Raw genomic sequence first — 57,225 nt, 5'->3', positions numbered from 1 at the left:
TTCCGGGAATTGAAAAACCATACCCACATGCTTTTTCACCTGGTGGATGACTTTCTGTTTAGTCTTTTTTCTGAGCATCAGGTCTCCGACCCGGACATCGCCCTTTGTCGGCAGAATCAGTCCGTTCAGATGCTGGATCAAAGTCGACTTTCCGCTGCCTGTCCGTCCAATCACGGCATAATACTTGCCCTGTTCGAAAGTCGTTGTCAGTTCATCCAAAGCGACGTGTTCAAAAGGGGTCCTGTGATGATAAATACTGGTCAGTGCATTCACTTCGATATTCATAGTTCATCCACCAACTCATCATGTGTAACATACTCACCCTTTAGAAGTGCCCGGGAAACCTGCATCTGATAAGGGAGTACCAGCCTGCTTTCAATCAACGTGTCGGTATCACTGAAAATATGTTCAATCGACCCTTGATTCAGCACTTTTCCGTCTTTCATGATGACAGCATAATCACTTTTTTCAATCTCACTCAAATCGTGTGTGATATAGATTAATGTCGTTTTTCTTAAGCCGTGTATATCATCCAGAATATTTAAAATGTCCTTGCGCCCTTCCGGATCAAGCATCGAGGTCGCTTCATCCAGAATGAGCACGTCAGGTTCCATCGCAAGTGCGCCTGCGATTGCCACACGCTGCTTCTGGCCGCCAGACAGCCTCGCCGGTGCATGTTTCCTATAGGACAGCATATTGACAGCATTCAGCGCAGCCTGGGTCTTTTCAATCATCTCTGAGCGCGGCAGTCCCTGATTTTCAAGGCCGAAAGCGACATCATCTTCAACCGTCGCACCGACAAACTGGTTGTCGGGATTTTGGAATACTATGGCAAATTTTTCACGGTATTCGGCAATATTATGTTTAGTCAGTTTATTGCCCCGTATGAGTATCTCTCCGTCATATTCTTCCAGGATGCCCATCATTATTTTGACGAGGGTGCTTTTTCCTGAACCGTTATGTCCGATGATTGAGACCCAGTCCCCTGATTTAAATGATAGAGAAACATTATCAAGCACTTTAGGGGAGGCTGCCTGATACTGATAAGTTAAATTGTTAATTTCTATCATTTTCTCCACCACCATTTTTATGTAAAAAAAGCGCGTACCCTGCATAAGAGCCGCGCGTTTATTCAATATAGCCTGCAGGATACGTAGAGCTAAACAAAAAGAATCATGTTCTTTTTATTTTAACACTCACTCTGCTTTTAATTATTCAGCTTCTTCTGAAGTTGCAACTGCACCTTCAACAAACTCAATAATAACAAGTTCAGCACCGTCACCACGACGTTCGCCTAATTTTTTAATGCTTGTATATCCACCTTGACGATCTTCGAAACGTGGAGCAATATCATTAAATAATTTTTGAAGTGCATCTTGAGTTGTTCCATCTTCATTAAGAATTTCAACGTTACGCACTGTTTGACCTGCACGTCTTCTCGCAGCGATGTCACCACGTTTACCAAGAGTTACAAGTTTATCAGCGATACTGCGCAGTTCTTTTGCACGCTGCTCAGTTGTAGTGATGCGTTCACTTACAATCAATGAAGTTGCAAGGTCACGTAACATTGCTTTTCTCTGGCTTGAAGTACGGCCTAATTTTCTGTAGCCCATGTGAAATAACCTCCTTTATCAGTCTTCTTTGCGGAGTCCGAGTCCAAGGTCTTCTAATTTGAATTTAACCTCTTCCAAAGACTTGCGTCCTAAGTTTCTGACTTTCATCATGTCTGCTTCTGATTTATCAGTAAGCTCTTGAACCGAATTGATTCCCGCACGCTTTAAGCAGTTATAAGAACGTACAGACAAATCTAATTCTTCAATAGACATTTCAAGTACTTTTTCTTTTTGATTTTCTTCTTTTTCAATCATGATTTCAACATTTTGAGCTTCGTCAGTCAAACCGACAAAAATATTCAAATGCTCAGTCATAATTTTAGCGGATAGTGAAACTCCTTCTTGAGGTGTAATCGAACCGTCTGTCCAAACATCCAATGTCAACTTATCAAAGTTTGTCATCTGTCCAACACGAGTGTTCTCTACTGTGTAGTTAACTCTCTCAATTGGTGTGTAGATGGAATCCACTGGAATAACACCGATGGATAGTTCACTCTTATTGTCATCAGACAATGTATATCCACGACCACGATTTGCGATCATTCTCATCCTGAACACACCGCCGCTGCTGACAGTTGCGATTTTAAGATCAGGGTTCAAAATTTCAACATCACTATCATGCGTGATATCTGAAGCTTTCACTTCACCTTCACCAGAAACATCGATTTCCAAAGTTTTTTCTTCTTCAGAGTAAATTTTAAGTGCAAGGTGTTTAATGTTGGTAATAATTGTAGTTACATCTTCAACTACATTATCAACGGTTGAGAATTCATGAAGTACATTTTCTATTTCTATCGTTTTTACAGCCGCACCTGGTAAAGATGACAATAGTATGCGACGTAAGGAGTTCCCAAGAGTTGTTCCATAGCCTCTTTCCAAAGGTTCAACAACAAACTTACCAAACTTAGAATCTTCCGATATTTCCACTGTTTCAATTCTAGGTTTTTCGATTTCTATCATTAGTTACTTTTCCTCCCTTTAAACGCCGAAAATATTATGCAACCATGTGTTCTATTATATATGATTTGATGTCACAAATTAAGCCTTACACACGGCGACGTTTAGGTGGACGGCAACCATTGTGAGGTACAGGCGTAACATCTTTAATTGCAGTGATTTCCAACCCTGCTGACTGTAATGCACGAATAGCTGCTTCACGACCAGCGCCAGGACCTTTAACTGTAACTTCTACTGTTTTAAGGCCATGCTCCATTGCTGCTTTAGAAGCTGTTTCTGAAGCCATCTGAGCTGCGAACGGTGTTGATTTCTTAGAACCTTTAAATCCTAGAGCACCTGCTGATGACCATGATAAAGCATTACCAAATTCATCAGTGATTGTAACAATCGTGTTATTGAATGTTGAACGGATGTGTGCGACTCCCGCCTCTATATGCTTTTTCACCTTACGCTTACGACTTTGTTGTCTACGAGCCATCATTACTCCTCCTTTACTTTAAATTATTTTCTCTTGTTTGCTACTGTTTTAACTGGACCTTTACGAGTACGGGCATTATTTTTTGTCTTCTGTCCGCGTACTGGTAGGCTGCGACGGTGACGAATACCTCTGTATGAAGCAATTTCCATTAAACGTTTAACGTCCAGGTTTTGCTCACGACGAAGGTCACCTTCTACTTTATAACTGTCGATAACTTCACGAATTTTGTTCAGTTCTTCTTCAGTCAGGTCTTTAACACGTGTTTGATCAGAAACGCCAGCTTTAGCTACGATTTCTTCTGCTCTAGTGTTACCAATTCCGTAAATATAAGTTAAAGAAATAACGACACGTTTATCACGTGGTACGTCAACTCCTGCTATACGAGCCATAGTTTTACACCTCCGTTTATTTTATCCTTGCTTCTGTTTATGCTTAGGGTTTTCACAGATTACCATAACTTTACCTTTTCTGCGAATAACTTTACACTTCTCACAGATTGGTTTAACTGATGGTCTTACTTTCACGAGTATTACCTCCTTAAAATGTGGAGTCCATTATTTGAAACGATAAGTGATTCTGCCACGCGTTAAATCATATGGTGACATTTCAATTGTAACTTTATCGCCAGGAAGAATACGTATATAGTTCATACGGATTTTACCTGAGACATGTGCTAAAATCTCATGTCCATTCTCTAGTTCAACTTTAAACATTGCATTCGGTAAAGTATCAAGTACTGTACCTTCAAGTTCAATTACATCCTGTTTACTCACTTCAATTCCCCCTTTACAGTTTCATATTTCTGTCGAAATATACTTCAGGTGAAGATCGCATTCACTTAACGTCAAATAAATATTGAACTCATATATTTTTATAATAAGTTACGTAATATTCACCTTAAAGTACTGTTTAGAGGTGAACATTTATAAGTTTTGTAAAATGTCATCAATCTCAACAAATACATCATCGATGTCTTTAGAGCCATCCACATTGACAAGAACATTCTGTTCTTTGTAAAAATCAAGCAGTGGCTGCGTTTGTTTTAAATTTACTTCAAGACGATTTGCAACTGTTTCCGGATTATCGTCTTCACGCTGATACAGCTTGCCGCCATCGAGGTCACAAATGCCCTCTTGTTTTGGTGGGTTGAAGACTAGATGGTATGCAGTTCCACAGACTTCACAAATGCGTCTGCCTGTCAGACGATTCATAAGTTCCTCTTCATCCACGTCAACATTGATTGTACGGTCGATTTGAGTCCCCAACTCGTCCATTATATCATTTAAGGCTTCAGCCTGCTCAACAGTACGAGGAAATCCATCCAATAAAAAGCCTTCTTTAGCATCACTCTGTGACAAGCGCTCTTTAACGATTCCTACAGTGACTGAATCAGGTACAAGTTCACCTTTATCCATATATGACTTAGCTTCTTGTCCAAGCTCTGTTTCGTTTTTAATAGCCAGTCGGAACATATCACCAGTAGAAATGTGAGGGATCGGGTATTTCTTGATAATCTTCGAGGCCTGTGTTCCTTTACCTGCACCAGGCAAGCCCATCAATATAATATTCATCCAATAATCCTCCTACCTGCGCTTTCTAAAGCCGCGGTATTCTCTTTGGTTTGCTTGTGCTTCTAATTGTTTCATTGTTTCTAATGCTACACCGATAACGATTAGTAAACTTGTACCTCCGACTTGAATAGCAGGTGGCAAGTTTAAAACATTAGTCACTATTAAAGGTATGATTGCAATTACTGCCAGGAATAATGAACCAACAAAAACAAGTCTGTATAAAACACTTGTTATATAGTTCTCTGTTGTCTTACCAGGTCTGATACCCGGTACATAGCTTCCCTGTTTCTTCAGATTCTCAGCCACCTTTTCAGGATTGACCTGTACGAATGAATAGAAATAGGTGAAACCAATGATAATCAACATATAGAATATCATGCCCACATAGTTTGTCGGATCAGAAAATCGTGCAATCGTCTGTGCCCAGTTTGCGTCTGGAAAGAACAATGTAAACGTCTGAGGCATCATGAAAAATGCCATAGCAAAGATGACTGGAATAACACCTGCAGGGTTAACTTTTAATGGTAAGAAAGTTGACTGCGGTGCAAGTTGTGATGTCGTCCTTTGACGTTTTGCATACTGGATAGGGATTTTACGAACGGCCTGGAGTACGAATACTGCAAACGCAGTTAGTAATAATAAGAATATTATTAAACCGACTAATTCCAAGATTGCCAATGTAGTGTCTTGTGAACCAGTAAATCTCTGTTGATATAACTGGATTAAAGCACTTGGTAACACAGAAAGAATCCCTGCAAAGATAATGATTGAAATACCATTACCTACACCATGTTCAGTAATTTGTTCACCGAGCCACATCAGGAATGCAGTCCCTGTAGTCAAAACAATCGCAATCAATAAATATGAACCAATATTATTGTCGTTAATCAGCATGCCATTAAACATCTGATTGAATGCATAACTCATTCCAATAGACTGGATAAATGCCAGTACAATTGTGAAATAACGAGTAAATTGAGCAAGTTTGCGTCTTCCGACTTCACCTTGTCTCGCCCACTCTGAAAACTTTGGAACAACATCCATTTGTAATAACTGAACAACAATTGATGCAGTAATGTAAGGCATTATTCCCATCGCCAGGATAGAGAAGTTCATCAATGCCCCACCACCGAAAGTATTCATAAGATCAAGTACGCCTTGCTGGCCCTGATTCATATCGAATACACCTGGATCAACTCCAGGTACAGGAATGTAGGTCCCTATTTTAAAAATGACTAACATTATCAGGGTAAAGAAAATCTTGTTACGTATTTCCTTTATCCTAAAAAAATTGGTGAGTGTCCCAATCATTAGATCACCTCATAATTTCCGCCCTGTTCCTCAATTGCTTTAGCAGCTGAACCAGAAAACTTATGAGCTTTAATTGTTAATTTCTTTTCTAGCGTACCATTTCCTAGCACTTTAATACCAGACTTTTCAGACTTAACAATACCATTTTCCAATAACAGCTCTGGAGTGACTTCTGTTCCATCTTCAAAACGGTTTAAATCACTTAAGTTAACAATCGCAAAGTCTTTACGGTTAACATTTGTGAAACCGCGTTTTGGAATACGACGGAATAATGGAAGTTGTCCACCTTCGAACGTTAAACCTACGCCGCCGCCTGAACGGGAGTTTTGTCCATCATGTCCGCGTCCAGCTGTTTTACCTCTGCCTGAGGACATACCTCTACCAACACGGTGGCGTTTATTACGCGCGCCTTCTACAGGTTTTAATTCGTGTAATTTCATCTTCGCACCTCCTATTTCATATTATCATTATTTTTCGTCTACTGTAACTAGGTGACTGACTTTTTCAACCTGACCTCTGATTTGAGGAGTATCCTCATGCTCTACTGTTTGGTTGATTTTCTTTAAACCTAGAGAAGCTACAGTTTTCTTCTGAGTTTCCGGTTTCCCAATAACACTTTTTTTGAGGGTAATTGTAATCTTTGCCATTTATATTGTCCCTCCTTAATTTATAATCTCTTCTACTGTTTTACCACGAAGTCTGGCAACTTCTTCTGCACTCTTAAGTTCAGAAATACCTGTTAATGTTGCACGCACCACGTTGATAGGTGTGTTTGCACCAAGTGATTTGCTCAGGATATCTGTTATACCTGCGAGTTCTAATACCGCACGAACCGGTCCACCTGCGATAACACCGGTACCTGGAGCAGCTGGTTTCATGAACACTTGACCTGAACTGAATCTGCCGATTATTTCATGTGGAATAGTACCGTCAACCATTGGTACTTCGATTAAATCTTTCTTAGCAGCTTCTACTGCTTTTTTAATAGCTTCCGGAACTTCTTGTGCTTTACCGGTACCGAAGCCGACACGTCCTTTTCTGTCCCCAACAATAACCAGTGCTGAGAAACGGAAACGACGTCCACCTTTTACTACTTTAGCAATACGGTTTATAGTAACCACTCGTTCTTCGAATTCTTTTACTTTATCATCTCTACGAGCCATTTATGCTTTCCCTCCTTTGATTAGAATTGTAGGCCATTTTCACGTGCCGCATCAGCAAGCGCCTTAACGCGTCCGTGATATAAATAACCGCCACGATCAAATATTACATTTTCAATGCCTTTATCTACTGCACGTTTTGCAACTAATGCACCGACTTCTGCTGCAGCATCTTTGTTTGAACCACTGTCTAATTTAAAGTCAGGGTCTTGAGATGATGCACTAGCTAAAGTCGTTTGACTATTATCATCAATAACTTGTGCGTAAATGTGTTTGTTTGAGCGGAATACGTTCAAACGTGGTTTTTCAGCAGTACCGCTTAATATGTTACGTATACGCTGATGTCTCTTTAGACGCACTTTGTTTTTATCTACTTTAGAGATCATTGATGTTCACTCCTCACTTGTTTAATTATTTACCAGTTTTACCTTCTTTTTGACGAACTTTTTCGTCTTTATAGCGAATACCTTTACCTTTGTACGGTTCCGGCGGTCTTACAGCACGGATTTTTGAAGCCAATGCTCCAACGTATTCTTTGTTGATACCTTCTATTTTGACTTTAGTGTTGCCATCAACTGAAATAGCTAATTCGTCAGAAGGTTCAAATTCAACCGGGTGAGAAAGTCCAACGCTCAATACTAATTTTTTACCTTGCATTTGAGCACGGTAACCAACACCCACAAGCTCTAAGTCTTTACTGAAACCGTCAGAAACACCCACAACCATGTTATTGATTAAAGAACGAGTTGTTCCGTGTACTGTGCGGTGCTCTTTAGAATCACTTGGACGTACAACTTCAAGTGTATTTTCTTCTTGTTTAAATGTCATTTCTTCATTAAAAGTGTTTACTAGTTCACCTTTAGGTCCTTTAACAGTAATTGTTGAACCGTCAATATCAACTGTTACTCCACTTGGAATATCAATGACGCGTTTACCAACACGACTCATATCGATTACACCTCCTAAAATATATTACCAAACGTATGCGAGTACTTCCCCGCCAATGTTTCTTTTACGTGCTTCTTTATCTGTAAGTACACCTTCTGATGTTGAAATCAATGCAACACCCAAGCCGTTCAGAACTTTTGGAAGCTCTTCTCTTTGAGCATATACTCTAAGTCCTGGTTTTGAAATACGCTTTAAACCGGTAATAACTCTTTCGTTGTTACCTCCGTATTTCATGAACATGCGAATGACACCTTGTTTATCATCTTCGATGTATTCAACATTTTTAACGAATCCTTCTAATTTAAGGATATCGGCAATTTCTTTTTTAATATTTGATGCAGGGATTTCTAATGATTCATGTCTGACGATGTTCGCATTTCTGATGCGTGTGAGCATATCTGCAATTGGATCTGAAACTGTCATTTAAATTTGCCTCCTTTCAATTTATGGCGATTACCAGCTTGCTTTTTTAACACCAGGAATCTGGCCTTTGTAAGCAAGTTCACGGAAACATATACGGCATAGTCTGAATTGACGAATTACTGAATGTGGGCGTCCACATCTTTCACAACGAGTATATTCTCTTACTTTAAACTTTTGTTTCTTTTGCTGTTTAGCAATCATTGATTTTTTAGCCACATTTTCGCCTCCTTAATAGCTTACTTTTGGAATGGCATACCGAACTGAGTTAATAGTTCTTTTGCCTCTTCATCTGTGTTTGCTGTTGTAACGATCACAATGTCCATACCTCTTACTTTTGAAACTTTATCGTAGTCAATTTCAGGGAAGATCAATTGTTCTTTAACACCAAGTGTGTAGTTACCGCGACCATCGAATGCTTTTTTAGAAACCCCTCTGAAGTCTCTTACGCGTGGTAATGAAACTGAGATGAGTTTGTCTAAAAATTCATACATTCTTTCACCGCGCAGTGTTACTTTTGCACCGATAGGCATACCTTCACGAAGTCTGAATGTAGCGATTGATTTTTTAGCTTTTGTAATCAATGGTTTCTGACCTGTAATTGCCTGCAGTTCTTCAACCGCTGTATCTAGTACTTTAGCATTTTGTACTGCATCGCCAACACCCATGTTAACAATGATCTTTTCTATTTTAGGTACTTCCATTACAGAAGAATAATTAAATTTATTTACAAGTTCTGTTTTGATTGATTCATTGAATCTTTCTTTTAAACGAGCCACTTAAAGTCCTCCTTTCACTTATACTGATTAATTGTTTTCAACTACTGGAATCTCTTTTCCAGATTTAGCAGCAACTCGGACTTTCGTTCCGTCCTCTTTGACTTCATAACGAACACGAGTACGTTCACCTGATTCAGGATCAACGTGCATTACGTTGGATACATGAATAGCTGCTTCAGTTTCTAAAATTCCACCTTCAGGGTTCATCTGTGAAGGTTTTTGGTGTTTCTTAACGATATTGACGCCTTCAACTACAACTCTTTCTTTTGCAGGGATGGCTTTAAGGATTGTACCTTCTTTACCTTTATCTTTACCGCTAATAACAACGACTTTATCACCAGTTCTTACGTGCATGAAAATCGCACCTCCTTATATAAATTGGGATTATAATACTTCTGGTGCAAGTGAAATAATTTTCATGAAGTTACCTTCGCGTAATTCACGGGCAACCGGACCGAAGATACGTGTACCTCTTGGACCTTTATCATCACGAATGATAACACATGCATTTTCATCAAATTTGATGTATGAACCATCTTCACGGCGAGCGCCGGTTTTAGTTCTGACGATGACAGCTTTAACAACTTCACCTTTTTTAACAACGCCGCCAGGCGTTGCATTTTTAACTGTTGCAACGATGACATCACCGATATTCGCAGTTTTACGTCCAGTACCACCCAATACTTTGATTGTTAATACTTCACGCGCACCTGAGTTATCTGCAACTTTCAAGCGGGATTCCTGTTGGATCATGCGAATGGACCTCCTTTATCTTCGATAGTTTAAATAATTACTGACTCTTCTACAATTTCTACTAAACGGAAACGTTTAGTCGCTGATAACGGACGAGTTTCTTCTATTCTTACTACGTCGCCCATTTTCGCACTGTTTTTGTCATCATGTGTTTTATACTTCTTAGAATATTTAACACGTTTGTTGATGATAGGGTGTCTTTTGTAAGTTTCAACAAGTACCGTAATTGTTTTATCCATTTTGTCGGATACTACGCGCCCCTGATAAACTTTACGATCGTTTTTCTCTTCCACTATATAACCCTCCTATATTATTGATTAGCTTTAGCTTCTTCTAGCTCTCTCTCGCGAATAGTTGTTTTCATTCTTGCGATAGTTTTTCTGACCGTTTTGATACGAGCAGTGTTCTCTAGCTGACCAGTAGCTAGCTGAAAGCGTAGGTTGAATAGTTCTTCTTTTAATTCTTTAACGTTATCTTCAATTTCTGACGTTGTTAAATCACGGATTTCATTAGCTTTCATTCGTATCACCACCTAATTCTTCACGTCTAACGATTTTAGTTTTTACCGGAAGCTTATGGCTTGCAAGTCGAAGTGCTTCTTTAGCGACCTCTTCTTCTACACCAGAAACTTCGAACATGATTCTTCCAGGTTTTACAACTGCAATCCATCCTTCAACTGCACCTTTACCTGAACCCATACGTACTTCTAATGGCTTCTTTGTATATGGCGTGTGTGGGAAAATATTAATCCATACTTTACCGCCACGCTTCATGAAACGTGTCATTGCAATACGTGCTGCTTCGATCTGTCTTGAAGTGATCCATGCAGTAGTAGTTGCCTGTAGACCGTATTCACCAAATGATACTTGATTACCGCCTTTTGACTGTCCTTTAGTATTCGGACGGTGTTGACGACGGTACTTTACTCTTTTAGGTAATAACATAATCAATTTCCTCCTTTACTTGTTATCTTTTTTTACAGGAAGAACTTCTCCACGGTAGATCCATACTTTGACACCTAATTTACCATAAGTCGTGTCAGCTTCTTCATGCGCATAATCAATGTCTGCACGTAGTGTATGAAGTGGAACTGTTCCTTCGTTGTAGCCTTCTGAACGAGCGATGTCTGCTCCGCCCAAACGTCCGGATACTTGCGTTCTGATACCTTTTGCTCCAGCTTTGAGCGCTCTTCCAAGTGCTTGTTTCTGAGCTCTACGGAATGATACTCGGTTTTCTAGTTGACGAGCAATGCTTTCCGCAACTAATTTAGCATCCATGTCGATTTTCTTAACTTCAACAACGTTGATATGAACTCTCTTACCGGTTAATTTGTTTAAAGCAGTACGTAATTTATCAATTTCGCTACCACCCTTACCAATAACCATACCTGGTTTACCAGTATGAACAGCAATATTAACTCGGTTTGCCGCACGTTCAATTTCAACTTTAGAAATAGATGCATCTTTAAGATTTGTCTCGATATATTCACGTACTTTTAAGTCTTCATGCAATAGATCTGCGAAGTCTTTATCTGCATACCATTTTGCTTCCCAATCACGGATGATACCTGTACGAAGACCAATTGGATTAATCTTTTGACCCAAATTAATTCCCTCCTTAATTTTTAAGCTTTTTCTTCAACTTTTTCGTTTTCTTCTGTTTCCACAGCCGTATCTTCTTCAATTGATGCAGGTTCTGCAACAATGATTGTCACGTGGCTTGTGCGTTTGTTGATTTTTGTCGCACGACCTTGAGCACGTGGACGGAAACGTTTTAGAGTTGGCCCTTCATCTGCGTATGCTTCTGATACGATCAGGTGGTCAACATCCATGTCATAGTTATGTTCTGCGTTCGCTACTGCTGATTTGATTAACTTCTCAACAACAGGCGAAGATCTTTTATTTGTAAGCTGTAGGATAGACATTGCTTCTCCGACTTCTTTACCGCGGATTAAATCCAAAACAAGTCTCACTTTACGTGGAGCAATTCTAACTGTTTTAGCAACTGCTTTCGCTTGCATGTTCCGTTCCTCCTTTATAACCGGTTATTTCTTATCTTTTTGTTTTCTTGTCATCGTCGCCGTGACCTTTGAAAGTTCTTGTTGGTGCGAACTCTCCAAGTTTGTGTCCGACCATATCTTCTGTAACGTATACCGGTACGTGCTTGCGGCCGTCATAGACTGCAATTGTGTGCCCGATAAAATTAGGGAAGATCGTTGAACGGCGTGACCATGTTTTTATAACGCTTTTTTTGTTAGCTTCATTTAAGTTTTCAACCTTTTTCATCAAATGACCATCGACGAAAGGTCCTTTTTTAAGACTGCGAGCCATTAGGGAGCCTCCTTCATCAAAATTGTGTGCGGAGTATGAGTCCGCACAGCTTTATTTTATTTATTTCTTACGTTTTCTAACAATCATCTTATTAGAACGGTTTTTGCCTTTACGCGTCTTCTTACCAAGAGTAGGTTTGCCCCATGGTGATAATGGTGACGGCATACCGATTGGTGTACGGCCTTCACCACCGCCGTGTGGGTGATCGTTAGGGTTCATAACAGAACCACGAACTGTAGGGCGCATGCCTTTCCATCTGGAACGGCCGGCTTTACCAACATTGATAAGTTCATGCTGCTCGTTGCCGACAGCACCGATTGTCGCACGGCAAGTTGCAAGAATCATTCTTACTTCACCGGATTTAAGTCTTACCAATACGTATTTACCTTCTTTACCAAGCACCTGTGCACGTGCACCTGCTGAACGTACCAGCTGGCCGCCGCGACCAGGCTTCAACTCGATATTATGGATCATTGTACCTACTGGGATATCCTGTAGTGCCATAGCGTTACCAGGCTTGATGTCAGCGTCCGGTCCGCTTTCGATTACTGTTCCTACAGTAATTCCTTTTGGTGCTAAAATGTAGCTCTTTTCGCCGTCAGCGTATTGAACTAATGCAATATTTGCTGAACGGTTTGGATCATACTCAATCGTAGCGATTTTTCCAGGTACACCGTCTTTAATACGTTTGAAATCAATTACTCTGTATTGACGTTTATGTCCGCCGCCTTTATGGCGTACAGTCATTCTGCCCTGGTTGTTACGACCCGCTTTTCTCGGAAGCGGCTGTAATAGTGACCGTTCCGGAGTTGTTGATGTGATTTCAGCATAGTCCGAACCAGTCATATTACGACGAGCATTCGTGGTTGGCTTATAATGTTTAATTGCCATCTCGTTTTACCTCCTTAATGGTATGACTCTGATTAAAAGATTTCAATCGAGCCTTCTCTTAATGTTACGATCGCTTTTCTTCTTCTATTTGTATAGCCTTCGTAGCGACCCATACGTTTTTTCTTTGGTTTATAGTTCATAATGTTAACTTTTTCAACTGTTACATCGAAGATTTCTTCGATTGCTTTTTTAACTTGTGTTTTGTTTGCTTTTACGTCCACATCAAATGTGTACTTGTCCATTTGCATTAAGTCTGCTGAACGTTCCGTGATTACTGGACTTTTGATAATATCGCGAGCATCCATTACAGAAGTACCTCCTCTGCTTTAGTGATTGCACCTTCCGTGAAAATAACACGGTCCGCAGAAAGGATATCCAGGACATTAAGGTTTTCCGGTGTAAGTACCGTTACGCCTTGTAAGTTACGGGATGAAAGTTCTACGTTTACATTTTCATTTTCTAGAACCAGCAGAACTTTCTTATCTGCTTTAAGATTCGCAAGGACAGCCTGGAATTCTTTAGTTTTTGGTGCGTCTAATGAGATGTTGTCTACTACTGTCAGTACATCTTCATTAACTTTGGCCGATAGCGCTGAGCGGATTGCCAAACGGCGCATTTTCTTCGGCATTTTATAAGAATAGCTTCTTGGTGTCGGTCCGAATACAACTCCGCCGCCTCTGTAGTGCGGTGCACGGATTGTACCCTGACGTGCGTTACCTGTACCTTTTTGTCTGAATGGTTTTCTTCCACCACCACGAACCTGCGAGCGGTTTTTTACTGCATGAGTACCACGACGAAGTGATGCACGCTGCAATTGTACTGCTTCGAATAATACGTGCTGGTTCGGTTCGATACCGAATATATCCTGGTTTAATTCCATAGAATTAACTTTTGATCCATCTTTAGATAAAACATCGATTGCCATGTGTTAAATCCTCCCTTCCTGATTTTTTATTTATTTAACACTCTTTTTATTTGCTGTAGCAATTTTTACATAGCCTTTACGAGGGCCCGGCACGTTACCTTTGATAAGTAACACGTTGCGTTCTTGGTCCACACGGACGATTTCCAAGTTTTGAAGAGTAATTGTTTTACCACCCATACGGCCTGGTAGTTTTTTACCTTTGAAAACTCTTCCCGGATACGCAGCTGCTGCCATAGCACCAGGTGACCTGTGGAAATGGGAACCGTGGCTCATAGGTCCGCGTGACTGATTGTGACGCTTGATTGCACCCTGAAATCCTTTACCTTTTGAAGTTCCCGTTATATCAACAAAGTCCCCTGCTTCAAATGTATCTGCAGTGACTTCTTGACCGATTTCGAATTCTTCAACATTCAAGTTTTTGAATTCACGAACGAAGCGCTTAGGGAGAGCTCCGGAAGCTTTAGCATGTCCTGCTTCCGCTTTGTTTGCATACTTATTGGATTTAGCACCCTCAAAGTATTCGCGTTTGTCGTCGAAACCAATTTGTACAGCGTTATAGCCGTCAGTTTCTTCAACTTTCTTTTGTACTACTACGTTACCTGTTGTTTCTACTACTGTTACCGGGATCAGTTCTCCGTTTTCTCCGAAAACTTGAGTCATCCCAACTTTTTTACCTAAGATTCCTTTGGTCATCGAAAGTCCACCTCCTGTTAAAAATTATAATTTGATTTCGATGTCTACGCCCGATGGTAAGTTTAAGCCCATTAGAGCATCAACTGTTTTCGGTGTAGGGTTTAAAATATCGATAAGACGTTTGTGCGTACGCTGTTCAAACTGTTCACGTGAATCCTTGTACTTGTGCACCGCACGAAGTACTGTGTAGACAGTTTTTTCAGTTGGCAGTGGAATTGGTCCTGAAACATCAGCACCTGAGCGCTTTGCTGTTTCTACGATTTTTTCCGCTGACTGATCCAATACTCTGTGATCATACGCTTTTAAACGAATACGAATTTTTTGTTTTGCCATTATTTTTACCTCCTTTGGTCGTCATCAATAGTTTTGATAGACTTCTCCACGAAAATTTTCTAACACATTGCCATGGCAATGCGGCCGGGTGTGTCAGTAACCTCTCGCTTCTTAGATATCGAAAAGCGACAATATCAATGTTTGGCCTGCTTTTCTTATTCAAGGCAGTGTCATCCACCTTTTTAGTCCAACGTTAGATATAATACACGAAAAGAGTGAGAAAATCAATAGATAAACTAAGATTTTTCCACTCTTTTTGCTTCGGGTTTTTTCGGACCCTATCATTATACGATATTAAGTTACTTATTACAATGGTCATTCCGAGACAAATACGAAATACAATATGAATATGACGAACAGCCAGTACATCATTGGATGTATTTCTTTGCGGCGACCAGCCATAATCATTGTAACCGGATAGAATATGAACCCGACAGCTATCCCTGTCGCTATACTGTATGACAATGGCATTATGAACACTGTCAAAAATGCAGGCACTGCTATTTCAAACTGATTGAAAGGTATTTTAGTCAAATTGGAAGCCATCAATGCACCTACTATAATGAGAGCAGGCGCTGTAACTTCCGAAGTAAACGTCACCAGCAACGGTGAAAAGAATATTGCTGATAAGAACAGCAGTGCTGTTACAACACTTGCAAAACCGGTCCGGGCCCCGGCGGCCACACCGGCAGTGGATTCAACATAAGAAGTCGTCGTTGATGTTCCGAAGATTGAACCTGCGATGGTCGCTACAGCATCAGACAACAGCGCACGGTTAGCACGCGGCAGTTTATTATCCTTGATGAAGTTCGCCTGTGAGGCAACACCAACCAAAGTACCTGCAGTGTCGAAAAAGTCTACAAACAAGAATGTAAGCACTACGATTAAAAACTGAGTGTTAAACAGCTGCGACGGTTCTGAAAATGCTTCAAAAGCCGCGCCAAAAGTCGGTTCCATACTCGGGACTGCACTCACTATGCCTTCCGGCACCGGCACTAGGTTCAACAGCACCCCTGCAACAGCCGTGATGATCATCCCTATGAATATTGCACCCGGTATCTTTTTAGCCATCAAAATGACAGTGATAAGCAATCCGAAACCTGCAAGCAGCACGCCTGAATCGTGCACCGGTCCGAGACTGACAAGCGTCGCCTCATCTGCGGCGATGATTCCTGCACCCTGCAGTCCGACGAAGGTGATGAAAAATCCGATCCCCGCACTGACGGCCATCTTCATTTCCATAGGGATGGAGTTTATTATGTACTCACGGAGTCCTGTAACAGTCAAAATGACAAATATTGCCCCTGAGAATAAAACGCCCGTCAGCGCTGTCTGCCATGGTATGCCCATTGTGAGAACGACGGTGAAGGCAAAGAATGCATTCAGTCCCATGCCCGGAGCCAGCGCAATAGGATACCTTGCAAAGATTCCCATAATCATCGTTCCAACAAAAGCTGCAAGTGCTGTCGCTACGAAAACCGCGTTCATATCCATCTTCATATCATCAGGCACACCCTCGATGCCCTGAAGAGATAACATTGAGGGATTGACCGCGAGTATATATGCCATTGACAGGAAAGTCGTTAAACCACCGATTATTTCCCGCCGGTAGTTGGTATCGTGCCCTTTGAAATCAAAGTACTTTTTCATTTCACTTCTCCGTTCTTTTAATTTTCGCCTCTGCCTTTTAATTTTCGCCTCTGCCTTTATAATAGGAAGTTTTTCATCCAATCATCATACAACCTTGATTATATCCGGATCTTCATAACCAATGAACTTGACGAGCATCCGCCGGGTGAGGGGCAGGAATTTCTCTATGAGCCGTCCGAGCAGGAAGACGATGATGATGGTACCGATGAATACCGGCCCTCCAAGAAGGAACCCTGCGAGGAGTGCAAAGATTTCCATCATATTGCGTGCACTCGATAATTTCAAATTAAACTTTTCAATGAAAAACAACATAAGCGTGTCCCGCGGTCCTGCACCAAGATTGGGTGTAATATAAAATGCTATTCCGAAAGCCATGACGAACAGACCTGCTGTAAAAATCAATGTGTGCATGATCCAGCCATTGACATCCGGGAGTAAGTAATTAAATATATCTATAAAAATACCGATTGTGAACATATTTATATAGACACCCAGTTTAGGCAGCCTTTTTAAAGCAACCGCAGTAAATATAACAATGAGAGCACCGACAATGATTGCCCATGAGCCGATTGTAAGTCCAAAAGTCTGCCACAGACCGTAATGCAGTACATCCCACGGCGCAAGCCCCAGTAAACGGCCCTTTATAGTAAGTGTGACTCCCAAGGATAAAATAATCATACCGGTGATAAAAAATATCCAGCGTTTTACTATCGAATTTCGCAAACAGTATCCTCCTATCTATATATAGATATATTTTATAGCTGTCCACTTGAAATAACAATAGAGAAATCAAAGTGATTGCTCATATAATCCGAACAACTTCCTAGACATGTTTGAAACTATATTTTATGAGGTAGATAATAATGATTACTTTAATATGTTTTTATAAAAGGGAGCTGTAAATTATGAAGAACCACAAATACAAATTAGCCACGTTAGTCTTATCCACGGGTCTGCTACTCAGCGCATGCGGCGGCGATGGTGAAGAGCAGCCACCCGAAGAACAAGCAGACGATACGACAGTTGAAGAAACAGAAGAAGCTACTACCGAAGAAGGTACAGACAGCGCTGAAGAGAATCCGGATGACACGTCAGAGGAACAAACCTCCGGTGATGCTGCGGATTCTGAAGGTGCAGTTGAAGATAACTCATCTGATGGCACAGGCGGATCAGATGACGGCGAAACTGATTCATCAAATGGAGACAGTGAAACAGGCAGTGACAGCAGTGAGTCCACTGAAAGCAGTGGTGTTGCAGTGCTCGATGAACTCGGATCTACACCGGACGAAGCAGTATCAGCAGCACAGGAAAACTTTGATGGCGAGCTGACTGAACTTGAACTTGATGACAATAACGGCGAGTGGGTTTATAAAGTCCACCTGGAAAATGACTCAGAAGAATATGAAGTCGAGCTGTTGGCCGAAGATTTATCCATTTCAAATGAAGAAACTGAATCTGATGACAATAATGACACAGAAGACCAGTTCAGCTACGGCGATGCAATACCGCACGATGAAGCTGTCCAAACAGCATTGGATGAAGTCGGCGGAGAATTGGGCGGCTGGTCATTGGACAAAGATGACGGCCAGCTTGAATATGATGTTGAAGTGACCAATGCCGATAACGGTGACGACACTGACGTAACCATTAACGCAGAATCCGGTGAAGTCATTGAAGTCGATAATTAAATTTCAAAATAAAAAAGCTTTGGCAGGTAAAAAGTTGACCTGCCAAAGCTTTTTTAGTCTCTGAATCTTCGTAAAAAGTCATGCAGCCTCGGATTATCGGAAGTGTTGATGACTTCGTCAGCAGATCCAGACTCTGCAATGACCCCTCCGTCGAGGAATAAAACTCTATCTGCGATTTCAAGTGCGAAGTCCATTTCATGGGTGACAAGGACCATCGCCATCTCGTCATTTTCAGCAAGATCTCTGATAACTTCAAGCACTTCACCTACAAGCTCAGGGTCAAGTGCCGAAGTGACTTCATCAAACAGCATAATCTTCGGCTTCATGACAAGCGCTCTTGCCATGGCCACGCGCTGCTTTTGTCCACCGGAAAGATTAGATGGATAAGCATCATACTTATCGCCCAGTCCTACGCGATCCAGCATCTGTTTGGATTCCTCACGCGCTTGTTTTTTACTCATTTTCTTAACTTTTATAAGAGGCATTGCACAATTATCTAAAATTGTTTTATGCGGAAACAGATTGAAATGCTGGAAAACCATACCGATATCTTTTCTGACATCAGCCAGGTGTTTTTCTTTCGCCGGTACTGATTTCCCACCCTTCTCCATTTTCCACAAGTTTTTACCTGCCACATATATATCGCCCTTAGTCGGTTCTTCGAGCGTCATCAACAATCGGATAATCGTTGTTTTACCAGAACCACTCGGACCGATAATCGCAATTTTTTCACTTGGACGAATATCTAAATTGATTCCTTTTAAAACATGCGTATCGCCAAAGGATTTGTGTATATCTTTATACTGTACAATCGGTTCCATTATTCGGTCACCTTCACTTTCATACTCTTTTTGTCAAAGCGGCGATTCATTTTATTCTCGAGCATTCTGACAAGCAGTGCTGATGGATAACTCAGTACTAAGAATAATATCGCCACAATCGTCAATGGTTCAAGATAAGACCATGTCTCTGCACCGTAACTGCGTGCAATACTTAATATGCCCACCACACCGATTGTTGCTGCAAGAGGCACTTCTTTGAACAAGATGATCAAATAGTTACCGAGCATCGGTATTGTCGGCGGCAGTGCCTGTGGAAGGACGACATTGAACCATTTGTCCTTCAATGACAAATTAAGTGCTGTTGATGCTTCCCACTGACCTTTGTCCACACTGTCTATGCCGGAACGGTATACTTCACTCACATACGTTGAAAAGTGTATGCCGAGTGCGAGCATCGCTGCTATGAAAGGTGTGAACGATGTACCAATATAAGGCACCATCGGCCATGCATAGTATAGAAAGAAAATTTGTACGATCGGCGGTGTCGATCTGATGAATTCTCTGATCCAGTAGATGATGAAATTAAACGCCTTAATAGGTGTAGATTCCAAAATCAGCCAGACAAAACCGACGATTAACGCGAGTATAAAACTTGTCACGGTTAATCCAAGCGTGACATTGATACCGGTTATGATTATAGGGAACGCATCCACAAATGTTTCCCAACTCCAATAACTCATTAGCTCGCCACCCCTTTCTTAGCAATTTTCTCACCTTTCTTAGATAGCCAGATGAGAGGCAGTGCAATGATGAAGTACATGACTAGCACCATCAAGTAAGCAATCGGTCCTTCTGAAAGGTTTGTTGAACGATAAATATCTCCGTAATACAAGATGTCTGTCAGTCCGATCAATGAGACAAGCGCAGTACCTTTAAGTATTTGAATCGAGTAGTTGCCAAACTCAGGAAGCATCAATCTAAGTGCCTGCGGCAAGATGATTTCTCGCATCCTTTGGAAACGGCTTAAATTGAGTGCAATACCCGCTTCTGTCTGTCCTTTATCCACAGAAACGACTGAAGTTCTTACAACTTCAGACATATATGCCCCGTAGTTCAGCGCGACTGCAATAACGCCGACCCACCAGTTGCTCCCAAGGTTGATATCGAACAGCATCGGCACCGCATAATACAACCAGAAAAGCTGGACGATTAATGATGTCCCCCTAAAAACCTCAACATAAAAAGCAGTGAATCCGCGGATAGCGATATTACCCGACAATCTAGAGAGACCCGCAACAAAAGCTATAGCAAAAGAAATAACTGTTGCCGTAAGAAAAATACTGATTGTAGTCCATAACCCCTGTGATAAGTAGCTTAGGATATTCAGCCCTGTATCAAACATCGACTCACTCCTTTAAAAATCAAATAAAAAGGTCCAGATCTTCCACCGGAATCACTGGACCAGATAATTATTACGCTTACTCTTTTACTTAACCCGCACAAAGTTCTTCAGTAGTCATCTCGCCCACTTCAACTCTGTTTGAGTCTGCTGTGAAACCATCAGCATTATCCAGAATCTCATCAATTGTTCCATCTTCTTTTAATGTTTCCAGCGCTTCATTGTAAGCATCGCGCAATTCTTCATCATCCTGGTTAAATGCAGCTGCACCATAACTAGGAATACCTTCTACGTCCGGCTGTTCAAAGTCTTCAACCAATTCTACATCATCACTGCCTAAAGATTCATAAGCCGTTCTGATTGTCGCTTCTGTTGCAGCAGCTACGTCAGCATTTCCTGACTGTACAGCTGATAACTGACCTGGAATGTCAGCAACTGACATGATCTGGTCATCAGATACACCTTCCTGCTCAACGAAATCGAATTGTGTTGTACCTTCCATCAATGCAAGTGTGACATCCGGGTTATCAGCAATATCTGCATAACTCTGAATACCTTCAGGGTTACCAGCTGCTACAACCAGTCCTTCACCATACTGCATTTCCGGTTCTGAGAAAATCGCATTTTCACATCTGTCCGGAAGAATCGCCATACCAGCAGTAATAACGTCGTACTGTCCAGCCTGAACACCTGGGATCAGTTCGCCCCAGTCAGTTAAATGACCATTTACTTCTTCAACACCCATTTCTTCGAACACCGCTGTTGCTATTTCAATATTCGCACCTTCAAGTTCCCCTGTATCTGAGTTTTCAAATGCATAAGGCGGTTCATTTGCGAAGCCGACATTTACCGTGCCTTCTTCCTGAAGCTCAGCTACTCTGCCGTTATCACCATTACCTTCAGCTTCACCGTTGCCTGACTCCTCACCGTCGCCTGAATCTTCACCATTACCGCAGGCAGCAAGTACAAGTGCCAGGGTAAGCGTGAGAAATAATGTAAGTTTCTTCAAATAAATCTCCTCCTATATATTTTTGAAATACTTATGCTTACTTGGATATGTAAGCATCAACCAAGTTAATACTTGATTGGATAAAAATGGGTGTAGAGACGTAAAAAGTGCTTTCAATACAAAATAAGTTGTATTGAATAACCGAATCATGTTTTTATAGTACTATAGTTGTAACACTATTGTAACAGTAATCGTGTAAAATGTGTCTTGAAATTTAGATAAAGTGTAAAAGTGCAATATTATGTATTTATATTATATCCTTATGTTTCTATACTTGAAAAATTATTTTATAATAATAATATTGCATCCATATCATTGTCGATTATGCTTCCTGCACCCTTGCATCAGCTGTTTCTTCAAATCTTTCCTCCGCCGTTTCTTCTGCTGCTTCTGCAACTGCCTTTCCGTAGTCCTCTTCAGACATGGACAGAACTTTTCTGTTCAACAGAGTCACAGCAAAAATCACTATAGAGAAACCGCTGACCATGTTGATGATCCAGTAACCTCCTATATCATACAAAACGCCATAAATGATGGTGCCGAGCGGCATCAGACTCGATGCAACGAGTCCAAGGCTGGAAAATACACGCCCTTTAATCTTTTGCGGCACAATCAGCTGCAGATATATCCCCATTGGAATATTAGCAAGCTGCATCCCTATCGCCAGACCAAAGCCGAGCATGGCGACATATATAAAATTAAATACAGTTCCTAATCCAAGGTAGATTGGCAGTGGATAGACCACTGTGAGCAGAGCCAATAATAAAAGTCCTTTCTTTTCTACAGCAACCGGATTCTTCATCTTTTTGCCGGCGCCTATCAAAATACCGCCCGCAAGCATTCCCAACCCTAAAAATGCATTGACATACCCGACAATCTCCGGGCTGAAATCAAGCTCTGTAATCATCATCTTCTCCGGAAGTATGGACATTGTCGCCCCGACAAGATTGATAAATGCCGCGAGTATGAATACTCTTTTCAGCACTTTATTATTTACAATGAACATCATGCCTTCACTGATATCTTTTTTAAATTTACTCAAAGGTTTTGGGCTTTCCACTATATCTACTTCGTAATTTTCAGGTTCCAAATACAAGTCAAACTTCAGTAAAAAATCCAGCACTGACGAAATACCAAACAGTATTAAATAGATGAATATAATCTGATTAAAAGATAACAGTCCAAAAAGTATTCCACCTAATATCGGACCGGCTATGACAGCAGTAGATAATATTGCAGATACATACCCCATGACTTTTTGGATTCTGTTCTTATGGAACAGCTCGGTCATTGCCGCCTGAAATGCATTCGATACGAACGGGCTGATCAATGAGGTTAAAAATGTCGTAATATAAATTGCCGAAAGGTTTATGCCGAAGAAATACGAATAGATGAATAACCCCAGCAGTACTGAAGTAAACAATATTTCACCGGAAATGACTATCTTCCGCTTATTGCCCAAATCACTGATTAGTCCGGAAAACGGCAGCAGTATCAAAGATACTATAATGGCTATCGCCAGGTTGATCGAGAAATAGAACGACGACCCTGTTTCATAAAGAATAAAATACGACACTGCAAATAAATACACGTGGTCACCGATATTCAACATCACACGGCTGAATACATAAATTAAAAAATTCAACCGCTCTCTGAAAGGTATTTCTTTTTTTAATATCATTTTACCACCCTTTGTTTAATCTAATTAAACTTAGTGTAAAATATCAAAACTTGCTTGTCAATGAAAAGTTTAATATAATTAAACTAATGGATTGGAGTGAAGCCTATGGCACTGGGAAAACGGATTAGAAAAATAAGAAAAGAACAGAAGATGACGCTCGTTGATTTAGCGGGGGACGAAATTACGAAAGGTATGCTCAGTCTGATAGAAAATGAAAAATCCAGACCTTCAATGGAGACGCTTGAGTATATTGCGAATAGATTGAATGTCTCAATTGGCTACCTGACCCGGGACGGTGATGAGGAATGGACCAGAGAAATGGTGGAAAATGAAGTCTTCTATGATACTTATAAATTTCCAGAAGAATTCGTTGAGAAGAATATCCTTCCCAAAATGGAGAAAATATCTTCTTCAAAAATCGGCATGGATCTTTATCACATTGTGAGGGTCTATTACCGCTATACCGGACAGCACGAGCTTGCCGATCAGATAACAGAAAAAATTGGTAAATTTTACGAACAGACGGGGCTCAAAAACCTGGCCCTTAAAGATCAGTTGAACGATGTATTATCGATGCTTTACAGCCGAGATTATAAAGAAGGATATGAGAAGCTGCTGTCGGTCGAGGACGATATCCGCCAATTTAAGGAATACGATTCCGGACTTGAACTGGACTATCTGCATTGGAGAAGTGTATTTGCAATTGAATTTGATGAAGATGATTTCATTGAATACGGCAACGCATTGATTGATATGTCATTCAAGCGTGAGAATTTCAAATATTATTTTCAACAGATTCAGCTGTTCGGTCTTTATTACGGCACGGCCGGCAATATGGATAAGTATGAAAAATATAACGACGATATGAGAAGTTATTTGAATTTTAATCCTCATTCTATCGATTCTTTTGAATATTTCACTGATGAGAGCCCGATACAGCTCTGGTATATACTTGTAGAAGATCAGGACACTCATTTAAATGATTTGAAGAATTTAAAGGAAAAATTTATCTCCTATGAAGAACAAAATCCGTTTTACCAGAAAAATTATGCAAACATATTAAAAATGATGAACCTGGAAATCGACTATCATGCCGGCAATTTCGAAACCGTTCTGAAAAACTATGATTCCACACTGTATAATCGTCCGGTCGCGCAGTTCCCTCTGGACCGTATACTCATTGCCACGCGCGCTGCCATCTATCCTATGGCATTGTTCAAGGTCGGACGGACGGCAGAAGCAAGAACCGAGTTTGAACGGTTGGAATCGTCCATATTCGATTTGAAAAATTCCATATTCACTAAAGAATTTTTTAATATAAAGGATATTATTTTTAATGAGAATAAATAAAAACAACGTGATGCTGTGTGGCATCACGCTGTTTTTTACCATCTATGTTATTCTCTGTCCCCATGTACTTTAAAATATTCCAGTTTGTCCCCATCCACTTCACCTGAGATGCGGTAGCCTTCATAGAAGTGTTCGACATATTCAGGACCGATCGTCTCTTCTATACTTTTGACCATGCTCGCAATATCAACGTAACGGTCGCGCAGACCGATATTGATCACATCGATGCTGCCTGTAATATAACTTTCATTCACGATGACATTCGGCAGCACAAAATCTCCGTGACCGAGAACGATGTCATTGTGCATTTTATTTTCTTCATCATAAAATACGAACGGACAGTCTTCGACCTTGGTCTTATGTAATAAACTCAAATACCGTCCGGCCTGCTTTAAAACACTTGCACGCTTTTCCGGGTCCGCTTCTTCCATAAATGAGTCCGCGCTGACACCGGGCAGCGCAATATAAAATAGAAAAGCATATTCTTCCTGATAATAAGTCACCGGTTTCGGTACACCGTTTACTCCGTTGATCTCAAGCCATAACTGACGCTTATGTTCTCTTCTTGTCTTTTTAATATCTTCAGTATATGACTTTGCAATCAAAGGCTCTGTCGGTTCATATTGATTCGGTTCTTCCTCTTTGCCATATTCGAGTAAATAAATTTCTGTTGCTTCTTCTCCCTTTAAAGGATTCCATTTATAATATTCTTCATATATCTCAAAGGTGTGCATAATATTTCCTCCATTCATTATAATCATACCTAAGAAGTAGTCGAAAAGTCATTTAGAGTTTCCCCTAATAATGTAACTTTATGATATGATACAACTAGTATTTAAGGTGGTGTAAACATGGATTTGGAATATAAACTAAAAGAGCTGAAATATGATTATGTCCGTGTCCAGGGCGACCTGGAGAAAGTTGAAAATACCGGAAATAATACAGTACCTCTTGAAAAACAGCTTGTAGACATCGAAAATCAGATCAAAGAAACAAAAGATAAAATCAAACAACAAAAATAATGATCTCAGGAAGTGCATGAAATGAAGAGAATGATAACCGTAATCATGATTGTTCAGTTCCTGATCTACTTCGGTTTCAGCATGATTATTCCCGTCATACCGGAAATCGTTACTGAACTTAATGCATCTACCACTCATATGGGATGGCTGCTCGCCATCTACTCGTTGGCGAGCTTTCTGTCCGCCCCATACTTTGGCAGGCTGAGTGATAGGTTCGGCCGTCGCAAAATTTTGCTGTACGGACTATTCGCCTTTGCATTCAGCTTTTTCATATTCGGTATTTTTATAGACAACTTATTTATATTGTACATAAGCCGTATACTGGGCGGTGCCGCTTCAGGTGCACTGTACACAGCGACGACAAGTATGGTCGCTGATATTACAACCCGGGAAACACGCACTAAATACATGGGGCTTGTGGGCATGTCCATCGGCATGGGCTTTATTTTCGGGCCGGGCATCGGCGGGCTGCTTGCTGAAGTCAGTCTGAGCTTAGCATATTTTATGACGACTTTCGTCATTTTGGCAACGTTGATCTTTTCCATATTTAAAATCAGAGAGACTTATCAGCCGACAACGATTGTCCGTAAGAACATCACGCTGCCTACCGAGTATTTTCTGCAGCCGGTCGGCATTTTATTAGTATGTACATTCTTAATCATGCTGATCAACAGCGGTATGGAAAGTACCTTCCAGCTGCTCGGAATTGAAAGAATCAATATAACTCCTGCAGAAATGGGCGTACTGTTCTTTATCGGCGGCATATTCAACGCCATTGTTCAGGGTGGTGTCATCCGCAGATTAAAGGACGGACAGGAGATGCCGTTTATGCTCATCGGACAGGCTTTTACATTAATCGCATTCATCATGCTGCCATTTATGAACGGCCTGATATATGCAGGGGTCTGTATCGTCTTTCTGATGGTCGGTAACGCTCTGGTCAGAACGCTGATTACTTCACAGATAACCAAGGAAGCAGAAGCCCATGAAATGGGACGCATGACTGCTACAACTTATTCAATGGACAGTCTGGGCAGAATAATCGGTCCGATCAGTTTCAACCTGTTATTCATCGTCACACCGGGTGTGCCGTTCTGGTTTGGTGCAGGGTTGACCATATTTGCGACATTCTTCATTTTCCAATACTATCGTAAAAGAAAGCGGGTGGCATTATGATCATCGTCTTGATGATGCTGATCTATCTGGTAATAGGATATTCCACAGTCATGATAATGAGAAAACGGACGCTGGATATACTGAGACTGATTTCAGGCGTCGCGTTCATGCTGATGATTCTCATCTACAGCCTATCGCTCGTAAACCCCACTGCAGTCATTGTTTTTGTACTCGGACTGTCGTTGATGCTGTCGATTGAGATTGCTGCTTTTAAAGAGAGTAAAAATGATCGTGACAATGTGTTTTTAATTTATGCATTTACAGCGATGTTCGCAGCGGTCCTGATCATAATGATTTTCACGAATTAAAACAGAAGGTGAAAATATGAGAAGAGTTATATCTATACTTTTAATCTTAATGCAGCTGTTATTTTTTATAAATTACTTTTTAAATGACGGCGTAATGTTTTTCAATTTATACTTATGGGCATTTACAGCGATTTTCGGCATTATGATGGGCATTCGTTCATGGAGAAACGGACCCTATCTATATGAAAATCATTTTTTGTACACAGCAACTTATTTAATAGTATCTCTTCTCAGTATATTATCGCTGCTGTTTATAGTATTTCTGCTTGTCACACGTCCGTACTTATTATAAAAGGTTGGCATCTGAATCAGATGCCAACCTTTTTTTCTAATCATTTTATTTCTTTCTTAACTGATTCAATTTAACTTTGCCTTTTTGAAAAAGAGGCATGGCGACTTCTGCCGCGGTATACAGCGGACGTTTGAGGATATAGTCGAATTCCCCGATTTTCTCAGAAACTTCCGTCCCCCATACTTTCTTGAACTGCCACAGGCCAAAGTGCGGTGAGTCTTTCTCGGGCATCACGCTGACACCGCCGAAATCATAAGTTTTTGCACCTTTGTCCCTCGCAAATTGCATCATGGCAAACTGCATATGATGATTTGGCAGGAAATCACGGTACGCATTCGATGATGCACCATATAAATAATACGCTTTGTGTCCGGACAGTGCTAGAAGCGCACCGGATAATACGATGCCGTCCGGATGCTCTCTATGAAGATTTTCTGCATCCTGAAGCTGATTATACAGTTTGTTCTGCCTATTGCTTAAATCTCTTAACTGATTATCTTTTTTCTCGCTGCCTTTTTTCTTATGCGCTTTTTTCATTTCGTTCTCAATTTTCTCCAAGTCCTCTTTCACCGACGTCTCCACTTTGGAAGGAATGAGCCTGACCAGGAACAATTCCATATGTCCGTTCGGGTGGAGATGATCATACATCGATTCAAAATAAGTGATATCCCGTGTCAGGAAGCCGTCACGCTCTCCGGTTTCCTTCATCAGATTAACAAAGGTTTTAAGGTCATCCCTTCCGGCTGTATAGACTTCCGTTCCTTTTTTAAGAGCATTGCGTACTTTTGTACGGTTATTCCTTTCAAAGCTCTTAAGCAGATCCGCATCGTTCTTGTCTATATCTGTCACCATCGTCTGGCGCGGCTGGATTGTGCCTTTGCTCATCCCGTCCTGGAAGCCGTGATGCTTGAAACCTAATGTCTTCAGATTCTCGAGAGCATCTTCATACTCGTCAATCGGGAGATCCGGGTCAATTTTTATCGTATATGCTTTTTCATCCCTGGCAATTATGACCGCTTCTTTCAGCATCGCTTCAACCAGTGCATGGTCATGATAATCACATACAAAGCCTCTGGATATATAACAGAGGGTTGTATTTATTCTGGGCACCTTTTTAAACAACAGTGTCGCCACACCCTTTAATTCAGAAGTCTCATCTGCCAGTGCAAATCTTCTGAAATACCACCCTGTCAGCTTTTTCGATTCCGCCCAGTCAGTCAGCTGAAGCAAATCGCCATTCGGATGTTCTTCTATAAATTTATTATGCTCTTCTTCACTTAAATGCAATCGTTTATACATTGTTATCTCCAATCCAATAAATCTGTTATAATTCCATTTATGAAAGGTGGCTGAATATGAGATTTACTATCATCATCATTTTAATATTATTGAATATTGCCAGCATGGCAGAAATGGGACAATATTTAGACAGTGGCTTTATCCAGCTGCTCAGTTTACGTATAATTCTTGCCATCGTATCATTTATGTTATCTCTTGCATATCTGCTGGTCGGCGGCTCCCTTGCAATCAGGCTATTCAGCGTAATCACTATACTGATTGCTCTTTCTCATTTAGGCTTCATGCTTTATATAAACTTATAATCCGCGCCCATATATTTTCCACTCTTCCCGGTCACATCCATTTCAACGGATATGGCCGGATTTTTGCCTTCTGTGAGCTCAATCGTTGTATTGTCGTCAATCTCTCCCTGCCACACACCGATTACATCAAAGAAAGCGCGCCACTCCGCCGCATCTTCAACTTCCTGCTTAATAACCAGCTTCGCCGGCTTCATATCAGCACCAAAGCCTTTTATCCGTTCAATTCTTTTACTTTCAGGTTCTTCCCACTGGATGAAAAACGGAAACATGATTTGATCATGCATTATATATAATAAAGACCATCTCAGCGTCTCACCGTCAGTTTCCCTCTCCATATACAGAGGACCGAGCGTTTCATAGCCCTGTGCGCGGTAACGGTCGCGCAGCATAACAATATCCTCCGCAGCAAGCGCATAACGGATGAAATCGTTCGTATAATTCATTTTATAGATCGCTTTGGCAAAAGAGTCTTCCGCTTCCCGCACATGGTCGGTAAATAGTTTCTCATCTTTGATTGAAATATATTCAATATATCGCGTATCCAGGTAAGACAAAAGGTTTTCTGTGCCGAGACGCGTATGCACACCGCCTGTGTGTACCGGCAGCGGCGCTTTTTTCCTGACATCATCCAATTGGTTCACATAGTGTATGATGTGATCGAACTTAATCATAATCAGCCACCTCATTTTCATATATAATCATAACATTTTCAGCATTCGATATGTATTGTCATGTATTTTATACCATTATTAAGAAAATAAAAAGCCGGTATGACCACAATTCACCCGTGATCCTGCCGGCCATCCTACAGTACAGCTAAATTTTTATAATATCAGAATTCTTTCCTTCGATAATCTCTTTTTCTTTCTCCATCAGTGCAGCACTGGTTATCCTCTCTTCTGATTCAGCATCGAAGAAATGCCCTTTATCCATGTCGAAAGCAAATCTCAGCTTGTCGCCGGCGGTAATATTGTGGCGTGCATCCACTCTTGCTATGAACTCCTCGTTGCCTATATCTGCATATAACATCGCTTCTGAACCGTGCAGTTCACACACTTTGACTTCTACATCAAAATTCGCCTGCGATTCTTTCACATACTCCGCTTCATCTCTTATGTCCTCGGGGCGAATGCCAAATTTGACAGGTTTACCGTCATATCCCTGATCGATCAGCATCTGTTTCTTATCATCAGGAATTTTGAATGTTCTGTCACCGATGACAAGTTCCCCGTCCTCTAGTCCGGCATCAAATATATTCATCGCCGGTGACCCGATAAATTCAGCAACAAAAACATTTTCCGGCAGGTCATATACTTCTTTAGGCGTGCCGACCTGCATGATATTGCCTTTATCAAGCACCACAATTCTCGAGGCCATCGTCAGTGCTTCCGTCTGATCGTGGGTGACATAGATGGTGGTTGTGTTGAGGCGTTTATGCAGTTTGGTAATTTCAGAACGCATCTGCACTCTCAGTTTTGCATCCAGATTCGACAGAGGTTCATCCATTAAGAACACGCCCGGATTCCGTACAATCGCTCTGCCGAGAGCGACACGCTGCCTCTGGCCGCCTGACAACGCTTTCGGTTTACGCTCCAAAAACTCGCTCAGTCCCAGTATTTCCGCTGCTTTACCGACTCTTTCCCTGATTTCTTTTTTAGGTGTTTTTCTTAGTTTCAGGCCAAACGCCATGTTGTCGTAAACACTCATGTGCGGATATAATGCATAGTTCTGAAAAACCATCGCAATATCACGGTTTTTTGGTTCAACATCATTCATTCTTTTACCGTCGATATAAAAATCACCGCCGGTGATTTCTTCCAGACCGGCTATCATTCTTAAAGTCGTCGATTTTCCGCAGCCCGAAGGGCCGACAAAAACGATGAATTCGCCCTCCTCGATTTCAAGATTGAAATCATGTACAACTTCAGGTCCGCTGTCGTATACTTTTTTGATGTTCTCCATTTTTATCTCAGCCATTTGATCGCTCCTTTATGCCCACCACATATCAACAGGTTTGTCTTTTATTATAACACCCTGCAGATTGTTCACAGCCGTTTTAAAACCTTCTTCCACCGACATCAAACCGTCTTCATGCTCTATCGAAACAACATGGTCATAGCCATACGTTCTGAGTGCACTCATCATATTGGACCATTCCCCGACACTGTGGCCGAGCCCGACACTTCTGAATGTCCATGTCCTGTTTTTAATGTCACCGTATGGATTCATATCCAGATAGCCGTACATGTTTAAATTTTCCGGATCGATATAAGTGTCTTTTGCATGGAAATGGTGTATCGCATTTTCCCTGCCAAGAATTTTAATGGCCACAACAGGATCGATACCCTGCCACCACATATGGCTCGGATCGAGATTTGCACCAATATATTCATTTGTAGCTTTACGCAGCTCCAGCATTGTATGCGGCGTATGAACCAGAAATCCTCCATGGAGTTCCAGACCGATTTTAACATCATATTCCCTGGCGAGTTCACCGATTTCTTTCCAATATGGAATCAGTTTATTTTCCCACTGCCAATTTTTGATCTCTGAGTACTCCTCCGGCCATGGCGTCACCGGCCAATTGACCGACGTATCCGTATCGTTACCTGCCGGCGTACCGCTGAACGCATTGACAACGGGCACACCCATCAGGGATGCAAGTTTGATGGATTTTCTCAGTGCTTCATCAGACTCTGCTGCAAATTCTTGATCCGGCGTCAGAGGGTTGCCGTGACAGCTGAAAGCACTGATGATAAGTCCTCGGCTTTCGAATGCTTTTAAGTATTTTGTACGTTCATCTTCAGATTCAAGCAGTTCATCCACATCACAATGCTTGTTTCCCGGGTAGCCGCCTGTACCGATTTCAACGGCTTCCAGTCCTGATTCTTTTACATAATCCAACATTTCCTCAAACTCCATATGGCCGAACAAAGGGTTAAATACACCTAGTTTCATCATATTCCTCCTTGATTAATCATAATCTGACGCTGCAGTTCTCATCGGAACTCCTGTAGATTGCTTCTATAATTTTCGATACTTTCATCGCATCTGCAGAAGGGACTTTCAAATCCGCCCTGCCTTTAATCGCATCAATGAAATTTTGAGCCTGCATCTGTGCGTAATTATCCTTGACCTGGATATAGTCGATACTCATCGTCGTCATCATATCTTCATCCGCCTGGTTGACAGTCATTTCAAATACATTCAATCCCGCATCCGTACCGGATATGCTGATATGCTCCCTGTCATGCGGTATGTTGGCTGACCAGCTTGTTTCAAACAGCATGGACGCTCCGTTATCAAAACGGATGAATGCACTGACATGGTCATCGACTTCAAAGTTTTCTCTGTCGAATTCGCCCCACTCATTGATCGATTTCGTTCTGCTCAGCCGGTTATAGGCGTTGCTTGACACTTCAACCGGCTGGACGTCTCCCATCAGGTACATCGACAGATCCAGGAGATGGCAGCCGTAATCGATTAATGCGCCGCCTCCCTGGAGCTCATTGTTTGTAAATACACCCCAGCCGGGGACCTTCCGCCGCCTTAACCCCTGAACCCGGACGACGAGCGGCTCACCGATCATCCCCCGCTCCACGACCTTTTCCGCTGCAAGAGCCGGTTTCATGAAACGGTAATGATATGCAACATGGAGATTCACGTTGTTCTCCTGTTCCGCTTCCATCATTGCCTCACACTCTTCAACTGTCATTGCCATCGGTTTTTCAACCAGTACATGCTTACCGTGTTTCATCGCTTCAATGCTTATCGGCGCATGAAATTTATTCGGTGTGCATATGACGACCGCATCGACACTGTCATACATATCCTTTGGATCTTTACATACTTTGGGTATGCCGAATTCGTTGGATACTTCAAGTGCACGCCCGTAATTGATATCCTGAACTGCGATTACTTCCACTTCTTCCATTTTTGTAAATATCGGCAGATGCCTCCCCGTAGAAATATCTCCTACACCGATAAAACCTAATCTCATTTTTGCCATATGAACACCTATTTTACTGTTATTATTTGATCAGTTTCATTTGATCTGAATGCATTTAAAATGATTTCTACAGACTTTTTGACATCTTCTGCAGTCATCGGCACTCTTTTTTTGTTTTCCAGTGCATCTACAAATGTATCTATTACATGCGAACTCAAGCTCTGTCCGTCTCCGTCATTTGTCTGGATGCCGCCAAAATTCTCTTTGACGACATCACCGTTTTTTGAAGTGAACATAAAGGGATAGTCATCATCGTTCAGCAATTCCAAAATGCCGTTCTCACCATATATGATTGTCGAATTATCCTCTTTGCCGTTGTATGACCAGCTGGCATGCAGTGTTCCGACGATATTCGATTCCGAACGTAAAATACATACTGCATTATCATCGACTGTAGAAAACGCCTTGGCTTCAGTAGTAATGAACCCTGCAACCTGCTTGAACTCTTCGTTCAGCAAATAACGGATGACATCCGCTTTATGTACACCAAGGTCACCCATGGCACCCATGACCGCTTCATCTTTTCTGAAGAACCAGCTGTCTTTTCCGTCTACGCTCCAGTCGTCCGGCCCAGGGTGCCCAAAAGAAGTTTTGAATGAGTATATCTTTCCAAGCTTCCCCTCTGATATCCATTCCCTTGCCACCTGGTGTTCCTTTATCAGCCTCTGATTATGCGCAATCATCAGCTGTCTGCCCGATGCCTTTTCCATTTCTATCATCCGGTCCATTTCCTCTGCCGTTACCCCCATCGGTTTTTCACACAGCACATGTTTGCCGGCTGCGAGGGCCGCAATCGTAATTTCTGCGTGCAGATGATTCGGTGTGCATACACTGACCGCATCAATACCGGGATTTTCAAGCAGCTTTTTGTAGTCTTCATATGCCTTTCCTCCGTGTATTTCCGTCTGTTCTTCTGCACGGCTTAATACAACATCACAAAAAGCACTTAATTTCACTTTTTCATTGTCTGCATATTCGGGTATATGTCTGGAACGGCTTATACTGCCGCATCCAATCACTCCTATATTAATCATCAATCGTCCTCCTCGTTGATTCCCGTTCTATGATTTTCGTCGGAATTGTTATATTAATCTTCAGACATTCCGGATCGTTGATCAGATCCAATATCTTTCTTCCCGCTTCCCTTCCCAGATCTCTCGGGAAAATATCCACTGTTGTCTGGGGCGGGGAGGCAAATGCTGTCATCGGTGAATCATTGAACGTTGCTGTCGCAACATCTTCCGGCACTTTGATATCCATCTTATAAAGAGTGGATAAAATTTTTGAATTAAAGAGGCCGTCCATTGTCATTAAAAGATGCGGCCGTTCATTCTCGATCAGTTGTCTTAATGTCCCCTCCAGTGTGGTTTCCCCCTCGGATATATCTATCACTTTATCGGCCGGATTTATGCCGTTCTCTTCCAGTGCCTTTATAAAGCCGCTGATTCTGTCTTTTGCAACTGCAAAGACATCGCTGTCATTGATGATTCTAATATCCCGGAATCCCTTCTCGAGCAGATGCTTCGTCAATGTATATGATGCCTGTTCATTATCATTGTCAATATAGATCGAGTCATTCATGTTCATAAGGTCTTTCCCGATGACAACAAACGGAAAATCAATACTTCGTAAATAGTTGGTCACCGCATCATCTTCTTTTGAGTACAGCAGTATGAAGCCGTCCACCTGACGGCTGTTGATCAGATCCTGCACTTCAGTGATCAGATCATCATCATCCTGCATCGATGTTGATAAAGTTGAAAATCCCCTGTCCCGGCATGATTCAGAGACGCCGAGAGTCACTTCTGTGATAAAGGGGTTCAGTTCATGCTCATGCACTGTACTTTTAATCACAAGGCCGATTGTATACGACTTATTGGTTACCAGGTTTCTCGCCGCCACATTCGGTTTATAGTTCATTTCGTCCATGATTTTCCTGACCTTCTCCTTGGTGACCAGGCTGATTCCTGCGTGGTCTTTTACCACTCTTGAAACTGTGGAAGGAGATACCCCTGCTTTTCTGGCAATATCTTTTATAGTTACCAAATGAATTCACTTCCTTAAAATCTATCCTTTAGTCGAACCTGACATCAGTCCGGAAATCAAATACCTCTGCAAGAATAAAAAAACAATCGCTATTGGTACCGCTATTAAAATCGAACCTGCGGCAAAACGTGTAAATTCATTGGCAAAAGCATCATTGACCATGTTATACAATCCCAGCGCAAGCGTATAGTTTTCCGGACTTCTGAGTACAATCCTCGGCAGTATGAAGTCCATGAACGGTGCCATGAAATTGAAAAGTGCGACTACGGCAATAATTGGTTTCGCGAGCGGTATCATTATCGTAAAGAAGATTCTGAAATGCCCTGCGCCATCCATTTTCGCCGATTCATCCAGCTCCTTTGGTATAGTGTCAAAATAGCCCTTTACAAGAAATGCATTCATCGGTATTGAACCGCCGACATAGACGAGTACCAGGCCCCACAGTGAATCTAAGAGACCGATGGTATTCAGCAGTATATAAATGGCAACCATCGCCATCAATACCGGAAACATCTGCAAAATTAAAAACGCGTAAAGCCCGTATCTTCTGCCGATGAAGCGGTACCTTGAAAATGCATATGCCGTCAAAGTGACGAAGACCACAGAGAGCAGTGACGAAGCGAATGCCACAATCAACGTATTCTTATACCATGTCAGATACATGCTGTTCGGATCGGTGAACAGCCACTCATAATGAGTGAACGACCAATCATCCGGAATCATGCTGGCACCGTACAGGTTGCTGCCCGGGTTCAGCGATATGCCGAATGTCCACAGAAGCGGATAAAATATAACTGCAAACATTATAAGAATGATGCCGTACATGACAATCATCTTCAACAGATTTTTATTTTTTCTGGTCATTATATTTTACCCTCCTCTCTGATCGAGCGTGTGCGGCTGAACTGGAATGCTGCGATACTCGCAACGGTGATGCCGATGATGATAGATATGGCAGCAGCCATATTAAAGTTCTGAGTTTCAAATGTCAGTTTATACACCCAGGAGATTAAAATATCAGTCCCTCCTGCATTCTGCCCTCTTATGGCAGGTCCGCCGGCATTGAAAAGGTATATGATGTTAAAGTTATTAAAATTTCCGGCGTACTGCATAATCAGCAGCGGTGCAGTTGCAAACATAATGTGCGGAAATGTGATGTTGCTGAATTTCTGCCAGCTGGAAGCCCCGTCTATGTCCGCAGCTTCATACCAGTCTGCCGATATGCTTTGCAGAACGCCTGTAAATAATGCAAAGACAAAAGGAAAGCCCAGCCAGGTCTGTATCAAAATGAGGGCAACCTTCGCCCAGAACGGGTCGGACAGCCAGGGAAGGCTGAGCCCGAACAACGGCTGCAGAATATCATTATTGATCGCTCCGAACTGATTATTGAACAGCGCCGAAAAGATCAGTATCGTTACAAATGCCGGTACAGCCCAAGGTAAAATCAGAACTGTACGAATCAGCCTTTTGAATTTGATCAGCGGATTATTCACTATGATGGCCAACAGCAGCGCCAGAGCAATCTGGAGTGTCGTTGCCACCAGTGTCCACACGATTGTCCACGTAAACACGCTGAAGAATGTATTTCTCCATATATCCACCTCAATAAGCGCTTTGAAATTATCAAACCCTACATAATCCAAAACATTTTTAGGCGGTGCATTGTATAAATTATAGTTCGTAAATGCTAAAAAGAACATATACAGTAACGGAAACACTACAAGAAACAGCAGCAATACCAGCCCCGGTGCCACAATCACATACGGGAAACTCTTATCCCACGAATCTCTGAATCGCTGCATCAGAGTTCTGAAGTCTCCTGAATTGATCAATTTGGCATCCCTGTATGCATCGATAATATTTACAGCATAAAAAGTCAGGGCGATTCCGATGACGAGCAGAGAGATGATACCCTGTGCGAGTAAAATTCTGGAATCGTCGACCCTTGGAATCTCACCGAGCGTAAATAATCCCCATAAACCTATATTAAGAAAATTATAAAACACTGATACAAAAGAGATAAAAAGAATAAAGAAGACACCGGATTTGATGTACCTCTTATTATATAGCTGGCCCAGCCCGGGCAGGATAGACAGGGCTGCAGCCAATCCAGGTTTCTTACTCATGTCTATTCCTCCCTATGTTATTCGTCGGACTCTTCATCCCCGGAACCTGCCCCGCCTGAAGCTGATTCAATATTCGTTTCAATCTGCTCTGTTGCTTCTTCAAGAATCTCCCTCGGATCTTCTCCATTGGAAATGAAGATCAGTCCATCGCCGATCGGCTCCCAAACTTGTGCCATTTCAGGAATGTTCGGCATCGGTACAGCATTTTCAGCCTGCTCATCAAAAACAGCCAGTAACTCATTTTGAGTTTCAACATCTGTCCTTGGTGCAGTTTCCTGCATTTGATCCGTTACAGTTTGCAAATTTTCCTGATTCGTCATAAATTTGAGAAGATCTTTCGACCAGTATTCTTCTTCAGTGTACTCTGAAATCATCCAGCCTTTAACCCCCATGAAAGGCGTCATTGCTTCACCGTTATATTCAGGCAATACCGCAGTACCGAGAGAATCACCGAGTGCTTCTTCATATTCAGCAAGTTTCCATGGACCTGTCAGTGCAATCGGTGCCTGTCCGTCTGTAAATAGACCATCAAGTACATCTCCGGTAACATTTTCACTCAGGTAGCCTTCATCGAACCACTTCTGAAATAATTCAGCCTGCTCAACTACACCATCTTCAGTAATTTGAAGGTCATCGGCATTATAGCTGCTATCTTCGTTTTGACTGAAAATCTGTTCTCCATTTGAGAATAGAAATGGATATACAAAATAGAAGTTTGTCGCTTCCATCAGAAATCCGTATTCATTCGACCCGGAATCAGTAAACTCTTCCATGATGCTTTCCAGTTCTTCTGTAGTCGCCGGCGCTTCATCGATCAGATCTTTATTGTAATAAAGAGCTGCAGCTTCCGATGCAAACGGTATCCCCATCAGACTCCCTTCATATGTATATGCTTCTATCGCATTTTCATTGAAGTTCTCCAAGTCAAATTCTTCAGGGTCCAGTTCCAGACCCAGACCTTGCAGGTATGCACTGCCGATCATATCATGCGCCTGCTGGAAAATGTCCGGTCCCTGTCCTGCCGGTGCATCCAGTGACAGCTGCTCCAGCTGGTCGGTCATGCCCACTTCGGTATATTCTACTGCAATGCCCGTTTCCTCTTCATATTTGTCAAAAATTTCTCCGTAAGTTGCAATTTGATTTTCCCCGTCGAGCCATACTGACAGTGACTCAGGCTTTTCAGGTTCCCCATTGTCGTCACCGCCTGCTTCATCCGCCACAGATTCCGGACGATCCGGTCCGCATGCCGCAAGCACTAGCACTAAAGCAAGCAGTATTCCGCAATACCATTTTAAATTTTTCAAAATTATCCCCCTTTGTTTTGAAAGCACTTTTCACTAATTATAATAAAGCGCTTTCACATAAAGTGTCAAGACTTTTGTGCAAACGATTGCATTAATTATTTTATTTATAATGTTGTATTATAAATATTATTATTGGTTTATCCTTTATAAATCAACGTTACAATGCAAACCTTTGCATTGATTTGGGTAATAAAAAAACAGACCTTTTCAGGTCTGTCCAATCAATTATATTTCTTTCAGCCGTGCTTCAAGTACGTCGCCTGCCAGATCATTCACCGCACGGACATATTCAAACACGCCCTTCAGCATCGGATAAACCGCTCTGACTCCCGCTTCTCCGAATGTCGATAATATGAATGTAATGACATTCAGTTTCCTTACTTTCAATACAGTCGAAATCAATGTTGTCAGCGGCCCTATCATCTTGCGGTAGTTGTTTTCAGCTTTATTACTTTCTTTCGCCTGATTGACAAAGTCAATGACACGCGGCATCCGTTCCCCAACCAGTTCGGCATCTTCTTCATCTATATGAAAATGACTTCTCGTTTTTTGTTCTATCGTTTTAAATTCCCTGCTTAAAAGGAGGTCTTTAAAACCTGGTGTCAGGAGCTTGGCCGCCAAAGCGTTGCTTTTTTTATTCAGGTATTTATTAAAGTATTTTGAGCTTTTAACACGCTTTTGGAATATTGCTTCTTTTGTCTCCAGATACTTTTCAATGGATGCCTTCAACTCTTCAATTCCATGATTGTCCCGCACACTGATAAAGTGGTATTTAAGCGGGTCGGTAATCACTTTCTTAAAAGTGACGTGGAGCTCGGAATTTTTCTCCTGCTGTAATAGCGACTGTTCATATTTCCCGGTGACATCGACCAGAGTGTCCAGCTTGCTGTAGATGAACGTCACTTTAATTTTATTCTTTGCAAGAAACCTGATTATTTTTTCATCTACATCTCTGATTTTCGATGAGAAGACATAAAGTACATGTTTCACTTTATATTTTTTCAAAAGTTTTTTATATTGTTTTGGTGAAAATTCAGTAGTGCCGACTCCCGGAAAATCGAGAAGCTCTCCTTTGTCTTTATAGGGGTAGCTGACGACATCCCTGGTTGCGTCGGTCTCTGTGGATATATGTGAATTCTCGCCTGTCAGGGCATTTACTAAAGCGCTCTTTCCTGCGTCAACCTGCCCTGCTACAGCGATTTTGTAGTCGATCGTGCTTTTCACATATTCAAAATAATCTTCCACCAATGGGTGTTGATCCGCCATCACATCACCTCATCATATACTTTGTTTATTTTTGCTGCCCATATATATACTTATTGACAAACCTGCCAATAATGAAACAATTGATGCTATAAAAGTACCCGTAGTTTCCGGCAGTCCCGGATAAATGGAAAATACTGAACCGAATAAAAGACCGATAATCATTGCATACATGAGGTATGTGTAATTTCTCAGTAAAAATTGAATGCCTCTGCTCGCCAGAAGCAGACCTGACACTATGCCGAGTCCGGTCGCTATCAGTAAGGGCACAACTTCAAAGTTTAGTGATGTAAATTCATTAATTGCTTTCATGATCATTGGATACGCACCTATTATCAGTAATACAAGCGACCCGGATATGCCCGGAAGTATCATTACCGATGAAGCCAGCATGCCGCTCAGAAATAACCCGGCAAGCAGCGGCAGCGACACATCAATGCTCTCTGCCGCTGCACGGCTTTCATTCATGGTCGACAACCAGTACAGCAGCAGCAATACAAAGCTCATCAATATATAATGTATCGTTTTAAACTCAGCTTTATAATTCGAAATCTTGAACATCATCGGTACGACGCCGAGGACCATCCCGATGAAAAACCAGTGTGTCGGTTTGGTATGTTCCGTCAGTAAATAATCCATCAATGATGACATCGTCAATATCGCAATGCCCATCCCGATTACCAGAGGTAAAAGAAATATTATTGATTTCTTATAGTGTTTTGACACAATATGGCCGATTGCGCCTAAAAATTGATCATATATTCCAAGCAGCAGTGCCATAGTACCGCTGCTCACTCCGGGGATGATCTCACAAATCCCCATTAAAAAACCTCTGAAGATGTTTATCCATTTAAACATTCTATTTCCTCACTCTTTATATCCTAAAATATCATGCATAATCAGTGGTGCCTTCATATTATAGAATGATTGTAGCACAAATAAAATTAAAATTTCATGAATTAGGAGTATAATGGAGTTGTTAACGCACTATATATCATTTAGGAGTTGTATACATGAAAAGTCTAGGCGTTTATTTTGGTACATTCGCTCCGTGTCATGTTGGACATTTCGAACAGATCATCCGTGCGAAAAGGGAGAATGATCATGCACTCGTCATTGTCAGCGGTTATGCGGGAGATCGCGGCGACGAACACGAGATGAATCTGAATCATCGCGTAAAAGCAATGAGACAGCTGTGTGCAGGAGATGAAAATGTCACCGTCCTTAAATTGGATGAAACTCATATCCCCAGGTATCCGAAAGGATGGAAATTATGGCTGGAAAAGATGGCCGATATCATTTCAGAAAATATGCCATATCGAATGGAGGACCTGGAGGATCTGACATTTTATGTCGGTGAAGAGGAATATATTGATCCGCTAAAAGTTTTTTACACAAAAAGTTGGAAAAATGTTTCGACGAATGTCATCCTTGTAGACAGACAAGTCCTTAAAATCAGCGGCACAAACATCAGAGAGTCCGCACTGATTAATTGGGACTACGTTACCCGGCCGTTCCGCCGATTCTTTGTTCAGAATGTTTTGGTTATCGGGGCGCCGGATACGGGTAAATCAAAGCTGGTACAGGATTTGGCAAGGCGTTATTCTACGAGTTATTCTGTTGAATATAAAAAAGATTATCAGGTGGAACATCAGGTCCATCCGGATGAACTCGATGTAAAAGATTTTCATGCGATCGGAATCGGACAGTTCGATATCAACAGAAAAAACATCCATTCACCTGCCACCAGGAAAGTTTTCTTTGCAGATACCGATGTTATGACCGCCAAAGTCATGACCAGGCTGTCTGATTCAAATGAAGCCTCAAACAGGCTGTACGATGTATTTGATTATTATATTCAACTCCAGAACTGGTCTTTAATATTATTATTGCCGCCGGCAGACGACGTTGAATATGACAACACGGTTTATAAAGAACTCCGAAAAGAGATTGAAAACAACGATCTTATGAATTTGACTCACGAATTAAGTGGCACATCGTACAAGGATATTTATCAGGAAGCACACTCCCTTGTAGATAAAATGCTTGCAGATGGCAAAGATAATTAGTAACATTATGTTTATTTTCTAAAAATTACGATATTATATACTTAAGCTTAATTATAGGAGGAATTCAGGTTGCAAAAGAAAATGTTAATGACTCCCGGTCCTACACCAATACCGGAAAATGTAAATCAGCGTATGGCTGAAGGAATGATTGGCCACCGCTCAAGTGATTTCACTGATTTAATGAACAGTATCAAGCCGAAAATCAAAGATGTTTTCGGAACAAAAGACGATGTGGTGATCTTATCGTCCAGCGGGACAAGTTCACTGGAAGCGGCGATGGTAAATTTAGCTGCCCCGGATGAAGATGTCGTAGTTATAGTAAGCGGTGCTTTTGGTGCACGTTTCCGTGCCATCGCTGAAACTTATCCGTATAACGTCCATACTTATGAAGTGGAATGGGGAGATGCGGTAGATCCTGAGCACTTCAAAGAATTTCTTTCAAAATTAGATAATATTAAAGTTGTGGTATCACAGGCTTGTGAGACATCCACTGCGGTTTTACACCCGATTACTGAAATCGGTCAGATCGTTAAAGATTATAATAAAGACGCGCTGTTTATCGTTGATGGAGTGAGCAGCGTCGGCGGTACAAAGTTCAATTTGGCAGAATCGAACATCGATTGTCTGATTTCAGGCAGCCAGAAAGCTTTAATGCTGCCTCCCGGACTTGCATTTGTAGCGATGAATCAAGCAGCAAAACAAAAAGTACAGAGCAATGATATTCCAAGATTTTATTTAGACTTGAATCAGTATTTCGATTCATTGGATAAAGATACTACACCTTTCACACCTGCAGTATCCCTGATACAAGGTTTAGAAACTGTGTTGGATTCAATCGCTGAAGAAGGGCTGGAAAATGTTTTTGAAAGACACTTGAAAATGAGAGATATGTTAAGAGCAGGTTTAGAAGCTCTGGATTTGGAACTCCTTGTGAAGGATGAGTTCGCATCGCCTACCGTTACAGCATTCAAATCCTCGTCTGATGAGCTTTCACACATCAAAGACGAGCTGAAAAATAACTTTGGTATAACGATAGCCGGCGGCCAAAAGCACCTGAAAGGCAAGATTTTACGTATCGGCCATATGGGGTACATGTTCCCTGCAGATATCATCGTCGTTCTAAGTGCAATGGAAGGGATATTAAGTAAATATCGTCAGAAAAACTATTATGGTAAAGCAATCACAAAAGCGCAGGAGGTATTTTTTAATGACTTATAAAGTTCTCGTTCTGGATCCGGTAAGTGAAGATGGTATCAGTGAGCTGATCCACCACCCGAACTATCAGGTGGACATCAATACAGGACTGACAGAAGATGAAATCGTGAAAATCGTTTATGACTATCATGCTGTTATCGTACGAAGTCAGACTCAAATCACAGAAAGAATCATTCAGCATGCACGCTCACTAAGAGTAGTCGCACGTGCCGGTGTCGGTGTGGATAATATCGATATCGATGCAGCGACTAAACTTGGGGTAATCGTTGTAAACGCACCGGATGGCAATACCATCTCCGCTACCGAGCACACTATGGCCATGATGCTCTCCCTTTCCAGAGACATACCTGAAGCGCATAAAGAACTGTCTGAAGGTGTGTGGAACCGCAGCGCACATAAAGGTGTCGAATTATACGGCAAGACTCTCGGCATCATCGGTCTTGGCAAAATCGGTTTCGGCGTTGCAAGACGCGCTCAAGTCTTCGGGATGAAAATAGTTGCTTTCGACCCTTATTTATCAGATGAAAAAGCAAAAGAATCAGAAATAGAAAAAATGGAAGTGGATGAGATTTCTAAAGTTGCTGACTTTGTTACAGTCCACACTCCGCTTACTCCACAGACGAAGGGCATTGTCGGCGAGGCTTTCTTTGAAAATTGTAAACCGAACCTCCGCCTGATCAACGTTGCACGCGGCGGCATCATCGATGAAGCAGACTTACTGACAGCTTTGAAAGAAGGTAAAATCGGCGGTGCAGCACTCGATGTATTCGAAGAGGAACCGCCTACTGATATGGAGTTACTTTCACATCCTAACGTTGTTGTTACACCTCACCTGGGCGCTTCAACAATAGAGGCACAGGAAAAGGTTGCAGTCAGCATTTCCCGGGAAATCATCCAGATACTCGAGAACAATACGATCATTCACGCAGTCAATGCACCGCGTATCAGTGAAAATATCAGCAAGGAACTGAAACCTTACATCAACATCTCGAGCCATATGGGTTCAGTCGGCATTCAATTGATGAACCAGCCGCCTAATGAAATCAGATTGAAGTACCACGGTGATATTGCCGTTGATGACACAAGCATGCTCACACGCTCATTTATCGCGAGCTTACTGAGCCCGCATTTCGGTGAAAGCGTAAATATCATCAACGCACTCTATTTCCTTCAGGAACAGGATGTCACTTACAAAGTTGAGAAAAAAGGAAAAACAAAAGGATATAATAACTACCTTGAAGTTGAATTATCCAACAATGAAGAAAATCTCGTTCTCGGCGCAAGCGTCCTCGATGGATATGGTGAACGTATCGTCAAAGTCGATGATTATCAGGTCGATATCAAACCGACAAGACATATACTCATCATCAATCATATCGACCGTCCGGGCGTCATTGGTGACATGGGAGCCATTCTCGGCAAACATTCAGTCAATATCGCCAGCATGCAGCTCGGCAGATCCAATGAAGGCGGCGCTGCTCTGCTATCACTGTCTCTCGATTCAGCAGTGAGCGAAGCAGCTTTGGAAGATTTGAAGAGCATAGATGGATTCAAAAATGTACGCCAAGTGGATTTACAACTATAGTAAAACGAAAAGCACCGCAGAAATTAAAATTTCTGCGGTGCTTTTATTTTTAATTTATTTAACCATGCTTTCAACATGCAGGACATCCGGCACGAGATTGTCTCTTGAAACGCCGAGGTCTGTAAATGTCGGGATGATATCATCCCCGGTCAAACCTGTCAGTGTTCCTATGAATTCAACTTCCATCTTCTCAGAACAGAAATAATCCGCTACTGAATCACCGACAACATAAACTTTCGCTTCAGAGATATTTTCTCCTTTGACGGACTCTGTAAAGTATTCTTCACTGTGTTCGTAAAGTGTCCACAGGTAGCTGTAAGGGTGTGGTTTGGACAATTGACGGTCCACCCCTTCTCTCGCTTCCGCTTCTTTAACTTCAGAAGCAGTGGAGATTCTCTGATCCTCAAAATATTTAAGCAGCCCTGCAGCTTCAAAAGGGATAAGGGTTTCTTCTCTTGAACGACCTGTAGCAATACCGATCGTCTTATCCGCATCCAGCAGATTTTTCAGCATTGTTTCGATTTTATCAACCGGAGCAAGCCATTCTTCCTGATGAAGGAAACCTTCTTTATCGCCTTCTATAGGAAGTTCGCTGTCCTTCATTTTCATTCTTTCACTGCCCAGGTACCATTCCTGGTAGATGTGCTGGCCTAAATGCCATAGTTTACTATTTGTTTTAAAATCGTCTTTTTCATTTAAGAATTTCAATGAAGTTGCGTAGTTTACAAGACCTTCGTAAATTGTTTCTTTAGTGTATTCATCACCATCAAGAAACTCTAAAACTTGACTGTAGTCAGGCTCAGCATCGCCCAACATTTCGCCCATCTCATAAAGGTTGTTAATATTGACATTACTTATATTGATACCTGAGTCTTTCAGCAGGTTGATATAAATAATCGAGAACGATATGTATAACATGTCCCAGTTAGAGTTTAATCCCATTTCTTTATAACGACTCAACACTTTATCGTCTAAAAAGATTTTACTTCTAATTTCTGCAATTTCTTCATCTGTATAAGACGTTTTAAATTTTTCCTGAGTCAAATTTAAATATCTTGGATTAAAAAGCAGTTCATGTACAGACAATGCAGCTACATCAAAACATCTTTCTTCACTTAAAAATACTCCATCAACGTCAAAAATTACAACGGACATAATGCGCCTCCTTCAAAGCGGGTTTCGTCTATTATTTATATTAAAGTTTCTCACATTAACGGCTAAATGTCGAACACTATTACTATTAATCTTTTTCATCGCCTGAAGGCTCTGATATACTATTAACTGAATTTACAAATAAAGGGGATGATTCATAGTGGCTCTTACATATTTAGATGATTTGAAAAAAGAAATCGGCAAAGTGATTGTCGGCCAGGAAGAAGTAGTGGATCTTATTTTCATCAGTATTATCCAAAAGGGGCATATACTGTTTGAAAGTGTACCGGGAACCGGTAAAACCGTCCTGTCAAAATCCATCTCACAGGTGATGGGCGGAGACTTTTCCAGAGTTCAATTCACACCGGATGTCCTTCCAACCGACATCACCGGCATGAACATATATAATCCAAAGACAAAGGAATTCGAACTGCAGCTCGGCCCTGTAAAAACAAACATTCTGCTGGCGGATGAAATCAACCGCGCCACACCGCGTACACAATCAGCACTGCTTGAAGTGATGGAGGAGGGGCAGGTCACCGTCGACGGCAAAACATACCCGATTGAGGAACCGTTCATTGTGCTCGCAACACAAAATCCGATTGAATCCAAACAGGGGACATTCGATTTACCAGAAGCCCAGATGGACCGTTTCTTTTTAAAAATAGACCTCGGCTACCCTTCATTTGAAAATGAACGGCTGATGCTTGATCTTCACAGGAATAAAAAGATACATGCCGCAATAGAACAGGTGCTGACTTTGGAAACAATCAAAGAGATACAGGATACGGCTGGTCAAATAGAGGTTAATGATACCGTTAAAGATTATATAATCGACCTCGTTCATCAGACACGCAATCATGAACATATTGAACTCGGTGCCTCACCCCGCGGGACAATCGCTCTGATGCAGGCAAGCATCGGGACTGCTTTGATTAATGGAAGAGACTATGTGACGCCCGATGATGTAAAATATATCGCGCCTTATGTTCTCTCCCACCGAATCGTCCTCAATATCGAAGGAATGACTGTGACGAATCACGACGAAGTCATTAATACTATTCTAAACCAGACAAAAGTGCCGGTTGAGTATGGAGTCACACGGGATGAGGTATAGAGTCGTCCATACGGAGTCTAAAATTGGAGTCATACTATTTTTCATAATCGCTGTGATGATTGTATTCAATCTTTTATTCACAGTGGATTTAAATGGATGGCTCCAGCTGATTATAGGGATTGTCATTACAATGACCGGTCTGAACTTCATTTACGAAAAATACGCTGCTGACCGCCTGACGGTGGAAGTCTTCCCCAGAGATATCAGAAAATATAAAGGGCAGGAAGGCACTTTGCAATTAAAAATCATTCAAAGAGGATGGCTTCCCATCTTATCGGCACGAATAAATATCTCTGCCGGTGATGATATTAAATTTTATAATGACCAGGCTCTGAAAATCAGAAATGTTACAGAAAATAATTTTATGTTCACAGTATTTCCCAGGAAATCCACGATAATAGAAGTGCCTTTCGAAGCGAAAAACCGGGGTATGAGCAAAATTATAAATACTAGAATCAGCATTCCCCGTCTTTTCGGATTCGGTGATATCAGACTCGAACAAATCGGCCATTCAAACCATGAAATACTCGTCTATCCCGACCGTTACGCACTCCATAACCAGCCTATAAAAGCTAAAATCGAACAGGGTTTATATTTGGAAAAGAATACTTTATTCCATGACCCGCTGCTCGCAAACGGCAGCAGACCTTATGAAAGGACGGACAGTCTGCGGGATGTCCACTGGAAACTCAGCGCACGCAGCGGCGAATTGATGACAAAACAATACGAAAAGACGACCCGCATGTCCTGGTTGTTTTTAATAAACCTGCGGTCGGAGAAATCGTTCGCGCCTCCGAATAATATTGAAATCATCTTTGAAAAATTGGCATTTATATTTGGAGAGATTACAAAAAAGAATATTCCTTTTAAATTAATGGCCAACATGCGCACTTTTGATCAGGATCATTTTTACACCATTCCGGAAAGTTCCGGGAAATTGCATTACAGAACAATACTTGAAGCATTGGCGCGTATTAAAACTGTCACATATACAATCAGCTTTGACCGTTTCCTGAAATTTGTACAACAGACTGAAAAAACGCCGACTCATATCATCTTTACGGGGGAAGCCGATGCTTTGATGGTAAAAGAACTGCAAATGTATATCGACAGAGGCACGGTCATCTATCAGTTGAATGAACATGGTCTGGAACCTTTTAAGCTGAGCACGTTAAAGGGGGCCGGCAAATGAGTTTCTTAAAATATCACTCGTCATTTTTAAGTGTTTTTCTTGTTGAAATGGCTTTTATTCTAATGGTCTACCTATTTTTAAATATTCATAATGCGGCAGATGACAGAAATAATGTACTCATTTTTCTTATAGTTGTCGTGGCCCACTATGTAATCAGTCATTTGCTGCTCTTGAAGTTACCATCAAAATACATTTATGTTTTAACACCCGTGACATTTATCATTCTAATGTTCACAGGAGATTATTTTCTGTCTGCATTATTAATCAGCACTTTACCCGTATGGCGTCTGGAGCAGCTCTACTACAATGTATCTGACACGCTCGCGCCCCTCGCTATACTCACATCATTGATATGGCTCATCATCATCACCATGCTTTCAACAGCGCAAGTCGATGAGAACTTAAGTACATTCAATATAATTTTTGTGATTGCAGTAATGGGATATATCGTGAGCAAGATTATCAGCCTTGCCATGGACAGCGGCTATGGTCTGCCGGCATATTTAAAAGTGATTTCAATTTTCACTGCACTATTTCTAGTGATTTCATTTTCAATCGGATATATATATAAATTCATTATATACGGCTTAAGCTACGTAGTGATTTTTCTGCTGAATGCATTTGTTTTTCTGCTGAGACCTGTCTTTGCATTTTTAGAAAATGTTGAGCTGGATTATCCCGATAAATTATTCGAAGAAGAGGAAACTGAACTGGATGGATATGAGTCACCTGAAGAAATCGTCTCATCTACCAATCAGATCTTGAATATTCCATTCGGCCCGATCATCATCGCGGCAGTTATCATCGCAGTCATCGTTTGCATCTATTTTTATTTTAAAAACCGGGATGTTGTCACAGAAGAAAAATCAGCGAGCAGTAAAAATACTTTTGCTGACAGGACTAAAACATATAAACCACAAAATAAAAAAGCACCTGCCGACAAAGTCCGCAGGATGTACTTTAATTTTGAGAAATGGGCCTACTCAAACGGATACGGCAGATACCACGATGAGACAATTGAACAATGGTTCAAACGACTGTCACTCGAGGATTATACTTCCATCTCCAAACTTCAGCATTATCAAAAAATGCGTTATAAGGACAAGGTGTTATCGGATGAAGAGTTCAAATTACTGAAAAATGATATTAAAGAATTTAAAGATATACTCAGAAAAAAGCCTGATTGATTTCAATCAGGCTTTTTTCTATTAATAATGATTCAAATACTGTTTAATTTCCCAATCTGACACCTGGGCACGGTACATATCCCACTCGATGCTTTTGTTGCTGTGAAACTGTCTTGAAATGTGAGGTCCCAGCGCCTCCTGAACAACCGTGTCCTCTTTCAATGCCTTAAGAGCTGTATACAGCGTCGACGGCAGATCTTCCACCCCGACCGCTTCCCTTTCTTCCCGTGTCATTTCATACAGATTCAGATTAACCGGTTCCGGCAGGTTCATTTTATTCTTAATGCCGTCCAGTCCTGACTTCAAGATGACGGCAAGTGCAAGATATGGGTTCGCCGCCGGATCGACAGAACGGACTTCAGCCCTTGTCGATAATTTTCTGGATGACGGTATTCGGAGCAGCGGTGAACGGTTTTTACCGCTCCATGCAATATAGCTTGGCGCTTCATAACCGGGTACCAGCCTCTTATATGAATTTACAATCGGATTGCAGACCGCAGTAAAACCTCTCGCATGCCTCAATATTCCGGCCATGAAATAACGCATGTCCGCACTCAGACCCATATCATCACTTTCATCATAAAAGGCATTCTCTTTTCCTTTGAACAATGATACATTGAAGTGCATGCCGCTTCCGTTAAGACCATGAAGCGGTTTAGGCATGAATGTCGCATGAAGATTATGCTTTCTGGCAACTGTTTTGACAATGAGTTTAAAGGTCTGTATATTGTCACAGGCACTGACAGCATCTTCATATTTAAAATCGATTTCATGCTGACCTTCTGCAACCTCATGGTGCGAGGCCTCAACATCAAAACCCATGTCCTCAAGCTCAAGAACGATATCACGTCGGCAATTCTCACCTAAATCCGTTGGTGCTAGATCAAAATAGCCACCCCGATCATTCAATTCGGTTGTCGGGTGACCATTTTCATCCAGTTTAAATAAAAAGAATTCCGGTTCAGGTCCGAGGTTGAACGAAGTATAGCCCATATCTTCCATTTCTTTCAATACTCTTTTTAAATTTGTTCGCGGATCCCCTTCAAAAGGTTCATTATCAACAGTGTAGATATCACATATCAATCTTGCGACTTTTCCCTTGCCTGCAGTCCATGGAAATATTGACCATGTCGCCAGATCAGGTTTCAAATACATATCTGATTCTTCGATTCTTACAAACCCCTCTATGGAAGAACCATCAAACATCATTTCGCCATCGAGCGCTTTATCCAGCTGTCTTAAAGGTACTTCCACATTTTTAACTGTGCCCAGTATATCAGTAAACTGCAGTCTGATATATCTCACGTTTTCACTTTCTGCTATGCGCTTGATGTCTTCCCTTGTGTAATTGTGCTTCATCCATTCACTCTCCTCTGCTTTTTAGAAAAATCTTGATAAATCTCCACGATTCGGCAGTGTCCTGTTCAATTCCTTGTAATTCAAAATGCCTTCAGTCGGGTGATTCTCATCTTTAATCAGAAGCTCTCCAGTCCTTTTCATTGTAAAACCTTTTTCCATCAACTCTCTGATGGTCAACAGTTTTTCAAGATCATTCATTGAAAACTGACGGTGATTCCCTTCGCTCCTTGATGGTACAATCAGGCCTTTTGTCTCATAATAGCGTATTTGTCGTGCTGTCAGACCCGTCAGTTTCATCGCGGATAACATTGGGAATACGGGAGTACTTCTTCGATTTTTATCATTGTTCATGAGCACCACTCCAACTATAAAAAAATAATAACACAACTTTTTTCATATACATAATCGATGTCAGATTATCTGACATCTGTATTATTATATAGAAAATCTACTTCACAGCATAGGATTTTTCTTCATCTCTTTTTTTCAGGTCCCGCCCTCTAAATGCATCACGGCGACCTCCTTGTGAAGAAATAGAAAAGGTGTTAACCATTTAAGATTAACACCCTGTTTGTGATTATTTAAAAGAAATTGACAATGTTCATTATGAACACTAAAACGATAATGATCGGCAATATGAATTTAAGCAGGAAAATCCACGCTTTGAACAATGGATACATCGCACTGTTCTCTCTGACACCGACCTGATTCCTAATGACCGAATGCTCCAGTATATAACCGACAAATATCGATGAAATGAGAGCGTTCAGTGGCAGGATCATATTCGATACAAGAAAATCCACATTATCAAATATTGTTCCCGCAAAGAACTGTACATTATTCAGCACACCTTCAGACAGTGCAGATGGCATACCTACGATAAATACGATCAGACCAAAAACATAGGCCATGATTTTTCTCTTATTTTCATTGCCCTTAATCGCATTCGCCACGTTGATCTCAATCATGGAGATTGCCGACGTCAGCGTTGCAAATAAAAATGCAATCAGGAACAAAATATAGAACACATTACCTAAAGCAATTTCGCTGAATACCTGCGGCAGAACAATAAAGATCAGTCCCGGGCCGAAGACATTTTCCATTTCAAACGATGCAATCGCAGGGAATATTGCCAGCCCTGCCATGATCGAAATCGTTACATTCATAAGCACAATATAAAGTGCCGACTTGGTCAGGTTATGTGTATTGTCCAGATAAGACGCATATGTGATCATTGTCGTCGCACCGATACTTAATGCGAAGAATGACTGCCCCAAAGCATAAAGCACAGCCTCGGCGTTGATATTTTCAAATGAAGGCGTTAAAAAGAATTCTACCCCTTCCATTGCGTTCGGCAAGGTCAATGAACGGATAATAATTATTAAAAACAGAATGAATAATAAAGGCATCATTATTTTAGATGCACGTTCAAGCCCTTTTTGTACACCTTGCGCAACGATGAAAACAGTAAGTAATAAGAATACACCCTGCCCTGCGATTGCATAGAACGGATTTGTAACAATCTGGCCAAACATCCCTTCATAGTCTGAAATCGGCAGTATTCCGACAGTATTGATAAAAGCTACGAAAAGATAAAGTAATATCCAGCCTCCGATGACACTGTAAAATGACAGAAGCAGAATAACCGCTATGTTACCGCTCCAGCCAAACAGGCGGAACCATTTTTTACCACCAAGATATTCAAAGCTTTCTATTGGATTCCGGCCGCCGGCACGTCCGATGACAAATTCCGATAACAGTAATGGCAGACCGACCACTAAAGTGAACAGCAGAAACATAAGCAGGAACGCCCCGCCGCCATGTTCAGCAGTCATGTAGGGAAAGCGCCACAGTGCTCCCAGCCCTATTGCAGACCCGGCTGCAGCCAATATAAAACCAATTTTAGAACCCCATTGAGATTTCTCCAAATCTTTCCCTCCTGAATAAAAAATATATAGAACGTTTTCATATATTAGCATAGAAACATTATTTTGAATAGTGCAATAAAACAATAATAATAACAAAAGCCGACCTCACGGGCCGGCTGAAATATTCATAAGATTTAGTTAGGGTTATCCTCTAAATCAGGGATTGGTCTTTCATAATACTGACGGTCTTTATTTGCGTTGAAGTGGTCTGCTTTTTCCACTTTGATATCAGTCACATAGTCAGGCATTTCAACGAAGTTTTCGTAAATACCTTTCTCAACGAGGTAGTTTCCTTCAGGGAAGTGGACACCAACGTTGCCGTCCCTGATATCAGCGTGCTGGACAAAGCCCTGGAATACGCCGTTCTTATTGTACAGAACAACCGCTTCTCCTTCTTCAAGACCTTGTTTATACGCATCGTTCTCACTCATCAGAACACTGTAGCGCCCCATATGGTTGAATGCGTCAGTGTCGCCGTAGACCATTGAGTTGAACTGTTTTCCGCGGCGCATAAGGAGTTTGAATTCCCCTGCTTTTGCATTGTTATCCGGGATATCCATACTGATCAGGTTGCCACGGCCGTCCGGCGTCGGACATACGCCGCCTTCACATAACCATGCACCGCCGTACTGGTATACGTCGCCGGCTTTCTTCAAGTACTGGACACCGTCGTACTGAGGGTTTGCCACTGCAATCTCATTACGGATTTCCTGACCGGATTTAAAGTCGATCAGATGTGCGTTTTCAGGCTTCACACGTTTAGCAAGATCGATATATATCTTCCACTCACTGCGTGCCTCTGCAATACGGTTACGGTTCCCTTCAATTTCAGGTGAGAAATAGATCATTCTCTCAGTGGAAGTTGACAGACCGCCGCCATCTTGTTCATAGCGTGTTTTTGCAGGCAGTACGACAACCGCTTCTTTTGCATCCAGCAAGGTGGATGTATTCAGGATAATATCCTGGTGAACACGGATATCCAGGTTCTCAAGAGCATCTTTTACGAAGTCCGGGTCCGGCATCGTTTCAAGGAAGTTACCACCTGACATATAGTAAAGCTTTAATTTTTTCTCGTTATCTTCAGGGAGCATCGCGTTTTCAATCGTTACGCCGACTGAGTCTCCAGGCCACTTAGGCAGTTCAAAGTCCCATACTTTTTCAATTCTTTCAGTGTTGACTTCATCATAATCGCCGCCAGGTAATGAGAATGGATCTGCGCCCATCTCGCCTGAACCTTGAACACTTGAGTGTCCACGAAGCGGCATAAGACCATTGTACTTGCGTCCAAGCCAGCCGCGCAGTAATCCAAGGTTGGCAACTTGTGAAATGTTGTCTGTTGCATGTTTGTGCATTGTAAGTCCAAGCGCCCAGACCATAACACCGTTTTTGGATTGTGCGAGCAGGTTACTGAGCTCAATAATTCTTTCTTTAGTGATCCCTGATGATTTCACAATTTCTTCCCATGACTGTTTTTGTACAGTTTCTCTGAGTTCTTCGTAATTATTTACATGCTCACGAACGAACTCATGGTTCACAGCAGAACCTTCGACTTCATCTTCCATATCGAACCAGTGCTTCATGACACCATGCATTAACGCTATGTCTCCGCCGATGTTCACTTCGTAGAAATCATCTGCAAGTTTAGTACCGAATAATGCAGATTCTACGACTGAAGGTACCCAGTAGTTTTCCATCGCAGGTTCTTTATAAGGGTTGATTACAATAATTTTAGTTCCACGCTTTTTAGCTTCCATCATGTATTTAGTGGAGACCGGGCTCGCATTTGAAGCAACACTTCCCCAGAATACCAATACATCCGTACCAAGCCAGTCCTGATAGTTACAAGTAGAAGCACCGACGCCGACGGAGCGTTTCAATGCAGATTTACTCGGTGAATGGCAGATTCTTGAAGCGTTGTCTATGTTGTTCGTCTCAAGGTAACGCGCTGTTTTTGCAGCCACATAGTATGACTCGTTAGTGATACCGCGGCTCGTTAAGTAAAATGCATACTGCTTCGGATTAAGCTTTTTCATCTTGTCGGCAATAGTACCCATTGCTTCGTCCCATGAAATTCTCGTGAATTTGTTCTCACCTTTACGGCGGATCATCGGGTAAGGTATACGGCCTAATTCTCTCAGCTCTGAAGAATCGAGTTTTCTGAGCTCATTGATGTCCTGGTGCAGTATTTTCGGTTCAATAGGTGGTGCCGTATTCAGTCTTAAGACGTTGAAACGTGTCGTACAAACGTGCGGCCCTGTTAAAGTCTGGTCCTGAAGACCGCCCACACCTAATGCACATCCGTCACAAACACCTTTTAAAATTATATTTTTTGCATAGTTCAAGTTGTCTTTGTTTTTCCATGCAACTTTTGCTGAATCTATAATATGTCTTGGTTTAACTTTTGTGAATCCAAAAGGTACAGGGCTGACCCATAAACTGGTGTCCCATTTTTTTGTTTTTTTTATAGGACCCGGGTGTAAAGTTTTACCCATTTATGACACTCCTTTTATCCATAGTACATTTATTATACATTAAGTTTATATGTTTAAAAAGGATATTTACTCAGCTGTCTGCGGTTTATCTTGTACAGTTTGTGAACTTTCTCTCATCTGAGTTGTCTTGTCTTTCAGCTTTTTAATATCCACTCTGATCAACAGTGAGATAGCCAGGGCAACGACAAACATCGCTGTAAATATATACAGTGTCAGCGTATAGCTTGCTGTTGCTTCGTATAGTTCCGCAACTATGAATGGTCCCGCAAGACCTGCTGCAGCCCACGCTGTCAGTATATAACCATGAATTGCACCCAGTTGCTTCGTTCCAAAAATATCTCCTATATACGCTGGTATTGCAGAGAAGCCTCCGCCGTAACAGGAAATCATAATGAATAATAAAAGGGCAAACAAGTACTCGTTTGTCACTACCGGAAGTATTGCAAACACTCCTATCTGAATGACAAAAAATATTGTGTAAAGATTCGGACGGCCGATATAATCTGAAATCGATGCCCATATGAGTCTGCCGCCTCCGTTAAAGACACCCATAATCCCGACGATAAGTGCTGCGGCGCCGACTGTAATACCCGTAATCTCCTGAGCCATTGGACTTGCCACTGCCAAAATAGCGATTCCACAAGTGACATTAATAAATAACATCAGCCAAAGGAAATAGAACCTCTTTGTCTTGACCGCCTCATTTGCCGTCAGCTGGACAAGGTCCTCTTTTACTTCTTTAGGTGAGGCATCTGCATTTTTCATTCCTTCCGGCACATAGCCTTCATGCGGTTTTTCCAGATATAGACTGGATGCCAGCATCACTACAAAATAAATCGCAGCAAGTATGTAAAATGTTGCAGCTATGCTGAATTCATTCATCAAAAATTCCATTGCCGGCGATGCGATCATCGCAGCAAAACCAAAGCCCATGATTGCAAGCCCTGTCGCCATCCCTCTTCTGTCCGGAAACCATTTGACAAGTGTCGAGACCGGCGTAATATAACCTATCCCGAGGCCAATACCGCCAAAAACACCATAACCCAGGTATAACAGCCATAAACTTTCAATTTGTACTGCAAATCCGGCCATCGCCATACCGACTGCAAAAAATGTTGTCGATACCATCCCCGATGCTCTGGGCCCATACTTTTCCACGAAATGTCCCATAAAGGCTGCGGAAAGCCCTAAAAATAAAATTGCCAGACTGAATGTGAATGATACATCTGACAGTGACCAGCCAATCGATTCCTGCAGCGGACCTGTAAAGACGCTCCATGCATAAACGGAACCGATGGATATATGTATCCCGACACCCGCAAGTGCAATCAGCCAGCGATTTTTGTTCACTTCCATTTCATTACCCCCGTAAGCTTAAAAATTTACATTAAATATACTTATCCCTGAATTATTCATAGAAAAATACTAACAGGCAATTAACGCCGGTTTCATTGGCTTTTCAAGCGAATGCCCATGCACTTGAAAAGTGAAAAAAGAACCCATTTCTGATAAGGTTAAATCACCACAAAATAACCAAAAGAAAGGGTTCTTATAATGGCTACTTTATCGCAAATCTCATTGGATTTCAATCGCAAGATCAAACTCTCAAACGACGGCGGTGCACTTTCATCGGATACGGGTAGTTTCCTCTTCCGGGAGTTCGATGAAACACTCGGTTTCTCTAAAACCATCGCTGAGCATCTGCACCTGAAAGACAACCGTCTGTACCACATCCATTCCAATGCGCATCTGATGCGTCAGAAACTGTATCAGATGATTGCCGGCTATGCAGCAGATGACAGTGCCGACCATCTGACGTCAGACCCGGTGTTTACACAGATACTCGGCGCCGATACATTGGCGTCGCAGCCGAGTCTATCCCGTTTCTGGGAGCGTTTTGATGATGCAGCCATCGAGCAGTTGGATTGCGCCAATCAGGCACTGTTGGATAAAGTTCACGCCCATCGTCAGTCTGAGGCGCTCATCATTGACTTGGATTCGACCCATGCAGATACATACGGTGCACAGGAAGATGCCGCCTACAATACGCATTACAATACG

General features: G+C 41.7%; 71 protein-coding genes (1 of these 71 only partly in view). 13 read left to right on the top strand and 58 right to left on the bottom strand.

Annotated elements, in window-relative coordinates; genetic code table 11:
* From BO48_RS10015 to BO48_RS09855, 33 genes are all read right to left on the bottom strand, one after another.
* Positions 1-285: the beginning of an energy-coupling factor transporter ATPase gene (locus tag BO48_RS10015; protein WP_496367303.1), read on the bottom strand. The gene continues 576 nt to the left of window position 1, outside the view; only the first 285 of its 861 coding nucleotides appear in the window; the start codon lies at positions 283-285; its stop codon lies off the left edge, out of view.
* Positions 282-1,070, bottom strand: coding sequence for an energy-coupling factor transporter ATPase (locus tag BO48_RS10010; RefSeq protein WP_496367302.1), 789 nt, complete (start codon positions 1,068-1,070; stop codon positions 282-284). Before BO48_RS10010 ends, BO48_RS10015 begins: the two co-directional genes overlap by 4 nt.
* Before the next feature lie 141 nt (positions 1,071-1,211).
* Positions 1,212-1,613: a 50S ribosomal protein L17 gene (gene rplQ, locus BO48_RS10005; RefSeq protein ID WP_462419774.1), complete on the bottom strand. Its 402-nt coding sequence runs from the start codon at positions 1,611-1,613 to the stop codon at positions 1,212-1,214.
* Positions 1,614-1,631: 18 nt separating this feature from the next.
* Positions 1,632-2,573 carry a DNA-directed RNA polymerase subunit alpha gene (locus BO48_RS10000; protein WP_496367300.1) on the bottom strand — a complete coding sequence of 314 codons (942 nt, stop codon included), beginning with the start codon at positions 2,571-2,573 and terminating at the stop codon, positions 1,632-1,634.
* Between the two features lie 85 nt (positions 2,574-2,658).
* The gene (gene rpsK, locus BO48_RS09995; RefSeq protein ID WP_092984585.1) at positions 2,659-3,048 is read right to left on the bottom strand and encodes a 30S ribosomal protein S11; all 390 of its coding nucleotides are present in this window, start codon (positions 3,046-3,048) and stop codon (positions 2,659-2,661) included.
* A gap of 23 nt (positions 3,049-3,071) precedes the next feature.
* Positions 3,072-3,437 (bottom strand): 30S ribosomal protein S13, encoded by a 366-nt coding sequence (gene rpsM / locus BO48_RS09990; RefSeq protein WP_496367299.1) that lies wholly within the window; start codon positions 3,435-3,437, stop codon positions 3,072-3,074.
* 21 nt (positions 3,438-3,458) lie between these two features.
* Positions 3,459-3,572 (bottom strand): 50S ribosomal protein L36, encoded by a 114-nt coding sequence (rpmJ, locus tag BO48_RS09985; protein WP_003156543.1) that lies wholly within the window; start codon positions 3,570-3,572, stop codon positions 3,459-3,461.
* A 30-nt stretch (positions 3,573-3,602) separates the two neighbouring features.
* Entirely contained in the window at positions 3,603-3,821 is a 219-nt protein-coding gene (gene infA / locus BO48_RS09980) for a translation initiation factor IF-1 (protein ID WP_052255496.1), read from the bottom strand.
* Positions 3,822-3,971: 150 nt separating this feature from the next.
* Complete coding sequence (locus tag BO48_RS09975; RefSeq protein WP_496367297.1) at positions 3,972-4,619, bottom strand: adenylate kinase; 648 nt, start codon at positions 4,617-4,619, stop codon at positions 3,972-3,974.
* A gap of 12 nt (positions 4,620-4,631) precedes the next feature.
* A complete protein-coding gene (secY, locus tag BO48_RS09970; RefSeq protein ID WP_496367296.1) occupies positions 4,632-5,930 on the bottom strand; it encodes a preprotein translocase subunit SecY in 1,299 nt (432 codons plus the stop codon).
* Positions 5,930-6,370, bottom strand: a complete 441-nt coding sequence (rplO, locus tag BO48_RS09965) for a 50S ribosomal protein L15 (protein ID WP_052255493.1) — start codon at positions 6,368-6,370, stop codon at positions 5,930-5,932. Before rplO ends, secY begins: the two co-directional genes overlap by 1 nt.
* 27 nt (positions 6,371-6,397) lie before the next feature.
* On the bottom strand, positions 6,398-6,577 hold the full coding sequence (rpmD, locus tag BO48_RS09960) for a 50S ribosomal protein L30 (protein WP_496367295.1): 180 nt from the start codon (positions 6,575-6,577) through the stop codon (positions 6,398-6,400).
* A 15-nt stretch (positions 6,578-6,592) separates the two neighbouring features.
* Positions 6,593-7,093 carry a 30S ribosomal protein S5 gene (gene rpsE / locus BO48_RS09955; protein WP_052255491.1) on the bottom strand — a complete coding sequence of 167 codons (501 nt, stop codon included), beginning with the start codon at positions 7,091-7,093 and terminating at the stop codon, positions 6,593-6,595.
* A 20-nt stretch (positions 7,094-7,113) separates the two neighbouring features.
* Positions 7,114-7,476, bottom strand: coding sequence for a 50S ribosomal protein L18 (gene rplR, locus BO48_RS09950; protein WP_496367293.1), 363 nt, complete (start codon positions 7,474-7,476; stop codon positions 7,114-7,116).
* 25 nt (positions 7,477-7,501) lie between these two features.
* Positions 7,502-8,038, bottom strand: coding sequence for a 50S ribosomal protein L6 (gene rplF / locus BO48_RS09945; RefSeq protein ID WP_496367292.1), 537 nt, complete (start codon positions 8,036-8,038; stop codon positions 7,502-7,504).
* Between the two features lie 24 nt (positions 8,039-8,062).
* Positions 8,063-8,461 (bottom strand): 30S ribosomal protein S8, encoded by a 399-nt coding sequence (gene rpsH / locus BO48_RS09940; RefSeq protein WP_052255488.1) that lies wholly within the window; start codon positions 8,459-8,461, stop codon positions 8,063-8,065.
* Between the two features lie 30 nt (positions 8,462-8,491).
* Complete coding sequence (locus BO48_RS09935; RefSeq protein WP_052255487.1) at positions 8,492-8,677, bottom strand: type Z 30S ribosomal protein S14; 186 nt, start codon at positions 8,675-8,677, stop codon at positions 8,492-8,494.
* A gap of 20 nt (positions 8,678-8,697) precedes the next feature.
* On the bottom strand, positions 8,698-9,237 hold the full coding sequence (rplE, locus tag BO48_RS09930) for a 50S ribosomal protein L5 (protein ID WP_462419764.1): 540 nt from the start codon (positions 9,235-9,237) through the stop codon (positions 8,698-8,700).
* A gap of 27 nt (positions 9,238-9,264) precedes the next feature.
* The gene (gene rplX, locus BO48_RS09925) at positions 9,265-9,591 is read right to left on the bottom strand and encodes a 50S ribosomal protein L24 (protein ID WP_092984564.1); all 327 of its coding nucleotides are present in this window, start codon (positions 9,589-9,591) and stop codon (positions 9,265-9,267) included.
* A 30-nt stretch (positions 9,592-9,621) separates the two neighbouring features.
* Entirely contained in the window at positions 9,622-9,990 is a 369-nt protein-coding gene (rplN, locus tag BO48_RS09920) for a 50S ribosomal protein L14 (RefSeq protein WP_052255484.1), read from the bottom strand.
* 29 nt (positions 9,991-10,019) lie between these two features.
* The gene (gene rpsQ, locus BO48_RS09915) at positions 10,020-10,283 is read right to left on the bottom strand and encodes a 30S ribosomal protein S17 (RefSeq protein ID WP_052255483.1); all 264 of its coding nucleotides are present in this window, start codon (positions 10,281-10,283) and stop codon (positions 10,020-10,022) included.
* 17 nt (positions 10,284-10,300) lie between these two features.
* Entirely contained in the window at positions 10,301-10,510 is a 210-nt protein-coding gene (gene rpmC / locus BO48_RS09910) for a 50S ribosomal protein L29 (protein WP_052255482.1), read from the bottom strand.
* A complete protein-coding gene (rplP, locus tag BO48_RS09905) occupies positions 10,500-10,934 on the bottom strand; it encodes a 50S ribosomal protein L16 (RefSeq protein ID WP_052255481.1) in 435 nt (144 codons plus the stop codon). The genes rpmC and rplP overlap by 11 nt, the downstream gene beginning before the upstream one ends.
* A gap of 15 nt (positions 10,935-10,949) precedes the next feature.
* The gene (gene rpsC / locus BO48_RS09900) at positions 10,950-11,594 is read right to left on the bottom strand and encodes a 30S ribosomal protein S3 (protein WP_496367289.1); all 645 of its coding nucleotides are present in this window, start codon (positions 11,592-11,594) and stop codon (positions 10,950-10,952) included.
* A gap of 20 nt (positions 11,595-11,614) precedes the next feature.
* On the bottom strand, positions 11,615-12,010 hold the full coding sequence (gene rplV / locus BO48_RS09895; RefSeq protein ID WP_496367288.1) for a 50S ribosomal protein L22: 396 nt from the start codon (positions 12,008-12,010) through the stop codon (positions 11,615-11,617).
* 31 nt (positions 12,011-12,041) lie between these two features.
* Positions 12,042-12,320 carry a 30S ribosomal protein S19 gene (gene rpsS, locus BO48_RS09890; protein WP_496367287.1) on the bottom strand — a complete coding sequence of 93 codons (279 nt, stop codon included), beginning with the start codon at positions 12,318-12,320 and terminating at the stop codon, positions 12,042-12,044.
* Positions 12,321-12,380: 60 nt separating this feature from the next.
* Positions 12,381-13,211 carry a 50S ribosomal protein L2 gene (gene rplB, locus BO48_RS09885; protein WP_496367286.1) on the bottom strand — a complete coding sequence of 277 codons (831 nt, stop codon included), beginning with the start codon at positions 13,209-13,211 and terminating at the stop codon, positions 12,381-12,383.
* Between the two features lie 32 nt (positions 13,212-13,243).
* A complete protein-coding gene (gene rplW, locus BO48_RS09880) occupies positions 13,244-13,516 on the bottom strand; it encodes a 50S ribosomal protein L23 (protein WP_052255476.1) in 273 nt (90 codons plus the stop codon).
* The gene (rplD, locus tag BO48_RS09875; protein WP_496367284.1) at positions 13,516-14,136 is read right to left on the bottom strand and encodes a 50S ribosomal protein L4; all 621 of its coding nucleotides are present in this window, start codon (positions 14,134-14,136) and stop codon (positions 13,516-13,518) included. Before rplD ends, rplW begins: the two co-directional genes overlap by 1 nt.
* A 30-nt stretch (positions 14,137-14,166) precedes the next feature.
* Positions 14,167-14,829, bottom strand: a complete 663-nt coding sequence (gene rplC, locus BO48_RS09870) for a 50S ribosomal protein L3 (RefSeq protein WP_496367283.1) — start codon at positions 14,827-14,829, stop codon at positions 14,167-14,169.
* Between the two features lie 24 nt (positions 14,830-14,853).
* The gene (gene rpsJ / locus BO48_RS09865; RefSeq protein ID WP_052255473.1) at positions 14,854-15,162 is read right to left on the bottom strand and encodes a 30S ribosomal protein S10; all 309 of its coding nucleotides are present in this window, start codon (positions 15,160-15,162) and stop codon (positions 14,854-14,856) included.
* A gap of 315 nt (positions 15,163-15,477) precedes the next feature.
* Positions 15,478-16,812 (bottom strand): NCS2 family permease, encoded by a 1,335-nt coding sequence (locus tag BO48_RS09860; RefSeq protein ID WP_496367282.1) that lies wholly within the window; start codon positions 16,810-16,812, stop codon positions 15,478-15,480.
* Between the two features lie 84 nt (positions 16,813-16,896).
* On the bottom strand, positions 16,897-17,535 hold the full coding sequence (locus tag BO48_RS09855) for a YczE/YyaS/YitT family protein (RefSeq protein WP_496367280.1): 639 nt from the start codon (positions 17,533-17,535) through the stop codon (positions 16,897-16,899).
* Positions 17,536-17,717: 182 nt separating this feature from the next.
* Here BO48_RS09855 and BO48_RS09850 point away from each other — a divergent pair, with 182 nt between their 5' ends.
* Positions 17,718-18,500: a PepSY domain-containing protein gene (locus BO48_RS09850; protein WP_496367279.1), complete on the top strand. Its 783-nt coding sequence runs from the start codon at positions 17,718-17,720 to the stop codon at positions 18,498-18,500.
* A 53-nt stretch (positions 18,501-18,553) separates the two neighbouring features.
* Here BO48_RS09850 and BO48_RS09845 read toward each other — a convergent pair whose 3' ends face one another.
* The 5 genes from BO48_RS09845 to BO48_RS09825 all read right to left on the bottom strand — a co-directional run bounded on the left by BO48_RS09845 (position 18,554) and on the right by BO48_RS09825 (position 23,371).
* Positions 18,554-19,324 (bottom strand): amino acid ABC transporter ATP-binding protein, encoded by a 771-nt coding sequence (locus tag BO48_RS09845; protein ID WP_496367371.1) that lies wholly within the window; start codon positions 19,322-19,324, stop codon positions 18,554-18,556.
* Entirely contained in the window at positions 19,321-20,022 is a 702-nt protein-coding gene (ehuD, locus tag BO48_RS09840) for an ectoine/hydroxyectoine ABC transporter permease subunit EhuD (protein WP_496367278.1), read from the bottom strand. Before ehuD ends, BO48_RS09845 begins: the two co-directional genes overlap by 4 nt.
* Positions 20,022-20,684: an amino acid ABC transporter permease gene (locus tag BO48_RS09835; protein ID WP_496367277.1), complete on the bottom strand. Its 663-nt coding sequence runs from the start codon at positions 20,682-20,684 to the stop codon at positions 20,022-20,024. The genes ehuD and BO48_RS09835 overlap by 1 nt, the downstream gene beginning before the upstream one ends.
* Positions 20,685-20,772: 88 nt before the next feature.
* A complete protein-coding gene (gene ehuB / locus BO48_RS09830) occupies positions 20,773-21,690 on the bottom strand; it encodes an ectoine/hydroxyectoine ABC transporter substrate-binding protein EhuB (protein ID WP_496367276.1) in 918 nt (305 codons plus the stop codon).
* A gap of 322 nt (positions 21,691-22,012) precedes the next feature.
* Complete coding sequence (locus BO48_RS09825) at positions 22,013-23,371, bottom strand: MFS transporter (protein ID WP_496367275.1); 1,359 nt, start codon at positions 23,369-23,371, stop codon at positions 22,013-22,015.
* Between the two features lie 105 nt (positions 23,372-23,476).
* Between BO48_RS09825 and BO48_RS09820 the strand changes: the two genes are divergently transcribed.
* Positions 23,477-24,721, top strand: coding sequence for a helix-turn-helix domain-containing protein (locus BO48_RS09820; protein WP_496367273.1), 1,245 nt, complete (start codon positions 23,477-23,479; stop codon positions 24,719-24,721).
* A 47-nt stretch (positions 24,722-24,768) separates the two neighbouring features.
* Here the strand turns inward: BO48_RS09820 and BO48_RS09815 are convergent, their stop codons facing one another.
* Positions 24,769-25,455 carry a phosphotransferase gene (locus tag BO48_RS09815; RefSeq protein ID WP_496367272.1) on the bottom strand — a complete coding sequence of 229 codons (687 nt, stop codon included), beginning with the start codon at positions 25,453-25,455 and terminating at the stop codon, positions 24,769-24,771.
* Between the two features lie 117 nt (positions 25,456-25,572).
* On the opposite strand from BO48_RS09815, the gene BO48_RS09810 reads away from it, so the two are divergent.
* Genes BO48_RS09810 through mspA form a run of 3 tightly spaced genes read left to right on the top strand, consistent with a single transcriptional unit; the run spans position 25,573 to position 27,227 of the window.
* The gene (locus BO48_RS09810; RefSeq protein ID WP_496367271.1) at positions 25,573-25,743 is read left to right on the top strand and encodes an SE1832 family protein; all 171 of its coding nucleotides are present in this window, start codon (positions 25,573-25,575) and stop codon (positions 25,741-25,743) included.
* Positions 25,744-25,764: 21 nt separating this feature from the next.
* Positions 25,765-26,919: an MFS transporter gene (locus BO48_RS09805; RefSeq protein WP_496367270.1), complete on the top strand. Its 1,155-nt coding sequence runs from the start codon at positions 25,765-25,767 to the stop codon at positions 26,917-26,919.
* Positions 26,916-27,227: a membrane stabilizing protein MspA gene (mspA, locus tag BO48_RS09800; protein ID WP_496367269.1), complete on the top strand. Its 312-nt coding sequence runs from the start codon at positions 26,916-26,918 to the stop codon at positions 27,225-27,227. Before BO48_RS09805 ends, mspA begins: the two co-directional genes overlap by 4 nt.
* 210 nt (positions 27,228-27,437) lie before the next feature.
* On the opposite strand, the gene BO48_RS09795 is transcribed toward mspA, so the two are convergent.
* Entirely contained in the window at positions 27,438-27,563 is a 126-nt protein-coding gene (locus BO48_RS09795) for a hypothetical protein (protein WP_496367268.1), read from the bottom strand.
* Between the two features lies 1 nt (position 27,564).
* Positions 27,565-28,818 (bottom strand): lipid II:glycine glycyltransferase FemX, encoded by a 1,254-nt coding sequence (locus BO48_RS09790; protein ID WP_496367267.1) that lies wholly within the window; start codon positions 28,816-28,818, stop codon positions 27,565-27,567.
* Between the two features lie 56 nt (positions 28,819-28,874).
* Here BO48_RS09790 and BO48_RS09785 point away from each other — a divergent pair, with 56 nt between their 5' ends.
* Positions 28,875-29,120, top strand: a complete 246-nt coding sequence (locus BO48_RS09785) for a hypothetical protein (RefSeq protein ID WP_496367266.1) — start codon at positions 28,875-28,877, stop codon at positions 29,118-29,120.
* On the opposite strand, the gene BO48_RS09780 is transcribed toward BO48_RS09785, so the two are convergent.
* From BO48_RS09780 to BO48_RS09730, 11 genes are all read right to left on the bottom strand, one after another.
* Positions 29,105-29,791 carry a VOC family protein gene (locus tag BO48_RS09780; protein ID WP_496367265.1) on the bottom strand — a complete coding sequence of 229 codons (687 nt, stop codon included), beginning with the start codon at positions 29,789-29,791 and terminating at the stop codon, positions 29,105-29,107. The genes BO48_RS09785 and BO48_RS09780 overlap by 16 nt on opposite strands.
* Positions 29,792-29,936: 145 nt before the next feature.
* Positions 29,937-31,097 carry an ABC transporter ATP-binding protein gene (locus BO48_RS09775; RefSeq protein ID WP_496367264.1) on the bottom strand — a complete coding sequence of 387 codons (1,161 nt, stop codon included), beginning with the start codon at positions 31,095-31,097 and terminating at the stop codon, positions 29,937-29,939.
* 12 nt (positions 31,098-31,109) lie between these two features.
* Positions 31,110-32,078: a sugar phosphate isomerase/epimerase family protein gene (locus tag BO48_RS09770; protein ID WP_496367263.1), complete on the bottom strand. Its 969-nt coding sequence runs from the start codon at positions 32,076-32,078 to the stop codon at positions 31,110-31,112.
* A 19-nt stretch (positions 32,079-32,097) separates the two neighbouring features.
* Positions 32,098-33,129, bottom strand: a complete 1,032-nt coding sequence (locus tag BO48_RS09765) for a Gfo/Idh/MocA family protein (protein WP_496367262.1) — start codon at positions 33,127-33,129, stop codon at positions 32,098-32,100.
* Positions 33,130-33,137: 8 nt separating this feature from the next.
* A complete protein-coding gene (locus BO48_RS09760; protein ID WP_496367261.1) occupies positions 33,138-34,163 on the bottom strand; it encodes a Gfo/Idh/MocA family protein in 1,026 nt (341 codons plus the stop codon).
* Complete coding sequence (locus tag BO48_RS09755; protein ID WP_496367260.1) at positions 34,156-35,175, bottom strand: LacI family DNA-binding transcriptional regulator; 1,020 nt, start codon at positions 35,173-35,175, stop codon at positions 34,156-34,158. Before BO48_RS09755 ends, BO48_RS09760 begins: the two co-directional genes overlap by 8 nt.
* A gap of 21 nt (positions 35,176-35,196) precedes the next feature.
* Positions 35,197-36,039 (bottom strand): sugar ABC transporter permease, encoded by an 843-nt coding sequence (locus BO48_RS09750; RefSeq protein ID WP_496367259.1) that lies wholly within the window; start codon positions 36,037-36,039, stop codon positions 35,197-35,199.
* Positions 36,039-37,301, bottom strand: a complete 1,263-nt coding sequence (locus BO48_RS09745; RefSeq protein ID WP_496367258.1) for an ABC transporter permease subunit — start codon at positions 37,299-37,301, stop codon at positions 36,039-36,041. Before BO48_RS09745 ends, BO48_RS09750 begins: the two co-directional genes overlap by 1 nt.
* Positions 37,302-37,318: 17 nt before the next feature.
* Positions 37,319-38,605: an extracellular solute-binding protein gene (locus BO48_RS09740; protein ID WP_496367257.1), complete on the bottom strand. Its 1,287-nt coding sequence runs from the start codon at positions 38,603-38,605 to the stop codon at positions 37,319-37,321.
* 225 nt (positions 38,606-38,830) lie between these two features.
* Positions 38,831-39,871, bottom strand: coding sequence for a GTPase domain-containing protein (locus tag BO48_RS09735; protein WP_496367256.1), 1,041 nt, complete (start codon positions 39,869-39,871; stop codon positions 38,831-38,833).
* A gap of 12 nt (positions 39,872-39,883) precedes the next feature.
* Positions 39,884-40,726, bottom strand: coding sequence for a DUF368 domain-containing protein (locus BO48_RS09730; RefSeq protein WP_496367255.1), 843 nt, complete (start codon positions 40,724-40,726; stop codon positions 39,884-39,886).
* 155 nt (positions 40,727-40,881) lie between these two features.
* On the opposite strand from BO48_RS09730, the gene BO48_RS09725 reads away from it, so the two are divergent.
* The 3 genes from BO48_RS09725 (at position 40,882) to serA (ending at position 44,737) form a co-directional block, all read left to right on the top strand.
* A complete protein-coding gene (locus BO48_RS09725) occupies positions 40,882-41,937 on the top strand; it encodes an AAA family ATPase (protein WP_496367254.1) in 1,056 nt (351 codons plus the stop codon).
* 81 nt (positions 41,938-42,018) lie between these two features.
* The gene (locus BO48_RS09720; RefSeq protein ID WP_496367370.1) at positions 42,019-43,155 is read left to right on the top strand and encodes a pyridoxal-phosphate-dependent aminotransferase family protein; all 1,137 of its coding nucleotides are present in this window, start codon (positions 42,019-42,021) and stop codon (positions 43,153-43,155) included.
* Positions 43,145-44,737 carry a phosphoglycerate dehydrogenase gene (serA, locus tag BO48_RS09715; protein ID WP_496367253.1) on the top strand — a complete coding sequence of 531 codons (1,593 nt, stop codon included), beginning with the start codon at positions 43,145-43,147 and terminating at the stop codon, positions 44,735-44,737. Before BO48_RS09720 ends, serA begins: the two co-directional genes overlap by 11 nt.
* 54 nt (positions 44,738-44,791) lie before the next feature.
* On the opposite strand, the gene BO48_RS09710 is transcribed toward serA, so the two are convergent.
* Positions 44,792-45,892 carry an HAD family hydrolase gene (locus tag BO48_RS09710; RefSeq protein ID WP_496367252.1) on the bottom strand — a complete coding sequence of 367 codons (1,101 nt, stop codon included), beginning with the start codon at positions 45,890-45,892 and terminating at the stop codon, positions 44,792-44,794.
* A 157-nt stretch (positions 45,893-46,049) separates the two neighbouring features.
* Here BO48_RS09710 and BO48_RS09705 point away from each other — a divergent pair, with 157 nt between their 5' ends.
* Genes BO48_RS09705 through BO48_RS09695 form a run of 3 tightly spaced genes read left to right on the top strand, consistent with a single transcriptional unit; the run spans position 46,050 to position 49,385 of the window.
* Positions 46,050-47,006, top strand: a complete 957-nt coding sequence (locus tag BO48_RS09705) for an AAA family ATPase (protein WP_496367251.1) — start codon at positions 46,050-46,052, stop codon at positions 47,004-47,006.
* Positions 46,996-48,198, top strand: coding sequence for a DUF58 domain-containing protein (locus BO48_RS09700; protein WP_496367250.1), 1,203 nt, complete (start codon positions 46,996-46,998; stop codon positions 48,196-48,198). Before BO48_RS09705 ends, BO48_RS09700 begins: the two co-directional genes overlap by 11 nt.
* The gene (locus BO48_RS09695) at positions 48,195-49,385 is read left to right on the top strand and encodes a hypothetical protein (protein ID WP_496367249.1); all 1,191 of its coding nucleotides are present in this window, start codon (positions 48,195-48,197) and stop codon (positions 49,383-49,385) included. Before BO48_RS09700 ends, BO48_RS09695 begins: the two co-directional genes overlap by 4 nt.
* 21 nt (positions 49,386-49,406) lie before the next feature.
* Here BO48_RS09695 and glnA read toward each other — a convergent pair whose 3' ends face one another.
* From glnA to BO48_RS09670, 5 genes are all read right to left on the bottom strand, one after another.
* Complete coding sequence (gene glnA / locus BO48_RS09690) at positions 49,407-50,744, bottom strand: type I glutamate--ammonia ligase (protein WP_496367248.1); 1,338 nt, start codon at positions 50,742-50,744, stop codon at positions 49,407-49,409.
* A 21-nt stretch (positions 50,745-50,765) separates the two neighbouring features.
* Positions 50,766-51,095 (bottom strand): MerR family transcriptional regulator, encoded by a 330-nt coding sequence (locus BO48_RS09685; RefSeq protein WP_496367247.1) that lies wholly within the window; start codon positions 51,093-51,095, stop codon positions 50,766-50,768.
* A 230-nt stretch (positions 51,096-51,325) separates the two neighbouring features.
* Positions 51,326-52,672 (bottom strand): sodium-dependent transporter, encoded by a 1,347-nt coding sequence (locus BO48_RS09680; protein ID WP_496367246.1) that lies wholly within the window; start codon positions 52,670-52,672, stop codon positions 51,326-51,328.
* 134 nt (positions 52,673-52,806) lie between these two features.
* Positions 52,807-55,164, bottom strand: a complete 2,358-nt coding sequence (locus BO48_RS09675; protein ID WP_496367245.1) for an FdhF/YdeP family oxidoreductase — start codon at positions 55,162-55,164, stop codon at positions 52,807-52,809.
* 66 nt (positions 55,165-55,230) lie between these two features.
* Positions 55,231-56,520: an L-lactate MFS transporter gene (locus BO48_RS09670; protein WP_496367244.1), complete on the bottom strand. Its 1,290-nt coding sequence runs from the start codon at positions 56,518-56,520 to the stop codon at positions 55,231-55,233.
* Between the two features lie 198 nt (positions 56,521-56,718).
* Here BO48_RS09670 and BO48_RS09665 point away from each other — a divergent pair.
* Positions 56,719-57,225 (top strand): transposase (locus BO48_RS09665; protein ID WP_496367243.1); only part of this gene is annotated, 507 nt, incomplete at its 3' end.

The organism is Lacicoccus kunmingensis DSM 17847 (assembly GCF_059568765.1).
This window is presented reverse-complemented; position numbering and strand designations above follow the sequence as displayed.

Coding starts and splice junctions, on each gene's coding strand:
- rplB (WP_496367286.1), bottom strand. CDS start 13,211: ATGGCAATTAAACATTATAAGCCAACCACGAATGCTCGTCGTAATATG.
- BO48_RS09795 (WP_496367268.1), bottom strand. CDS start 27,563: ATGATTAGAAAAAAAGGTTGGCATCTGATTCAGATGCCAACCTTTTAT.
- BO48_RS09835 (WP_496367277.1), bottom strand. CDS start 20,684: ATGTTTGATACAGGGCTGAATATCCTAAGCTACTTATCACAGGGGTTA.
- rplO (WP_052255493.1), bottom strand. CDS start 6,370: ATGAAATTACACGAATTAAAACCTGTAGAAGGCGCGCGTAATAAACGC.
- rplV (WP_496367288.1), bottom strand. CDS start 12,010: ATGCAAGCGAAAGCAGTTGCTAAAACAGTTAGAATTGCTCCACGTAAA.
- rpsH (WP_052255488.1), bottom strand. CDS start 8,461: ATGACAGTTTCAGATCCAATTGCAGATATGCTCACACGCATCAGAAAT.
- rpsJ (WP_052255473.1), bottom strand. CDS start 15,162: ATGGCAAAACAAAAAATTCGTATTCGTTTAAAAGCGTATGATCACAGA.
- BO48_RS09860 (WP_496367282.1), bottom strand. CDS start 16,812: ATGAAAAAGTACTTTGATTTCAAAGGGCACGATACCAACTACCGGCGG.
- BO48_RS09850 (WP_496367279.1), top strand. CDS start 17,718: ATGAAGAACCACAAATACAAATTAGCCACGTTAGTCTTATCCACGGGT.
- BO48_RS09780 (WP_496367265.1), bottom strand. CDS start 29,791: ATGATTAAGTTCGATCACATCATACACTATGTGAACCAATTGGATGAT.
- serA (WP_496367253.1), top strand. CDS start 43,145: ATGACTTATAAAGTTCTCGTTCTGGATCCGGTAAGTGAAGATGGTATC.
- BO48_RS09975 (WP_496367297.1), bottom strand. CDS start 4,619: ATGAATATTATATTGATGGGCTTGCCTGGTGCAGGTAAAGGAACACAG.
- BO48_RS10000 (WP_496367300.1), bottom strand. CDS start 2,573: ATGATAGAAATCGAAAAACCTAGAATTGAAACAGTGGAAATATCGGAA.
- rplP (WP_052255481.1), bottom strand. CDS start 10,934: ATGTTATTACCTAAAAGAGTAAAGTACCGTCGTCAACACCGTCCGAAT.
- BO48_RS09725 (WP_496367254.1), top strand. CDS start 40,882: ATGAAAAGTCTAGGCGTTTATTTTGGTACATTCGCTCCGTGTCATGTT.
- BO48_RS09770 (WP_496367263.1), bottom strand. CDS start 32,078: ATGAAACTAGGTGTATTTAACCCTTTGTTCGGCCATATGGAGTTTGAG.
- rplD (WP_496367284.1), bottom strand. CDS start 14,136: ATGGCAATCGATGTTTTATCTAAAGATGGATCAAAAGTTAATTCTATG.
- BO48_RS09685 (WP_496367247.1), bottom strand. CDS start 51,095: ATGAACAATGATAAAAATCGAAGAAGTACTCCCGTATTCCCAATGTTA.
- BO48_RS09810 (WP_496367271.1), top strand. CDS start 25,573: ATGGATTTGGAATATAAACTAAAAGAGCTGAAATATGATTATGTCCGT.
- rpmD (WP_496367295.1), bottom strand. CDS start 6,577: ATGGCAAAGATTACAATTACCCTCAAAAAAAGTGTTATTGGGAAACCG.
- mspA (WP_496367269.1), top strand. CDS start 26,916: ATGATCATCGTCTTGATGATGCTGATCTATCTGGTAATAGGATATTCC.
- rpmC (WP_052255482.1), bottom strand. CDS start 10,510: ATGAAAGCTAATGAAATCCGTGATTTAACAACGTCAGAAATTGAAGAT.
- BO48_RS09675 (WP_496367245.1), bottom strand. CDS start 55,164: ATGGGTAAAACTTTACACCCGGGTCCTATAAAAAAAACAAAAAAATGG.
- BO48_RS09735 (WP_496367256.1), bottom strand. CDS start 39,871: ATGGCGGATCAACACCCATTGGTGGAAGATTATTTTGAATATGTGAAA.
- rplF (WP_496367292.1), bottom strand. CDS start 8,038: ATGAGTCGTGTTGGTAAACGCGTCATTGATATTCCAAGTGGAGTAACA.
- BO48_RS09820 (WP_496367273.1), top strand. CDS start 23,477: ATGGCACTGGGAAAACGGATTAGAAAAATAAGAAAAGAACAGAAGATG.
- BO48_RS09745 (WP_496367258.1), bottom strand. CDS start 37,301: ATGAGTAAGAAACCTGGATTGGCTGCAGCCCTGTCTATCCTGCCCGGG.
- rpsK (WP_092984585.1), bottom strand. CDS start 3,048: ATGGCTCGTAGACAACAAAGTCGTAAGCGTAAGGTGAAAAAGCATATA.
- ehuD (WP_496367278.1), bottom strand. CDS start 20,022: ATGAGTTATTGGAGTTGGGAAACATTTGTGGATGCGTTCCCTATAATC.
- BO48_RS09815 (WP_496367272.1), bottom strand. CDS start 25,455: ATGCACACCTTTGAGATATATGAAGAATATTATAAATGGAATCCTTTA.
- rplR (WP_496367293.1), bottom strand. CDS start 7,476: ATGATCTCTAAAGTAGATAAAAACAAAGTGCGTCTAAAGAGACATCAG.
- BO48_RS09765 (WP_496367262.1), bottom strand. CDS start 33,129: ATGGCAAAAATGAGATTAGGTTTTATCGGTGTAGGAGATATTTCTACG.
- BO48_RS09805 (WP_496367270.1), top strand. CDS start 25,765: ATGAAGAGAATGATAACCGTAATCATGATTGTTCAGTTCCTGATCTAC.
- rplN (WP_052255484.1), bottom strand. CDS start 9,990: ATGATCCAACAGGAATCCCGCTTGAAAGTTGCAGATAACTCAGGTGCG.
- BO48_RS09785 (WP_496367266.1), top strand. CDS start 28,875: ATGAGATTTACTATCATCATCATTTTAATATTATTGAATATTGCCAGC.
- rpsM (WP_496367299.1), bottom strand. CDS start 3,437: ATGGCTCGTATAGCAGGAGTTGACGTACCACGTGATAAACGTGTCGTT.
- secY (WP_496367296.1), bottom strand. CDS start 5,930: ATGATTGGGACACTCACCAATTTTTTTAGGATAAAGGAAATACGTAAC.
- glnA (WP_496367248.1), bottom strand. CDS start 50,744: ATGAAGCACAATTACACAAGGGAAGACATCAAGCGCATAGCAGAAAGT.
- BO48_RS09670 (WP_496367244.1), bottom strand. CDS start 56,520: ATGGAAGTGAACAAAAATCGCTGGCTGATTGCACTTGCGGGTGTCGGG.
- rplC (WP_496367283.1), bottom strand. CDS start 14,829: ATGACCAAAGGAATCTTAGGTAAAAAAGTTGGGATGACTCAAGTTTTC.
- BO48_RS09750 (WP_496367259.1), bottom strand. CDS start 36,039: ATGACCAGAAAAAATAAAAATCTGTTGAAGATGATTGTCATGTACGGC.
- BO48_RS09790 (WP_496367267.1), bottom strand. CDS start 28,818: ATGTATAAACGATTGCATTTAAGTGAAGAAGAGCATAATAAATTTATA.
- rpsE (WP_052255491.1), bottom strand. CDS start 7,093: ATGGCTCGTAGAGATGATAAAGTAAAAGAATTCGAAGAACGAGTGGTT.
- BO48_RS09695 (WP_496367249.1), top strand. CDS start 48,195: ATGAGTTTCTTAAAATATCACTCGTCATTTTTAAGTGTTTTTCTTGTT.
- BO48_RS09760 (WP_496367261.1), bottom strand. CDS start 34,163: ATGATTAATATAGGAGTGATTGGATGCGGCAGTATAAGCCGTTCCAGA.
- BO48_RS09775 (WP_496367264.1), bottom strand. CDS start 31,097: ATGGCTGAGATAAAAATGGAGAACATCAAAAAAGTATACGACAGCGGA.
- rplW (WP_052255476.1), bottom strand. CDS start 13,516: ATGGATGCTCGCGATATTATCAAAAGTCCAGTAATCACGGAACGTTCA.
- rpsS (WP_496367287.1), bottom strand. CDS start 12,320: ATGGCTCGCAGTCTTAAAAAAGGACCTTTCGTCGATGGTCATTTGATG.
- BO48_RS09730 (WP_496367255.1), bottom strand. CDS start 40,726: ATGTTTAAATGGATAAACATCTTCAGAGGTTTTTTAATGGGGATTTGT.
- BO48_RS10010 (WP_496367302.1), bottom strand. CDS start 1,070: ATGATAGAAATTAACAATTTAACTTATCAGTATCAGGCAGCCTCCCCT.
- BO48_RS09825 (WP_496367275.1), bottom strand. CDS start 23,371: ATGATATTAAAAAAAGAAATACCTTTCAGAGAGCGGTTGAATTTTTTA.
- rplQ (WP_462419774.1), bottom strand. CDS start 1,613: ATGGGCTACAGAAAATTAGGCCGTACTTCAAGCCAGAGAAAAGCAATG.
- rplX (WP_092984564.1), bottom strand. CDS start 9,591: ATGCACGTAAGAACTGGTGATAAAGTCGTTGTTATTAGCGGTAAAGAT.
- BO48_RS09720 (WP_496367370.1), top strand. CDS start 42,019: ATGTTAATGACTCCCGGTCCTACACCAATACCGGAAAATGTAAATCAG.
- BO48_RS09700 (WP_496367250.1), top strand. CDS start 46,996: ATGAGGTATAGAGTCGTCCATACGGAGTCTAAAATTGGAGTCATACTA.
- BO48_RS09710 (WP_496367252.1), bottom strand. CDS start 45,892: ATGTCCGTTGTAATTTTTGACGTTGATGGAGTATTTTTAAGTGAAGAA.